At 41.9% G+C, this 57,671-nt stretch carries 36 protein-coding genes, 1 pseudogene and 2 riboswitches (2 of these 39 cut by a window edge); of the genes and pseudogenes, 8 read left to right on the top strand and 29 right to left on the bottom strand.

Translation table 11 applies throughout. From position 1 onward, the window contains the following. From Q8G36_RS13255 to splB, 7 genes and pseudogenes are all read right to left on the bottom strand, one after another. Nucleotides 1–12,782, bottom strand: partial view of a non-ribosomal peptide synthetase gene (locus tag Q8G36_RS13255; protein WP_305160615.1) — the 5' portion only. 2,083 nt of this gene lie to the left of the window's left edge; the window shows 12,782 of its 14,865 coding nt (coding positions 1–12,782); it begins with the start codon at nucleotides 12,780–12,782; the stop codon falls past the left edge of the window. Next, nucleotides 12,779–19,249, bottom strand: coding sequence for a non-ribosomal peptide synthetase (locus Q8G36_RS13260; protein WP_305160616.1), 6,471 nt, complete (start codon nucleotides 19,247–19,249; stop codon nucleotides 12,779–12,781). Before Q8G36_RS13260 ends, Q8G36_RS13255 begins: the two co-directional genes overlap by 4 nt. A gap of 2 nt (nucleotides 19,250–19,251) precedes the next feature. Beyond that, a complete protein-coding gene (locus Q8G36_RS13265) occupies nucleotides 19,252–23,811 on the bottom strand; it encodes a non-ribosomal peptide synthetase (RefSeq protein WP_305160617.1) in 4,560 nt (1,519 codons plus the stop codon). A gap of 14 nt (nucleotides 23,812–23,825) precedes the next feature. After that, nucleotides 23,826–25,073, bottom strand: coding sequence for an MFS transporter (locus Q8G36_RS13270; protein ID WP_305160655.1), 1,248 nt, complete (start codon nucleotides 25,071–25,073; stop codon nucleotides 23,826–23,828). A 99-nt stretch (nucleotides 25,074–25,172) separates the two neighbouring features. Beyond that, a pseudogene (locus Q8G36_RS13275) lies at nucleotides 25,173–26,121 on the bottom strand (M9 family metallopeptidase N-terminal domain-containing protein); the annotation flags it as partial. 1,217 nt (nucleotides 26,122–27,338) lie between these two features. Beyond that, the gene (locus tag Q8G36_RS13280) at nucleotides 27,339–28,220 is read right to left on the bottom strand and encodes a patatin-like phospholipase family protein (protein WP_305160618.1); all 882 of its coding nucleotides are present in this window, start codon (nucleotides 28,218–28,220) and stop codon (nucleotides 27,339–27,341) included. A gap of 83 nt (nucleotides 28,221–28,303) precedes the next feature. Continuing rightward, a complete protein-coding gene (gene splB / locus Q8G36_RS13285) occupies nucleotides 28,304–29,329 on the bottom strand; it encodes a spore photoproduct lyase (RefSeq protein ID WP_305160619.1) in 1,026 nt (341 codons plus the stop codon). 137 nt (nucleotides 29,330–29,466) lie between these two features. Between splB and Q8G36_RS13290 the strand changes: the two genes are divergently transcribed. After that, nucleotides 29,467–29,652, top strand: coding sequence for a hypothetical protein (locus tag Q8G36_RS13290; RefSeq protein ID WP_305160620.1), 186 nt, complete (start codon nucleotides 29,467–29,469; stop codon nucleotides 29,650–29,652). A gap of 147 nt (nucleotides 29,653–29,799) precedes the next feature. On the opposite strand, the gene Q8G36_RS13295 is transcribed toward Q8G36_RS13290, so the two are convergent. Together Q8G36_RS13295 and Q8G36_RS13300 are read right to left on the bottom strand one after the other, a co-directional pair. Beyond that, nucleotides 29,800–32,370 carry a vitamin B12-dependent ribonucleotide reductase gene (locus Q8G36_RS13295; protein ID WP_305160621.1) on the bottom strand — a complete coding sequence of 857 codons (2,571 nt, stop codon included), beginning with the start codon at nucleotides 32,368–32,370 and terminating at the stop codon, nucleotides 29,800–29,802. Nucleotides 32,371–32,761: 391 nt separating this feature from the next. Then, the gene (locus Q8G36_RS13300) at nucleotides 32,762–33,598 is read right to left on the bottom strand and encodes a lipoate--protein ligase family protein (RefSeq protein ID WP_305160622.1); all 837 of its coding nucleotides are present in this window, start codon (nucleotides 33,596–33,598) and stop codon (nucleotides 32,762–32,764) included. Between the two features lie 203 nt (nucleotides 33,599–33,801). Here Q8G36_RS13300 and Q8G36_RS13305 point away from each other — a divergent pair, with 203 nt between their 5' ends. Continuing rightward, on the top strand, nucleotides 33,802–34,185 hold the full coding sequence (locus tag Q8G36_RS13305; protein WP_283897357.1) for a rhodanese-like domain-containing protein: 384 nt from the start codon (nucleotides 33,802–33,804) through the stop codon (nucleotides 34,183–34,185). A 161-nt stretch (nucleotides 34,186–34,346) separates the two neighbouring features. Here the strand turns inward: Q8G36_RS13305 and gcvPB are convergent, their stop codons facing one another. Genes gcvPB through gcvT form a run of 3 tightly spaced genes read right to left on the bottom strand, consistent with a single transcriptional unit; the run spans nucleotide 34,347 to nucleotide 38,267 of the window. Further along, the gene (gene gcvPB, locus Q8G36_RS13310; protein ID WP_305160623.1) at nucleotides 34,347–35,804 is read right to left on the bottom strand and encodes an aminomethyl-transferring glycine dehydrogenase subunit GcvPB; all 1,458 of its coding nucleotides are present in this window, start codon (nucleotides 35,802–35,804) and stop codon (nucleotides 34,347–34,349) included. Then, nucleotides 35,797–37,143 (bottom strand): aminomethyl-transferring glycine dehydrogenase subunit GcvPA, encoded by a 1,347-nt coding sequence (gcvPA, locus tag Q8G36_RS13315; RefSeq protein WP_305160624.1) that lies wholly within the window; start codon nucleotides 37,141–37,143, stop codon nucleotides 35,797–35,799. The genes gcvPB and gcvPA overlap by 8 nt, the downstream gene beginning before the upstream one ends. A gap of 17 nt (nucleotides 37,144–37,160) precedes the next feature. After that, nucleotides 37,161–38,267: a glycine cleavage system aminomethyltransferase GcvT gene (gcvT, locus tag Q8G36_RS13320; protein ID WP_305160625.1), complete on the bottom strand. Its 1,107-nt coding sequence runs from the start codon at nucleotides 38,265–38,267 to the stop codon at nucleotides 37,161–37,163. A gap of 138 nt (nucleotides 38,268–38,405) precedes the next feature. Beyond that, nucleotides 38,406–38,489: riboswitch (glycine riboswitch) on the bottom strand. Between the two features lie 3 nt (nucleotides 38,490–38,492). Beyond that, nucleotides 38,493–38,580: riboswitch (glycine riboswitch) on the bottom strand. A 365-nt stretch (nucleotides 38,581–38,945) separates the two neighbouring features. Here gcvT and Q8G36_RS13325 point away from each other — a divergent pair. Further along, nucleotides 38,946–40,634 (top strand): DEAD/DEAH box helicase, encoded by a 1,689-nt coding sequence (locus Q8G36_RS13325; protein ID WP_305160626.1) that lies wholly within the window; start codon nucleotides 38,946–38,948, stop codon nucleotides 40,632–40,634. Next, nucleotides 40,612–41,409, top strand: coding sequence for a YqhG family protein (locus Q8G36_RS13330; RefSeq protein ID WP_305160627.1), 798 nt, complete (start codon nucleotides 40,612–40,614; stop codon nucleotides 41,407–41,409). The genes Q8G36_RS13325 and Q8G36_RS13330 overlap by 23 nt, the downstream gene beginning before the upstream one ends. Nucleotides 41,410–41,455: 46 nt before the next feature. On the opposite strand, the gene Q8G36_RS13335 is transcribed toward Q8G36_RS13330, so the two are convergent. The 9 genes from Q8G36_RS13335 to Q8G36_RS13375 form a co-directional block, all read right to left on the bottom strand. After that, a complete protein-coding gene (locus Q8G36_RS13335) occupies nucleotides 41,456–41,641 on the bottom strand; it encodes a YqzE family protein (RefSeq protein WP_063233067.1) in 186 nt (61 codons plus the stop codon). A 117-nt stretch (nucleotides 41,642–41,758) separates the two neighbouring features. After that, nucleotides 41,759–42,145 carry a competence type IV pilus minor pilin ComGG gene (gene comGG / locus Q8G36_RS13340; protein ID WP_305160628.1) on the bottom strand — a complete coding sequence of 129 codons (387 nt, stop codon included), beginning with the start codon at nucleotides 42,143–42,145 and terminating at the stop codon, nucleotides 41,759–41,761. Then, nucleotides 42,138–42,617, bottom strand: a complete 480-nt coding sequence (gene comGF / locus Q8G36_RS13345) for a competence type IV pilus minor pilin ComGF (protein ID WP_305160629.1) — start codon at nucleotides 42,615–42,617, stop codon at nucleotides 42,138–42,140. Before comGF ends, comGG begins: the two co-directional genes overlap by 8 nt. Then, nucleotides 42,565–42,903: a hypothetical protein gene (locus Q8G36_RS13350; protein WP_305160630.1), complete on the bottom strand. Its 339-nt coding sequence runs from the start codon at nucleotides 42,901–42,903 to the stop codon at nucleotides 42,565–42,567. Before Q8G36_RS13350 ends, comGF begins: the two co-directional genes overlap by 53 nt. Beyond that, on the bottom strand, nucleotides 42,890–43,333 hold the full coding sequence (comGD, locus tag Q8G36_RS13355; RefSeq protein WP_305160631.1) for a competence type IV pilus minor pilin ComGD: 444 nt from the start codon (nucleotides 43,331–43,333) through the stop codon (nucleotides 42,890–42,892). The genes Q8G36_RS13350 and comGD overlap by 14 nt, the downstream gene beginning before the upstream one ends. A gap of 7 nt (nucleotides 43,334–43,340) precedes the next feature. Then, the gene (comGC, locus tag Q8G36_RS13360) at nucleotides 43,341–43,652 is read right to left on the bottom strand and encodes a competence type IV pilus major pilin ComGC (RefSeq protein ID WP_305160656.1); all 312 of its coding nucleotides are present in this window, start codon (nucleotides 43,650–43,652) and stop codon (nucleotides 43,341–43,343) included. A gap of 77 nt (nucleotides 43,653–43,729) precedes the next feature. Continuing rightward, complete coding sequence (comGB, locus tag Q8G36_RS13365) at nucleotides 43,730–44,764, bottom strand: competence type IV pilus assembly protein ComGB (protein ID WP_305160632.1); 1,035 nt, start codon at nucleotides 44,762–44,764, stop codon at nucleotides 43,730–43,732. Continuing rightward, complete coding sequence (gene comGA / locus Q8G36_RS13370) at nucleotides 44,748–45,824, bottom strand: competence type IV pilus ATPase ComGA (protein WP_305160633.1); 1,077 nt, start codon at nucleotides 45,822–45,824, stop codon at nucleotides 44,748–44,750. Before comGA ends, comGB begins: the two co-directional genes overlap by 17 nt. Before the next feature lie 103 nt (nucleotides 45,825–45,927). Next, nucleotides 45,928–46,317 (bottom strand): Spx/MgsR family RNA polymerase-binding regulatory protein, encoded by a 390-nt coding sequence (locus Q8G36_RS13375; RefSeq protein ID WP_305160634.1) that lies wholly within the window; start codon nucleotides 46,315–46,317, stop codon nucleotides 45,928–45,930. A 206-nt stretch (nucleotides 46,318–46,523) separates the two neighbouring features. On the opposite strand from Q8G36_RS13375, the gene Q8G36_RS13380 reads away from it, so the two are divergent. Beyond that, nucleotides 46,524–47,225, top strand: a complete 702-nt coding sequence (locus Q8G36_RS13380) for a helix-turn-helix transcriptional regulator (RefSeq protein ID WP_305160636.1) — start codon at nucleotides 46,524–46,526, stop codon at nucleotides 47,223–47,225. An 85-nt stretch (nucleotides 47,226–47,310) separates the two neighbouring features. Continuing rightward, nucleotides 47,311–47,553 (top strand): DUF2626 domain-containing protein, encoded by a 243-nt coding sequence (locus Q8G36_RS13385; RefSeq protein ID WP_076365317.1) that lies wholly within the window; start codon nucleotides 47,311–47,313, stop codon nucleotides 47,551–47,553. Nucleotides 47,554–47,605: 52 nt separating this feature from the next. On the opposite strand, the gene Q8G36_RS13390 is transcribed toward Q8G36_RS13385, so the two are convergent. Both Q8G36_RS13390 and Q8G36_RS13395 read right to left on the bottom strand, forming a co-directional pair. Continuing rightward, nucleotides 47,606–48,706, bottom strand: coding sequence for a class I SAM-dependent methyltransferase (locus Q8G36_RS13390; protein WP_305160637.1), 1,101 nt, complete (start codon nucleotides 48,704–48,706; stop codon nucleotides 47,606–47,608). Nucleotides 48,707–49,061: 355 nt separating this feature from the next. Beyond that, the gene (locus Q8G36_RS13395; protein ID WP_305160638.1) at nucleotides 49,062–49,688 is read right to left on the bottom strand and encodes an MBL fold metallo-hydrolase; all 627 of its coding nucleotides are present in this window, start codon (nucleotides 49,686–49,688) and stop codon (nucleotides 49,062–49,064) included. Nucleotides 49,689–49,921: 233 nt separating this feature from the next. On the opposite strand from Q8G36_RS13395, the gene Q8G36_RS13400 reads away from it, so the two are divergent. Then, nucleotides 49,922–50,095: a DUF2759 domain-containing protein gene (locus Q8G36_RS13400; protein ID WP_034308396.1), complete on the top strand. Its 174-nt coding sequence runs from the start codon at nucleotides 49,922–49,924 to the stop codon at nucleotides 50,093–50,095. Between the two features lie 41 nt (nucleotides 50,096–50,136). Here Q8G36_RS13400 and Q8G36_RS13405 read toward each other — a convergent pair whose 3' ends face one another. From Q8G36_RS13405 to Q8G36_RS13425, 5 genes are all read right to left on the bottom strand, one after another. After that, the gene (locus Q8G36_RS13405) at nucleotides 50,137–51,309 is read right to left on the bottom strand and encodes a hypothetical protein (protein WP_305160639.1); all 1,173 of its coding nucleotides are present in this window, start codon (nucleotides 51,307–51,309) and stop codon (nucleotides 50,137–50,139) included. Nucleotides 51,310–51,482: 173 nt separating this feature from the next. Further along, nucleotides 51,483–52,649, bottom strand: a complete 1,167-nt coding sequence (locus Q8G36_RS13410; protein WP_305160640.1) for a M14 family metallopeptidase — start codon at nucleotides 52,647–52,649, stop codon at nucleotides 51,483–51,485. A gap of 149 nt (nucleotides 52,650–52,798) precedes the next feature. Continuing rightward, complete coding sequence (locus Q8G36_RS13415) at nucleotides 52,799–54,646, bottom strand: LTA synthase family protein (RefSeq protein WP_305160641.1); 1,848 nt, start codon at nucleotides 54,644–54,646, stop codon at nucleotides 52,799–52,801. 145 nt (nucleotides 54,647–54,791) lie between these two features. Beyond that, nucleotides 54,792–55,763 (bottom strand): ROK family glucokinase, encoded by a 972-nt coding sequence (locus tag Q8G36_RS13420; RefSeq protein ID WP_305160642.1) that lies wholly within the window; start codon nucleotides 55,761–55,763, stop codon nucleotides 54,792–54,794. Nucleotides 55,764–55,777: 14 nt separating this feature from the next. After that, on the bottom strand, nucleotides 55,778–55,987 hold the full coding sequence (locus Q8G36_RS13425) for a YqgQ family protein (RefSeq protein WP_076365307.1): 210 nt from the start codon (nucleotides 55,985–55,987) through the stop codon (nucleotides 55,778–55,780). 215 nt (nucleotides 55,988–56,202) lie between these two features. On the opposite strand from Q8G36_RS13425, the gene Q8G36_RS13430 reads away from it, so the two are divergent. Further along, complete coding sequence (locus tag Q8G36_RS13430; protein WP_305160643.1) at nucleotides 56,203–57,060, top strand: hypothetical protein; 858 nt, start codon at nucleotides 56,203–56,205, stop codon at nucleotides 57,058–57,060. Here the strand turns inward: Q8G36_RS13430 and Q8G36_RS13435 are convergent. Then, nucleotides 57,055–57,671, bottom strand: partial view of a rhomboid family intramembrane serine protease gene (locus Q8G36_RS13435; protein ID WP_305160644.1) — the end only. The gene runs 922 nt beyond the window's last position; 617 of the gene's 1,539 nt are visible here — the last part of the coding sequence; its start codon lies beyond the right edge, outside the window; its stop codon occupies nucleotides 57,055–57,057. The two genes, Q8G36_RS13430 and Q8G36_RS13435, sit on opposite strands and share 6 nt — an antisense overlap.

Raw genomic sequence — 57,671 nt, forward strand, 5'->3', positions numbered from 1 at the left:
GAAGTGTAGATAACATACGCCAAGTTTTCTCCTGTCACTTTACATATTGGTGAAAGGGTGCTTTCTCGTGAGATCATCGCTTGATCCCGATCTAAACAAACTGCTTCAACTTCTTCAGGTATCCAACCTTTTAATGCTTCGTTCGTGACCAATACTTGAATCCCTGTGTCCTCCAAAATATATCGTAGGTGACTTTCTGGATACGATGGATCCAACGGAACATAGGCTGATCCAGCTTTCAAGATTCCCATGAGACCGACAATCATCTCAACTGAACGTTGGAAACAAAGCCCGACCATTGATTCGGTCCCAATCCCACATTTATGGAGATAATGGGCCAATTGGTTTGCTTTTTCATTCAGCTCTCGATACGTCAACTGATGATTTTCATCCACTACCGCCACCGTGTCAGGTGTACGATTCACTTGATCTTCAAACAGTTTGTGGATCACACTCTCACGTGGATACGCTGCTGCATTATCATTCCATTCTTCCAGTAGTTGTTTCTGTTCTATTTCCGTAACATACACCAGCTCCGACAGAGTTTGATCAACGTTCTCGATCATTCGCTTTAACACCTGGCTTAAATGACCCAGCATCCGTTCAATAGTGAGGCCATTAAACTTGCTACGATCATACTTCAACTTTAACAACAACTGGCTTTCTGGAACAACTGTCAATCCTAATGGATAATGAGTTTGCTCTACTCCTTCCAACTCACCAATTTCTAGATTTCCTGAAGACTCCTCTTTCACTGGGTAGTTTTCAAACACATACAAGGTATGGAACAGCGGGGTTCCTCTAGGAACTTCACTCCATCCTTGAATCTCTGTCAAAGAAGCATATTCATATTGTCTTCTTTCTATCTCTTCCTCTTGTATCTTCTGCAACCAATCCATTACTTTTATATCATCTATTAACTGAATTCGCGTCGGTGATGTGGTAATAAAAGGACCTACAATGTTTTCAACATCAATAATCTCCGTAGGGCGTCCTGAGCTAGTTACACCATAGACAATGTCATCTTCTCCACTATACCGGCTCATGAGATACGCCCACGCACCTTGAATTACCGTATTCAAAGTGAGCCTATTGCGCTTCGCCCAGTTTTGTAACGCTTGGGTTTGCTCTTTTGATAAATAAGTTACCTTCTCTGTGTAACCTTTTTCTTGCTCCTTACTTTCTAAGCCAAGCAGGGTTGGCGCTGTAAAGCCTCTGAGTTTCTCTCTCCAGAATTTTTCCGCTTGCTCCTGATCCTGCTCGTTCAGCCACTGAATATATTTCTTGTATGGCGGTGACTTAGGTAAATCCACAGCCTCTCCTTTCATCCTCTTCTGGTACACTGTAAGCAATTGGTTAAAGACCAGTGGCAGGCTCCATCCATCCAACAAAATATGGTGATGCGTCCAAACAACCCGATATTCTTCCTCCGCTTCTTGAATGACAGTCACCCGCATCAATGGCGCTTCATCAAAAAGAAAGGCTTGTTTTCGATCCGATGCCAAAAAGGCTTTTCGTTTCTCCTCTTTTTCTTCATCAGACAACGCACGCCAATCCACTTCATTCAGCTTAAATGGGATATGTTCATACACCACTTGCAAGGGCTCTTCAATCTCATCCCACACAAATGCTGAACGAAAGATCTCATGCCGCTGGATCGTCGATTTCCACGCCTGCTCGAAAGTAAGGATATCCAATTTACCTTTAAACAGGAAACTTAATTGCACCATATACGGCGCCGAATGTTCATCCCCTTGATCATGCAGCGTATGAAAGATCATGCCTTCCTGCAAAGGTGATAGCGGATATAGGTCGGTAATCGGATAATTCTTTCCACGATTCATCTTAAATAGTACTTTGTTCAAATCTGTTGGGGTGAGATTTGCAATCGCAAAATCCGAAACGGTCAGCGCAGATTCTCCACCCGAAGAATGAATCAATCCACTCAATTGATGGAGCATATTCTCTGATACACTTTGAATGGTCGACTTCGCAAACTGTCCAACATTGTACACCCAAGTGAAATGAAGTTTTCCATCGGTTACAATCCCGATTACATCGATCAAATGTGATCGCTTGGAACCAGGAGCATGATCTAAGCGTGTAAACCCGGTCTCCGGAGCAAACATTGCATCGTCAGAGAACATTTGGTCAAATTGTCCAAGATAGTTAAAGCTAATGGACGGCGTGATTTGAGACTGGAATCGCTCACGCATCGCTGGATTTAAGTACCGCAAAATCCCATAGTCAACGCCCTTATTAGGAATTTGGCGCACTTGTTCTTTGACTGCTTTTAAAGCTGCGATGGGCGTGTTAGCACCTGTAATATTCAAGTGAACAGGATAGATACTTGTAAACCATCCCACGGATCTCGATAGGTCAACGTCTTCGATGATCTCTTCCCGACCATGACCCTCCAAATCCAAGGTCAGCGTAGGATGACCTGTCCATGCTGCCGTAGCCTGTACCAATGCTGCCAATAGTACTTCATTAATTTGGACACGATGGGTGCTTGAAATCTCTTGCAATAACGCACGGGTCTCTTTCTCATCTAGCACCACAGTAATCTCCTCGGTTGCTGTGTTTGCTGGATCTTCGAGTGTGGCATCCACTGGTATCATAGCCCCTTCTTGTTCGGACTGCCGCTCCCAGTAATCACGCACTTCTTGCACAATCCCAGATTCAGCGTAATGACGCAATTTCTCCGACCATGCTTTAAAGGATGTACTCTTTGTGGGTAATTGGATCTTCTGAGCCTGGCTCGCTTGATTATACCCCGTTTGCAGATCCTCCAGTAAAATTCGCCAAGAAACACCATCCACTGCTAAGTGATGAATCGCCCAGAATAATCGGCCGGGTCTCTTCTCACCTTCATCAAAATACACCATTCTCATTAGCGGTCCTGCGTGTAAGTGTACGCTTGCTTGTGCAGTGTCAATCTCCGCTTGAATCACTTGATGCCATTCTGCTTGTGGCACTTCTTCTAATGAAATCACTGTCAGCGTCGATTGTTCTTCAATTCCTTCATTCCGCTGTTTCCAAGCTCCATCCGGTAAACGTTCATATCTTAAACGCAAGGCATCATGATGAATCAGAAGGTTACGCACAGATTTCTCCAGTAATACGATATCCAGTCGCTCTTTTGTTCTAAAAAACATGGATTGATTCCAATGATGTGGGTTGGGATGATTTTGTTCAAAAAACCATTGCTGAATTGGTGTAAGAATCAGGTCTCCAGTTACAGCTCCTTGCTCCGCTTGTACACCCTGCTCTTCTTTGACTACTTGCGCCAACTCGGAAATCGTTTGGTGTTCAAACATTTGCTTCGGTGTCAATTGCAAACCTGCTTGCTTCGCGCGAGAGACAATCTGAATGCTGAGAATCGAGTCTCCACCGATTTCAAAAAAGTTTTCATGAATGCCAATCGGTTTTGTGCCTAACACACGTTCCCATATCATGGTAAGTATTTGTTCACGCTCATTTCTTGGAGCCACGTAGCCTCCTTCTGTCCCTTGACGATCTGGCACAGGCAAAGTTTTCCGATCAATCTTTCCATTTAGGGTCAGTGGTAACTCTTCCATCTCGACAAAGTAGGCGGGAACCATATGGCTTGGCAGTTGTGCTTTGAGATACTCGCGCCATTCTTCTTTACGCCCTTCACCCACTACATAGGCTACCAATCGCTTATCTCCTGGCTGATCTTCCCTCACCATCACAACGGCCTCTTTTACCGAGAGATGCTCCTGTAAGGTTGCCTCAATTTCCCCAAGCTCAATCCGAAATCCTCTAATTTTCACTTGGTTATCCAATCTTCCTAGATAATCCAAGTTACCATCAGGAAGGTACCTCACGAGATCTCCTGTTCGATATAGCCTCTCTCCTTCTTTGAATGGATGAGAAATAAAACGTTCGGACGTTAACGCTGGACGATTCAAGTATCCTCTCGCTAGGCCTGCTCCACCAATATAAAGTTCACCCGTTACACCAACTGGAACAGGTAACCAATTCCCATCTAATACATAGGCTTGAACGTTCGGCAACGGACGGCCAATGGTTACTCGCTTACTATCTTTTTTGATACGATAGCATGTCGCATCAACCGTACATTCTGTAGGACCATATACGTTATAAAAATGGATCTTGTCAGCCTCTACTAATTGTTCCCATAGTGACGGCACAATTGCTTCGCCACCGACCAGTACCTTACTTGGAACATGAACACCATCATTTGTTTCTAACAACCCGCCATCTATGAGTAATTGGAGTAATGAAGGTGTCATATCGAACATTTCCAACTTATTCTCCCGAATATAGGATAGAAACAGTTGAGGATCACTGCGAACTTCGTTCGGAATAATATACAAACTAGAACCATACAAAAGCATTTGTAATTGCTGAACGGATACATCAAAGGCGATCGAAGCATTTAAACCGACGCGCATGTTAGTAGGTGTCTCATGTGAAAAAACTTCTTTCTGTAAACCATACGATAGATTTAGTACAGAATGATGCTGTACCAAAGCCCCCTTTGGATTCCCGGTCGAACCCGAAGTATAGATCACATACGCTAAGTTTTCTCCTGTCACTTCGCATATTGGTGAAAGGGTGCTTTCTCGTGAGATCATCGCTTGATCCCGGTCCAAACAAACTGCTTCAACTTCTTCAGGTATCCAACCTTTTAATGCTTCGTTCGTGACCAATACTTGAATCCCTGTGTCCTCCAGAATATATCGTAGGCGACTTTCTGGATACGATGAATCCAATGGAACATAGGCTGCCCCAGCTTTCCAGATTCCCATGAGACCGACAATCATCTCAACTGAACGTTGGAAGCAGAGCCCGACCAATGACTCTGTCCCAATCCCACATTTCTGGAGATAATGGGCCAATTGGTTTGCTTTCTCATTCAGCTCTCGATACGTCAACTGATGATTTTCATCCACCACCGCCACGGTGTCAGGTGTACGATCCACTTGATCTTCAAACAGTTTATGGATTACACTCTCACGTGGGTACGCTACAGCATTATCATTCCACTCTTCTAGCAGCTGCTGCTCCACTTCCGATAGCATCGTCAACTTCGTCAGTGATTTATCAGGATGTTCCACGATTTCATTCAACCAGTTTTCAAAATGCTCAGCCATACGTCTGATAGTTACAACGTCAAATAAATCAGTCTTATAGACAAAAGAAAGGACTAAACCCTCTTCCACCTCTGCGGCGCTTAAACTCAAATCAAACTTGGCGATCGAAGCATGAATTTCCATCGCTTCTAAACTTCTTCCATGAAGCTTTGGTAGACCTTGTTTCGTGTTTTGCAAGGTAAACATGGTTTGGAAGATCGGAGAATGACTTATACTTCGCTCGGGTTGTATGACCTCTACAATCTTTTCAAACGGAACATCTTGGTACTCATACGCTCTCAATGCTTTTGTCCTTACCTGATACAACAACTCTTGGAATGTTGGTGCGCCACTCAGATCAGCCCGATAAACCAACGTGTTGACGAAGAAACCAATCAACCCTTCAATCTCGCGATAATTCCGATTTGCAATCGGGCTTCCGACAAGAATATCGGATTGTCCTGTATAACGGGAGAGGAAGCTTTGATACGATGCCAGTAAGGTCATGAAGAGCGTCGACCCTTCTTGACGACTAAGTTCGTTCAGTTTGTCGCGTAACGAGCGTGACAACAACACAGTGTGTGTCGATCCGCTATGGGTTTGCTCCGCAGGACGAGGACGATCCATCGGCAACATTAAGACTGGTAACTCGCCAGACAGCTCTTCCTTCCAATATGCAAGCTGCTGATCAAGTACTTCTTCTTTCAACCATTCCCTTTGCCATTGGGCAAAGTCAGCATATTGAACCGGTAATGGTGCGAGTTCTACTGGTTTACCACCAACCGCAGCTTCATAGAATGCCATCCATTCTTGGAGCAAGATTTCCATCGACCAGCCATCCGAGATAATATGATGCATGGTACAAATAAGAATCCATTCTTCTGCGATTTGCATGATTTGCCCACGGATCAACGGACCTTGTCCTAAGTCAAATGGCGCTTCGACTTCGTTTTGGATCAATTGTTCCATTTCCCTTTCTCTCTCTTCCGGAGAAAGCGTAGTTAGATCCATTTGGGAAAGGGACCGGAAAGCATACGGTTGAATCTGTTGCACTGGATGACCATCCACTTCATGGAACACCGTCCGCAAAGATTCATGACGCTCTAACAACTGATTCCATCCCGTCTCCAATGCTTCGGGTACCCAATTCCCTGTAAGATGGCATACTATCGGCATATTATAAAGTGCACTATTGGGCGTGAATTGGTCGATGAACCACAGGCGCTGTTGGGCATAAGAGAGCGGAATGGCTTCTCCCCGTTCCATCGGCAAAAGCGGTGGAATCTCTCGTTTTTTGTCTCCTTTACACAATTGGTCCAATCGCTTCGCCAACGCCTCTACTGTTGAATGCTCAAACAGTTCACGCACTAGCAGTTCGATTTGTAATGCTTCTTTTAACCGGGAGACAACTTGGGTAGCAAGTAGCGAGTGTCCACCTCGCTCGAAGAAGGAATCCTGAACACCAATATTTTCTATGTCTAGCACTTGACTCCATACCAATGCGATGAGCTCTTCCATCGGAGTTCTTGGGTATACGGTATTTTCAGTAGATGGTTCATCAGGTACAGGCAATGCTTTCAAATCAAGTTTTCCATTCGGTGTAAGGGGTAAAAGTGCCATCTCGACAAAGTGTGCCGGAACCATGTAATTCGGTAAATGTGTTTGCAGATGCTCCCGCCATTCATGTACACTTCCTTCACCAACTACATAAGCTATCAATCGCTTGTCTCCTGGATGATCCTCTCTTACCAGCACAACAGCTTCTTTCACAGACAAATGCGCCTGCAAAGTTGCTTCAACTTCTCCCAGTTCAATCCGGAAACCACGAATCTTTACTTGGTCATCCATACGACCACGGAACTGGAGATCACCGTCAGGAAGATAACTTGCTTTGTCCCCGGTGTAATAGAGACGTTCCCCTGACTTGAACGGATGCGGAATGAATTTTTCCTCTGTGAGTTCCGGACGATTGACATAGCCACGAGCAAGGCTCTTTCCTCCGATATAGAGATCTCCAATCACTCCCACCGGCACCGGCTGAAGGTGAGAATCTAACACGTATACTTCTGTATTCGCAATCGGTCGACCAATTGACGGAGTACCTGTTGTCATTCCTACAGGCACGTAACAATCAGTGGTAACGACGGTATTTTCCGATGGACCATACTGATTAATCACTGCAAAAGGGATTTGTTCAGATGGATACTGTGTTAACTGATCTCCTCCCGTAATGATAAAACGGAGATCCGTCTTCTCTGGCCAAGATAATTTCAAGAGTCTTTCGAGAATAGGTGTAGGCGCAAAGCTAGCCGTGATCCGTGAATCAATGAGCCAATCTCGTAGAGCCTCTGGATTAATTCGCAACTCTTCTGTTGACAGGTATAGTACTGCACCAGCAGTGAGATAAGGCCAAATCTCCTGGACAGCTGAGTCAAAGGCAATCCCCGCAATCTGAGTCGCACGATCCTGTGCTGTAATTTGGTATACGGCTTGATGCCAAGAAACCATATTCATCAATGACCGATATTCGACCATGACACCCTTTGGCTTTCCTGTGGAACCAGAGGTGTAGACGATATAAGCTAAGTGCTCGGGTTTTACCCGCCGCTTCGGTGCGATCACGCTTTCATCTGTTATTTCTTCTACTCTCACCGTTTCGACCTGTTCGGAAAGACTTTCTTGCGCTGCTGTCGTCACCACGATTTGGATTCCTGCATCTTCAATCATGTATTGTAACCGTGATTTCGGAAACAACGGATCTAGGACGACATAGGCCCCGCCAGCTTTTAATATGCCAAGTAAACTTGCAATGAGCTCAGCCGATCTCGGGAGGTAGACGCCCACAACTGATTCAGGAACAACCCCTTTTTTCTGCAAAACATGTGCCAACTGATTTGCTAGCGCATCCAGTTCACCATAGGTCCACTCTCTCATTTGATCGACCACTGCAATCGCATCGGGACGTCGTGCTACTTGGTCCTCAAATCCGTCGCAAATAAGACCCTCTTGGGACATTTCCATTGCGGTGTCATTCCATGTCTCTACTAACAAATCACGCTCAAATTCGGATAGCATCCCCAGACTATTCAACGATTTTTGTGGATGATGAGAAACTTCATGTAGCCATTTCTCAAAATGTCCTGCCATTCGTTCGATGGTTGTAACATCAAATAAATCCTTATTGTATTCAAAAGCGAACATTAATCCTTCTTCCGTCTCGGCTGCCATTACACTTAAATCAAATTTCGCGATCGGGCTATGGCTTTCTATCATATCGATCCTTCTACCAGACAACACCGGAAGCTCTTGTTTCATATTTTGTAAGATGAACATCGTCTGGAAGATCGGAGAATGACTTGTACTCCGCTCGGGTTGCACAACTTCCACAATTTTTTCAAATGGAATATCTTGATATTCATATGCTTTCAGTGCCTTTTGACGCACCTGCGACAAAATATCTTGGAAGGTCAGTGTACCACTCAGATCAGCCCGATAGACCAGCGTGTTCACGAAGAAGCCGATTAATCCTTCAATCTCTCTGTAATTACGATTCGCAATTGGACTTCCGACGAGAATATCTTCTTGTCCTGTATAACGGGAGAGGAAGCTTTGATACGCAGCCAACAAGGTCATGAAGAGAGTCGATCCTTCTTGACGACTGAGTTCGTTCAATTTGTCGCGTAATGAACGTGACAGTAACACAGTGTGTGTCGATCCGTGATGGGTTTGTACCGCCGGACGAGGGCGATCCATCGGCAGTTGTAGCAAGGGAAGCTCACCAGACAATTCTTCCTGCCAATAGTGGAGTTGCTGTTCAAGCAATTCTTCCTTCAACCATCCCTTTTGCCACTGGGCAAAGTCCGCATATTGGATCGGTAATGGTTCAAGTTCTGCTACCTTCTCATCCGTTGCTTCCTCATAGAAAGCTATCCATTCTTCAAGTAGGACTCCCATCGACCATCCGTCCGAAACGATATGATGCAGGATGCAGAGGAGGACCCAATCCTCTTCTCCCACTCGTAAGAGGATTGTCCGAATCAGTGGGCCTTCTCCTAAGTCAAATGGCACTTCTGTTTCTTGCTGCATCAAACGCTTAACTTCCGCTTCTCGCTCTTCCGGGGAAAGCATAGTTAAATCCATTTGAGAAAGGGACCGGAAAGCATACGGTTGAATCTGCTGCACTGGATGACCATCCACTTCATGGAACACCGTCCGTAAAGATTCATGACGTTCTATCAGCTGATTCCATCCCGTCTCCAATGCTTCGGGTACCCAATTCCCTGTAAGACGGCATACCATCGGCATATTATAAAGTGCACTATTGGGCGTAAATTGGTCGATGAACCACAGTCGCTCTTGGGCATAAGAAAGCGGAATGGCTCCTCCCCGTTCCATCGGCATAAGCGGTGGAATCTCTCGTTTTTTGTCTCCTTTACGCAACTGATCCAGTCGCTTCGCCAGCGCCTCCACCGTTGAATATTCAAACAGTTCACGCACCGGTAGTTCGATTTGGAAGACTTCTTGTATACGTGAGACAACTTGGGTAGCGAGGAGCGAGTGGCCACCAAGTTCGAAGAAGGAATCCTGAACACCAATATTCCCCATACCTAACACTTGACTCCATACCGATGCGATGAGCTCTTCCACTGGTGTTCGCGGTGAGACAATATCTACACTCATGGACTGTCCATCCAATGCCAGTAAGGCTTTGCGATCGATTTTGCTATTCGGAGTGAGTGGCATCGCTTCCATTTCGACAAAATATGCCGGAACCATGTAATTCGGTAATTGCGTCTTGAGATGCTCGCGCCATTCTCCAGTGTTTCCTTCACCCACCACATAAGCTACTAACCGCTTGTCTCCTGGATGATCTTCCCTCACTAAAACAACAGCCTCTTTCACAGATGAATGATTGTGTAGGACCGCTTCAATTTCTCCCAGCTCTATCCGGAAGCCTCTGATTTTCACTTGGTTATCTATTCTTCCGATATACTCCAAGTTGCTGTCATTCAGATACCTCACCAGGTCCCCCGTCCGATAGAGCCGTTCCCCCTCCTTAAATGGATGCGGAATAAAACGTTCAGCAGTTAACTCTGGACGATTGAAGTAGCCACGTGCCAAGCCTACACCACCAAGGTAAAGTTCCCCAGCCACACCTATCGGTACCATCTGTTGGTTTTGATCCAACACATACAATTCGGTATTATCAATCGGACGACCAATTGGAATAAGCATCTGTTCATTTTCTAAATCACAATCATAGTAAGTAACATCTACAGTCGCTTCGGTAGGACCATACAAGTTGCTTAACTTCGTTTGCTGAAAATCATAAAACACACCCTTAAACCGGCGAACCTGTTCGGTATTTAACGCTTCTCCACTAGTGAAAACCTGACACAAAGACGATACGTCCTTTTTCGCTTTGGATTGTTCCATATAATCCAAGAATGTAGATAACATCGAAGGAACAAAGTGCATCGTGGTCACGCGATATCGCTCAATACACTCCTCAATCATTGCAGGATCCTTCTCTCCACCCGGTGGAAGTAAACAAACACGTGCTCCTACAAATGACCACCAAAATAATTCCCAGACAGAGACATCAAACGAAAACGGCGTTTTTTGAAGAATCGTATCCTGTTCAGATAATGGATAGTTTTTTTGCATCCACTGTAATCGGTTGATAACCGAGTGGTGTTCGATCATCACTCCCTTCGGATTCCCTGTCGAACCCGAAGTGTAAATGATATACGCCAAGTTGTTTGCTGTCACTCCACTCACTGGTGCCAAGCTACTCTCTTTAGAAATCGCTGCTTGATCCCGATCCAAACAAATCGCTTGGATACCTTCGGGCAACCAACCCAGTAGCGCTTCCTTTGTTAAAAGCACTTGGATCTTTGAGTTCTCTAATATGTATCTCAGGCGATTTTCGGGATAACTCGGATCCAGCGGGACATAAGCCCCACCAGCTTTGAGAATCCCTAAGAGACCAATGATCATATCGGGTGAACGCTCGACACATATACCGACCAATGACTCAGGTCCTATATTCCGTTTCTGTAAATAATGTGCCAATTGGTTCGCTTTCTCGTTGAGTTCTTGATACGTCAGCTGTCCACCTTCATACACTACCGCCACCGCTTCAGGTGTACGTGCAACCTGCTGCTCAAACAGTTCGTGAATCAAGCTCTTATGTGCATAAACTACGTCAGTGTCATTCCATTCTTCTAAGAGCTGCTTCTGTTCTGTGTCCGATAGCATCGGCAGCTTTGTAAATGATTCATCTGGATGATGAACAATTTCGTTCAACCAGTTTTCAAAATGCCCTGCCATGCGTGCAATGGTTCTACTGTCAAATAGATCTGTATTGTAATCAAAAGAGACAAATAGGCCTTCTTCCACCTCAAAAACGGTTAGACTCAAATCAAATTTCGCGATGGAAATATTACTTTCTATCATTTCCAAACTTCTCCCAGACAGCTCTAATCGTTCTTGTTTTATATTCTGTAGTGTAAACATGGTCTGGAAGATCGGCGAATGACTCGTACTCCGTTCAGGTTGTACAGCTTCTACCACTTTTTCAAACGGAATATCTTGATATTCATACGCCTTCAACGCCTTTTTCTTTATCTGAGACAAAATCTCCCGAAACGTAGGAGTTCCACTCAGATCCACCCGATAGACTAACGTATTGACAAAGAAGCCAATTAATCCCTCTACTCCTTTATGATTCCGATTCGCAATCGGACTTCCGACGAGAATATCTTTTTGCCCCGTATAACGAGCAAGAAAGCTCTGATACGCAGCCATTAAGGTCATGAATAAGGTGGATCCTTCTCGTTGACTTAAATCCTTCAATGAACTGAGTAGTGTGTGAGGAAGAACCACGTGATACGTGTCCCCAGCGTACGTTTGCGTAACCGGTCGAGGGAAATCCACTGGCAGTTGTAGTATAGGAAGCTCACCGGACAATTCTTCCTGCCAATACGTGAGTTGTCGATCCAACACTTCACCCTGCAACCACTGCTTTTGCCATTTCGCAAAGTCTGCATATTGAATCGATAGCGAACTTAGTCCAGCAGGCTTCCCACTCGTTTCCTCCTCGTAGAAGGCAAGCAATTCATTGATCAATATGCCGATGGACCACGCATCAGAAATAATATGGTGCATGGTACATAGCAATAACCATTCCTCTTTCCCTAATTGAACCAGTTGATTACGAATCAAAGGGCCATTCATTAAATCAAACGGATCCTGCGCTTCTCTAGCAATCAAACTCTCTATCTCTTTTTCCTTTACTTCCAGAGGAAGGTGAGAATAATCCTCTACAGGTAGTTTTCTAGGAAGGAATTCTACAATGTGTTGTACCGGTTGGTCTCCTAATTCCTTAAAAACGGTGCGTAATGATTCATGACGCTCAATGAGTCGATTTAATCCCTTTTCCAATGCTTCAGGTATCCAATGTCCTTTTAGACGCCATACTGTCGGAATATTATATAATGAACTATTTGGGTTAAATCGGTCCATAAACCACAAACGTTGTTGTGCATAGGACAACGGAAGCGCTTCTTTATTCTCCTTTTTCTGCATCTGCTTCTGAAGCCACGCTCTCTTCTCAGGAGAAAGCAAATCCAGCTTCGCAAGTAAATCACTTCTCATTTTTTCACCCCTTCCTCAACCAAGTTGCTCTCGAATATACCTTGCGCTTCTTCCTCTGATAACTCTTCCAATTGCTTAAGAAGTTCAAGTAACTCTTCATCATTACTCGCTGCTGCTTCTTTTTGAATATAGTCTTGAAAACTTACATTCCCCTTACTATCATTCTGCGCTTGCTCATTTCCACTACGGCGCAACTGATTAACCCTTTCTGCCAATTCCTGCACCGTAGTATACGTAAATAAATCATGCAGTGGTAACTCAATTCCAAAGGCTTCTTTCAGACTAGAAACAGCTTGTGTAGCGAGTAATGAATGACCACCAAGTTCAAAAAACGAATCATGAATCCCGATATTTTCCGTGCCTAAAACTTGATGCCATATCGAAACAATTGCTTCTTCCGTAGGTGTACGAGGGGCAACATAACCACCCTCTGCTTCCTTGCAATTTGGTGCAGGTAAGGCTTTCCGATCGATTTTCCCATTTGGGGTGAGTGGGAAAGCTGCCAATCCGACAAAGTGTGCCGGAACCATGTAATTTGGTAACTGGGTCTTGAGATAATCACGCCAATCATGAGCATTTTCTTCTCCCACTACATAGGCAACCAAACGCTGATCACCCGGATAATCTTCGCGTACCATCACAACAACTTCGTTTACCGATGAATGCCTTTGTAACGTCGCTTCAATCTCACCTAGCTCAATCCGGAATCCACGGATCTTCACTTGATGATCGATCCGACCAAGATAATCCAAAGTCCCGTCCGGTAGGTACCTCACAAGGTCTCCCGTCCGATATACTCGCTCCCCTTCTTTAAATGGATGCGGGATAAAACGCTCGTTTGTTAAGTCAGGGCGGTTTAAGTAGCCACGCGCCAAGCCTGATCCCCCAATGTAAAGCTCACCGACTACACCAATCGGTACCATTTGCTGGTTTGCACTGAGTACATATACTTCTGTGTTAGAGATGGGTCTACCAATCGGTGGTACCTTGTGCATGACACCCTTTTCTAGCTTCATATACGTGGAATAAGTAGTATCTTCGGATGGACCGTATAGGTTGTACACCTTTTCAATCGGACTTCTCTCATACAAGTGCTGGACCAATGACTGCGGCAACGGTTCTCCAGCCAAATTCATCACCCTTACCGAAGAAGGGATTGTCTTTGCTCGAACCAGTTCCTTCGCTGCTGATGGCACAGTATTGACCAAAGTCACATCCTTCGTGGACAACTTGTCCAGATGAAGAGCACTTTCAGCGACAATCACCTTGCCACCCATCGTCAAAGGAACAAACACTTCAAAAACCGATAGATCAAAGGATAGTGAAGTTGAAGCCAGCACTCCCGCTAATTCCTGTCGGGAATAGGTTTGATGTGCCCAATGGATCATCGTCAACGTACTCCGATGCTCAATCATCACTCCCTTAGGATTACCAGTGGATCCTGAGGTATAGATGATATAAGCTAAGTTATCGCTTGTTACTTCACTCGTACATGCCGTCGTTACTTCCTGTTCGATCGCTGCTCGATCACGATCGATACAAATCATGTCAACGGATTCAAGTAACGTCATTTTTTGCTGCAACTTTTCCTGTGTCACTAGTACTTCGATATGAGCATCCGCTAAAATATACCGTAGCCGACTCTCCGGATACGCAGGATCAATCGGTACATAGGCTCCTCCTGCTTTCATGATTCCTAAGAGACCGACAATCATCTCGGATGAACGTGTAACGCTAATCCCAACCAATGATTCACATCCCACCCCCCGCTTCTGGAGATAATGGGCCAACTGATTGGAACGTTCGTCCAGTTCTCGATACGTTAGCTCCTCATCTTTGCACACTACCGCGATTGCTTCTGGCGTTTTCTCCACTTGTTCCTCAAACAATGTATGAATCGTGCCTTCACGTAGGTCCACGGCACCTGTGTCATTCCATTCCTCTAGTAACCGCTTATATTCTGCTTTCGATAGCATATTCAGTTTTGATAGAGAATCTTTTGGATGAGATACAATTTCATATAACCAATGTTCAAAATGGCCTGCCATTCGTTCAATGGTTGCAGCATTAAATAAATCGGTATTATATTCGAAAGTTAGTAATAATCCTTCTTCCGTCTCCGATGCAAACAAACTCAAATCAAATTTGGCAGCCGAAGTATGACTTTGCATCATCTCCATGTTTCTTTCAGATAGCTGAGGCAACCCTTGTTTCGTATTCTGTAAGGTAAACATGGTTTGGAAAATCGGCGAATGACTGGTATTCCGTTCAGGTTTTACGGCTTCTACCACTTTCTCAAACGGAATGTCCTGATACTCGTATGCTTTTAGTGCTTTTTTTCGTATCTGCGACAGAAGTTCTTGGAACGTCGGATTTCCACTGAGATCAGCTCGATAAACCAACGTATTTACAAAGAAACCAATTAATCCTTCAATCTCCCTAACATTCCGGTTCGCAATCGGGCTTCCAACCAAGATGTCGTCTTGTCCCGTATAACGAGCAAGAAAGCTTTGATACGCCGCCATCAAGGTCATAAATAAGGTGGATCCTTCTCGCTGACTTAACTCCTTAATCTTTTCCCATAGGGAATACGACAACATCAGAGACTGACTTGCACCACTGTGGGTTTGAACAGCAGGGCGAGGACGATCCATCGGTAATTGCAAGACCGGTAACTCACCAGCTAATTCTCCCTTCCAATATTGAAGGTGCTGATCAAAATCCTCTTCTTTTAGCCATTCTTTTTGCCACAGAGCAAAGTCCGCATATTGAACGGGTAACTTCTTCAGCTCCACTGGCTTTCCACTTAGCGCTCCTTCATAAAAAGCCATCCATTCTTCGAGCAAGATCCCCATTGACCATCCATCCGAAATAATATGATGCATCGTACAAAGAAGTACCCATTCCTCTTTATCCATTTTCAAAATTCGCGTTCGAATTAAGGGAGCTTGTCCCAAATGAAATGGTTCTTCCGCTTCGTTTTGAATGAGCCGCTTCATCTCTCTTTCTCTATCTTCCAGAGAGAGAATTGTTAGATCCATTTGGGGGAGGGGCCTGAAAATATGCGACTGAATCTGTTGAACGGGTTGACCGTCCCGCTCATGAATCACCGTCCGCAATGATTCATGACGTTCAATCAACTGATTCCATCCCATCTCCAATGCTTCAAGTGACCATTTTCCTGTCAGTCGACATGATGCATGAATATTGTACATCGCACTATTTGGCGTTAACTGATCAATGAACCATAGGCGTTTCTGTGCGTAAGAAAGCGGAATGGATTCTTGCCGTGCCATAGGTACAAGTGGTGGAATCTCTCGTCTTTTGTCTCCTTTACACAACTGATCTAGTCGCTTCGCCAATGCCTCTACCGTATCGTACTTGAAGAGTTCGCGTAGTGGGATTCTGATCTGGAATACTTCTTGTAATCGAGAGACGATTTGAGTAGCGAGTAGTGAGTGCCCACCCCGTTCAAAGAAAGAGTCCTGAATGCCGATATTTTCTATTCCTAACACTTGACTCCAAACCGAGGCAATGAGCTCTTCCGATGGCGTTCGCGGTAGGGCGTTAAAATCTCCCAGAGGTTGTCCATCCGGTGCTGGTAAGGCTTTTCGGTCGATTTTCCCATTCGGAGTAAGCGGGAAAAATTCCAACTCTACAAGGTGTGCTGGAACCATGTGACTCGGTAATTGGTTTTGGAGATACTCTCGCCACTTTTGGATATTTCCATCGCTTATCACATACGCCACCAATCGCTGATCGCCTGGGCGATCTTCTCTTACTAGCACGACAGCCTCTTTGATAGACGAATGCCTTTCTAAAGTCGCTTCAATTTCTCCAAGCTCAATCCGAAAGCCACGCATTTTCACTTGATGGTCCATTCTTCCTATGAATTTTAAATTCCCATCAGTTAGATATCTTACTAGATCTCCGGTTCGATATAGCCGTTCTCCTAATTGAAACGGATGCGGAACGAATCGTTCAGCAGTTAGATCAGGGCGGTTTAAGTAACCACGTGCTAAGCCTGCACCACCAATATACAACTCACCCTCTATCCCTATCGATTGCAAGCGCTGATTCCGATCTAATACATATAGTTGGATATTTTGTATCGGATTTCCAATAGAAACAAATTCTTGATTGCGTTGACAGTCATATGCATTCACGTAAATGGTTGCTTCTGTTGGTCCATAAAAGTTGGTCAATTTAACTTGTCCGCCCTGATCCCAGTGCTGTTGAAATCGTCTAACCAACCCTGGACTAAGCTCTTCCCCACCAGAAAACACATGACGCACGGATGAACATTTCCGTTTCAACTCAATATGATCGAAATGATCTAAGAAAACAGATAGCATCGAGGGAACAAATTGGACAACGGTAACCCGATGGTTCTCTATCACTTCAGCTATTATGGAAGGCTCTTTCTCCGCCCCCGGAGGCAGGAAGGATACACATGATCCTACACTAATACCCCAAAATAACTCCCACACAGATACGTCAAATGAAATCGGTGTTTTCTGCAAGACCACATCCCTTTCAGAGAGTGGATATTGATGTTGCATCCATTCAAGATAATTGATCACCGAATGATGCTCGATCATCACTCCCTTTGGTTTTCCTGTAGATCCTGAAGTATACATGACGTATGCTAAATCTTTTCCTGCTACACTACTTATACATGCGGTCGGTTCTTCCTTTTCAATCGCAATGCGATCTTGATCCATACAAATTATTTCGATTTGTTCGGATATACCTATTTTTCCCAACCCTTCTTGCGTCACTAGTACTTCGATTCTAGCATCTTCTAATATATAGCGTAGCCGACTCTCGGGATACGTAGGATCAAGCGGAACATAGGCTCCTCCTGACTTTAGAATCCCTAGCAACCCTATCATCATTTTTGGGGATCGTTCCATATATACGCCGACTAAAGACTCTGGACCCACACCACACTTCTGTAAATAGTGAGCCAGCTGATTAGCACGCTCATTCAGCTCTCTATAGGTAAGTTGCTCATTTTCATAAATAACCGCGATCGCTTCTGGTGTTTTCTCTACTTGCTGCTCAAATAACGCATGAATCATGCTCTCACATGAATATTCAACTTGGGTATCATTCCATTTCTCTAGTAGTTGTGTCCGCTCTTCCATTGTTAAATTGGTAATTTCGGATAGCTTTGGATCCGAGCTTTTCGTCATCTGGATCAATGTTTGCGATAGATGACCCTGAATCCGATGAATGGTCTCTTCATCAAAATGATTCCGGTCATACATCAACTTGAAAGTGATTTCCTTACCTGGCATTGCAATGAACGTCAAAGGATAATTTGTTTGTTCTGCACTTTGAGCCTCTAGTAATCTTAAATCAGCATTGCGTTCTCCTTGGATCGGGTAATTTTCGAACACATACAAAGTATGAAATAAAGCACTACTCCTTGGAACTTCACTCCAACCTTGAATATCGACCAATGAATTATACTCGTATTGTCTCCGTTCCATTTCTTTCATCTGTATCTTACGGAGCCATTCTACTACTGATGTATCATCCGTTACACGAATTCGGGTAGGCAATGTGTTAATGAATAGACCAACCATTTTCTCTGCTCCTACTAATTCAGAAGGACGTCCAGAACTAGTCACACCAAACACGATGTCGCTTTCGCCGCTATATCGGCTCATCAAGTAAGCCCAGGCTCCTTGCAGTAACGTATTTAATGTTAGCTGATTATTTCGCACCCACCCTTGTAAAGACTCAGTCAGTTCCTCAGATAGCCGATAAACACACTCTCCATACCCCTTCTCCTGCCCCTGGTCACTTCTATCCATCTCTAATGGCGTAGGTGCATGAAATCCTTTTAATTCTTCTGTCCAGAATTTCTCAGCTTTACTTAGATCTTGTTTATTAATCCACTGGATATATTTTTTATAGGGAAGAGACTTGGGAAGATCGAATGCTTCTCCCTTTATCATCTTGAGATAAACTTCCATCACTTCACTGAAGATCAGGGACACACTCCAGCCATCCAACAAAATATGATGATGCGTCCAAATGATTCTCGTTTCTTCTTCTGTTTCTTTAATCGCAGTGATTCTCATTAACGGTGCTTCGTCTAACGAAAACCCTTGCCTCCGATCAGCATTCAAAAACTGGTGTAATTTCTTTTCCCTCTCTCCACATGGAAGAGCACTCCAGTCTTCTCGATGAATGGTAAAAGGAAGACGTTGATAAACAGCTTGCAATGGCTTTTCTACTTCCTCCCATACAAATACAGAACGCAGGATCTCATGTCGGTGAATGATGTATTCCCAAGCCTTTTCGAAAGTAGCAACATCCAATCGACCACCGAGTAAGAAACCTACCTGTACAATGTAGGAAAAAGAATGATCATCATCTTGATCATATAAAGTATGAAACAGCATCCCTTTTTGCAAGGGGGATAATCCGTATATATCAATAATGTCCCTCATCGTTACACCCTCTTCTTTGTTAATTTAAGTAATACTTTACTCAAGCTATCTTCCGTAAGTGCCTCTGCATCAGCAAAGTCTGATACTGTAAAAGCAGACTCTGTCGTTGGTGGATTTAACAGTAGTCGAAGCTGATTTAACATGCCCTTTGCTATCGCTTGAATTGTCAATCTGGAAAACTGTTCTCTACTATACATCCAAACAAAATGTAGCTTCTCATCTTTTACCATACCGACAACATCAATCGGGTGAGATGGTTTCGATTCTGGAGCATGATCTAAGTGTGTAAATCCTGTCTCCTGCATAAACAAAGATTCTTTGGAAAACACTTGATCAAATTGTCCCAAATAGTTAAAGCTTATCGATGGTTTTTGATGCTGATAGATTGGAAGCAATTCTCTGCTCAAGTAAAGTAAAATACCATAATCAATGCCATGATTCGGAATTTGACGCAATTGATCTTTCACAGCCTTTAATCCCTCAATAGGTGTCGTTGTTCCTTGAAGATCAAAGTGAACCGGATAAATACTTGTGAACCAACCCACTGTCCGCGATAGGTCAACGCCTTCGATCATCTCTTCTCTCCCATGTCCTTCCAAGTGAACAGAAAGCTTATGCTGATTTGTACAGTCGGCTATAGCTTGTACTAATGCCGTCATTAGTACCTCGTTAATCCGTGTCTTATAAGTCGCCGGAACTTCTTGTAACAACACATGGGTCTCTGCTGCTCCCAACGTCACCGTCACTTGATCAGTCGATGCTTCTGTCGTTTCCTTTATAGGATAGTCCATCGGAATCGTCATCACTTGTTTTGCTGCCTGTTCATGCCAATAATCTTGTACTTCTTTTGAAATAACTGACTTACTGTATGCCTGTAGTCGTTCCGACCATTCTTTAAAGGATGTACTTTTCTCAGGTAGCCGAACCTTCTGACCTTGTTCCATCTGGTTGTATACGGCCTGTAAATCTTCCAATAGAATTCGCCATGATACCCCATCTACTACTAAATGATGAATCGTCCAGAATAATCGATCGTTCCCATTCAAACCATCATCGAAGTACACTACTCTCATCAATGGACCTGTAAGTAAATTGAAACTGGCTTGAGTGATATCCATCTCATCTTGTATCACTTGATTCCACGCTTGTTGATCAGCATCGTTTCGCTTTATCACACGAAGTACAGACTGTTCATCAATCCCCTCATTTCTCTGCTTCCAGGTTCCATTGGGCAATTGTCCATATCGGAAACGTAAGGCGTCATGATGCTTGAGTAAGTTTAATAGTGCTTCCTCTAGTAACTCCACATTCAATCTCTTTCTTACTCTCAAAAGCATCGACTGATTCCAATGTTGTGGATGCGGATGATCTTGCTCGAAGAACCAGTACTGGATCGGGGTGAGCGGTACCTCTCCCGTCACAACACCCTGCTCCGCTTGCACTCCCTGATCTTCTTTGACTACTTGTGCCAACTCGGCAATCGTTGGGTGTTCAAACATTTGCTTGGGGGTAAGTTTTAAGCCCAATTGACTCGCTCGTGATATGATCTGAATGCTGAGAATCGAGTCTCCACCAATTTCAAAGAAGTTATCATGGATTCCCACCTTTTTAATCCCTAATACTTGTTTCCAAATGGTAGCCAGTGTTTCTTCGTTACTATTCCGGGGGGCAACACATTCACTTTCGATTTTCCTCACCTCTGGTACATGTAAGGCCTCACGATCAACTTTACCGTTAGCAGTTAGTGGAATGGCTTCCATCATCACAAATTCTGAAGGAACCATATAGCTTGGTAGTTCCGCCTTGAGATAATCTCTCCATGCCCCTACATTCCCATCACCCACGACATATGCCACTAATCGTTTATCACCTGGCTGATCTTCTCGCACGATTACAACAGCCTCTTTTATGGATGCATGCGCGTGTAAAGCAGATTCAATTTCCCCGAGTTCAATTCGGAAACCACGGATCTTCACCTGGTGATCAATCCGCCCAAGATAATCCAGATTTCCATCCGGCAAGTATCTCGCTAAGTCTCCTGTCCGATATAATCGCGCTCCCGGGTCACTACTGAATAGATGAGGAATGAAACGTTCTGCTGTCAATTCGGGTCTGTTTAAATACCCACGTACGAGTCCTGCTCCACCAATATATAGTTCGCCAGTTACGCCAATAGGCACAGGCTGTTGACAAGCGTCTAGCACATACACTTCTAAATCTGGAATCCGCTTTCCGATATTACTTTTTGAAGAATGCTGCACATCATCTTGAGTAATTGGATAATAAGTAACATGAACGGTAGTTTCTGTAATTCCATACATATTGATTAGCTGTGGCTTCTGCTCTCCATATCTTTGAAACCATGGTAGCAAGCTGGTAGGATCGAGTGCTTCCCCACCAAATATGACATAGCGCAGATTCAAGTTTTTGTTCTCATCTTCTTGTTCACACACCTGTATCAATTGTCGGAATGCGGATGGTGTCTGATTAAGAACCGTAACCTCTTCCTTTACTAACAGTTGATAGAAATCCTTGGGCGATCGACTGATCCAGTAAGGAACAACGACCAATTTTCCACCATAGAGCAATGCCCCCCAAATTTCCCATACCGAGAAGTCAAACGCATAAGAATGGAAAAGCGTCCAAGTATCTTTTTCATCAAACTGATACCAGCATTCCGTTGATTTAAATAAACGAATCACATTGTGATGCTCTACCATAACTCCCTTCGGATTCCCTGTTGATCCTGAAGTATAAATCACGTAAGCTAGATGTTGAGGACTAACATCAGAAGTCGGTAAAGCAGTACTTTCTTTCTCAATTTCAACTTGATCTCGATCAAGACAAATCGATTTGATATTCTCTGGTAACCATTTCGATCCTTTTAAACTTTCTTGCGTTACGACCAACTGAATGCTAGCGTCCTCTAAAATATACTGAAGTCGCTGCTCTGGATATGTTGGATCGAGTGGAACATAAGCTCCACCGGCCTTCAGAATTCCCAAAATACCTACAACCATTTCAGGAGACCGTTCAACACAAAGTCCAACCAACGAATCGGGTCCTACTCCTTTTTTCTGCAGATAGTGAGCTAATTGATTCGCACGTTCATTAAGCTCCCTATAGGTAAGCCTCTCCTTTTCATACATAACTGCAATGGCATTGGGATGAATCGTCGCTTGCTGCTCAAACAACTCATGAATGGTTGCTTGAGGTGGAAAGTCAAGCTTAGGATCATTGAACTCTACTAAACTTTTTCTTTTATCCGCTTCTGAAAGGATTTCGATCTCAGCAACCTTCTGTTTCGGATTTTTAAATATGTTTTCCATTAATGCTAGCATGGTGTTAAAAAAGCGAATCATCTCTTCTTTGGAAAATAATTCTTCACGATAATCAATATGTACTTGCAAAGAGTCTATATCAGTCAAGTTTTCGATATGCACTGCAAAATCTTGTACTTCTTCACGATTTGGAATCCAAAGAGAGTCACCACTTTCACCACGCTCTCTATAATCGATCGTAGTTCCAAAAAGTCGAACATTACTGTTATTCTCTTGATTCATCTGCTTTAATAACAAATCAAATGGATATTTCTGATGACGTAATGCTTTACGTTGTTTCCTCGACACTCGACCAATAAATGAGAGTGCTTCTTCTTCAGGATCGATATCCATTCTCAGAGGAACTGTACTCACCATCATTCCAATTAATTCCCGCTCCATTTTAGTCATACGATTGCCATAAGCCATTCCCAAGGCAATATCAAGCGACGAGGTCCATCGATACATCGACAACGAAAGCGCAGCAACAAAAAGAGTATATATACTAAATCCGTAATGATCAGAAAATTCTTCTAACCCATTCTTTGAATATTCAGATAATTCGAACGTCTCACGTGATGCTCTCGTACTAACTTGGTAAGCATTATAGGGTTTCAATCCCGTTACGGATAGAAGTGTTTTGAATTCCTCTAACCAGAAGCTTTGATCTTTTTGAAAACGACTGCTGTTCAAGTACGTCTGTTCATTGACTAGAAACTCAACATATGAGTTCCTAGGGATGTTCATATCTTTCTCACTATGAAACTCATGATAATATTTAGCAATCTGACTAGTCCAAATTTGGATTGATAAACCATCCATGATAATGTGATGAACATTGCCAAAGACGGCACACTCATTATCGCTTATTTTTATTAAAGCAAAATAGTATAATTCAGAATCAAATAACGTAAACGTCTCTTGCGCCTTCTGCTCAATCCATTTTTCCAGCAAATCCGAATCTCTCACGGAACTGAAGTCGAAGAAGTCAAATTCTTGTTCTTGATGTTTAACAAAATATTGCTCAGGTTCCTGGTGCCTATTTTCTTTCAGCCTGATACACAGACCATCATTTTCACTGATGACACGATTCACGGCTCGATTTAATATCGAATAATTCATTTTTCGATTGATCTTGAACAAGAATTTCAGATTACATATCCCTTTACCTGAATTAATAAATTCTGTATACCATATTCTCCTCTGTGGATGACTTAAAGGATAACACTCCTCATTGGACATAAAAAATTCTCCCTTCAAAGATGATTTACACTTATGGGTTCGTGTTTAACCCAAAAATATTTTTGTAATAAGACCCCCATTACTCCAATAATGATGAGCCCAATACCAACATAAAAATAGAGTTGAGTTACTCCGAAAATGTGAACCAGTGGTCCGCTCATAGCAGGAGAAATGATGAGGACTGCATTTGCTAAACTGCTTTGAATCCCAAATACTCTTCCAACCTGTTCTTGATGAGATTCTATTTGCAAAATGACTTGATTGGATACAAGCATAAGTCCACTTCCAAAACCAGCAATAAAACTAATCAGATAGCCAAAAATGAGGGATGTACCGGGACTTATCAGACCAATCCCACCAAAGCCAATTCCCATTAAAGCGATGCCTCCACATAATACCCAACCATATTGAAAATGTTTCAATTTCTGAGTGAAGAATGCACCAATTATTCCCCCAAGACCAATAATAGAAATGATGTATCCCATTTTACTCTTATCATTTGGGAACAAGCTCTTAAATAAAGTTGGGAACTGTGAGTCTACTAATTGTAATACTGCCATAGCTATTGTAAAGAAAATCATGGTTGATAATATCTTCCGATTGGATAATACATAAACCCAAGCTTGTAACCAAGCAGTCCAAGTACTTTGCTGTAGCTTTTCCACCTGTTCTCTTGACAGAGATTCCTTTAACCTTAATGTCGGCAACAGAACCAAAGCAGCTAGAAAACAGCATATTGCCCTTATAATCAGACAAAAATCTGGCTGAAACCAGCCCAGTAACATTCCTCCTATAAGTGGACCCACTATTTTGGTTCCTTGCTCAACTATCCCATTGATACTTACCGCTTTGGTAAGCAGATCAGGGGAAACAATCTGTCGTGTTAATGTTTGCTGTGCAGGATAATAGAAAACGGTAAAAATGGAACGAATCATTAATGCTAACAAAAGCCAATGAATATTTTGGACAAATAAAAGAACAATTGTTAATAGACCAACCATAAGATTGCAAAACATCATAATTGGAATTTTTCTAAAGCGATCAGCAATCACACCTGCCCATGAACTAAATAAAATTCCAGGTAGTGCATACGCAACGGGAATCAATCCAATCATGGTGGGGTCTACTTCCCATTCAAAAGCAACAATGGTCATAATGGCTAACATATCAATAAATACTCCGAGCATAAGCAGTGAATACGCAGAAAAAACTTGTAAATAAATTGTATTTCCCCAAAGCCCTTTTGAGTCGGTAGTTTTCATAAAAACGAGCTCCTTAAGTTTACTAAAAAAGAACAACGATAGGTCATTCCAACTCTCTAGCCAGTTAGCTTCAAAGCTCGTGTGATATGGCTGACTCGCCGGATTACCCTGGAGTCCGCCTAAACGTCCTGCATAATAAATGCCATTATTAATTAACCAACCATTTTCATCTGTCACATTATGTATGAGGGCAATTTTACTAACCTCGTTTATGAAGCCATCAATCTTTCCATACCACATCGTCGTATTAGCTTCTTTACCTGTTTCTTGCAAATAGGACTGTATGTCATAATCAATCCCTTGCATTAAATCATATATAGCTTGCCCTTTAAACGATCGCTTTCATATGTAGAGAGATTTTCATTATACCGTTTTAAAAATCTTCGTCGCATACTGTACTATTTCAGCATCAATAGAAGCATTGCCTATTAATTTCCCTTAAGAAGCTACCACTTTATCTTGCTCACCTGTACCAAGTTTAAAGTTTGAGTTCTTAGCCATTTCCTTTAATACCGATAAACACTTATCGTGGAAACTTCTCTCATTTAAATAGCCTAATTCGTTATTATAAAATCCTATATAAAAAGCAGAACGTTATACCTCAACAAATGTTTCGATTCCCTTTGAATCATCTTTCGTAAAAGTACTTCCTATTTTCCCTAATTCATTGATGATAAGTTGCATGCGCTCTTTATTTTGATAAAAAACTTTTGTTTCCTCACTGAATTGGAATAAGTCTGTAATTTGATTCCAGTGAATATTACCAAGCGTATCAATTAGCTCACTATCACTCATTCTTAAGCTCTGCTATTGAGTACTGTTGCTGCAATTGCTTCATTTCAGCGCGTTTAATAATTGGAGCTGGGCGTTGTGAAAAATCTGCTATTTTTAATCATTTTTCAAATGATAAGGTTTCATCAGCCTTTGAAGAATGTACAATTTCATCTTTTGGAATTTCTATGCCATCAGGTTTCATTTGTAATACATTATAAGGCGTTTTATCTGTTGCTAATACTTCAGCTTGTAACGCTCCTAATGATAGTTCCATTGTACTAATCCCAATTAACACTTGATTGAGTTTTATTTTTTTTCATAACAAGCTCTCCTCTGGTACTATATCGCTCTTCTGAAAATAACATATTATGTAATAAAAACAATATAAAATGCCATATTTGTTAAAATTTTCTTGTATAATTTGAACACTTAGACACAATTTAGACCAAATCAGTACCCCTCTATGTTCTATTTTGTAAGAGAATGAGTAAGATAACCTTACAAACACTGAGTTCCGTGGAGCTAATTTGACCCTAGCAAAACTAAGAAAAACGACATGGAAGCAGAGCTTTGGTCAGCAAGTAAATGGGGAGTAGATATAGAACAATCGTTCCATACAAGGTATTGACTTGTCTGATAAAAGAGTTTTCTGCTAGACAGTTGCTTTTGTTCTGGATTCTCAAAAGTCACGTTTATTAAACCGCATCTTAGAGTTGATCAATACGGTTAATTGTGGTCCAGCCAACAAAACTCGGAAAACATACGCTAAATGAATTTAAACCTAAAAAAAGGCGGTTGTTTCCTGTACGTTAAGGAACACCGACTTTTTAGTTGGCTTCTTCATGTAAAGTAATAGTTGAAGAAGAGATAGCATATGCCTAATGGTTTAATCCCTCATAATGATACTTTCCCAAAGTTTTTTATTTGTGAAAAGCCTAAACTTTAAATTCTGCATTTTGTTCTTGTAGATGCCAACCTGACGTGTAAAAGTATTTATTAATTTTGATTCGATCGGACATAACGTTAGGATTGGTAAGTCATTTATAGTTTTTAACATCTTTTTTAACAACCCTTGCCCCCGATAAACCTCATTTAAAGCAAATTGATATTCCGAAATGCTATTGGATGTTTTTTTCTGTAAAATCGAAAAGCTCCTACTACTTGACCATCGACTATCGCCACAATCATTTGTTTTCTTCTTATAGCTGCTCTAATTCTTAGAGGGCAAAAAAACTTTTCGGAATTAACCCGCTGTTATTATGATCTAAATGGTTTTTGAAGAAAGATACGACTTAAGGTGCATGGTTTATATCGGCTAATTCTATCTGCACCTTCCCCCCCTTGAATGTCTACGCTTATCTGTAGTGAGTTAAGTGCAGACGATTCAACTTCTATTTTAAAACAAAAAAGACCGTAGACAAACTCGATTTTATCGAGTTTGTCTACGGTCTGAATCGGGCTTCTTTTTAAGAGCCCGATTTTTTAATATCATCAATAATTCCATTTTTTAAGGAATTCTTTAGTGCACTGCCTGCCCCGATTCATCAATTCACCCTTTTTTTCATCATTCAGATTGAAATCCATTGCAGAAATTCCCTTCATCGGGATAAATACAATATTATGGACGTGTTTCTTGGAAATATACCGTGCATCATGGGCATCTTTCATCGTTTTGAATAGTGCGGAGAACAATTCAACCGCATTATCCACCTCATGCGGTTTCCATATCTCATCGACACTTAGCCGCAAGCCTATGACCGGCCTTTCCTTCCTTACATGATCTGAATTGAATAACCACATTGGAAAATTGCTTAACACACCTCCATCAACAAAAAGGAACTTGCTTTTTCCGACATCAAGTTTGACTGGCTCAAAGAAATAAGGAATGCTACAACTCATTCTTACTGCCTTTGCCACTGGAAAAGTGCTCGGATCAATGCCATAGTTCGGTAAATCATCAGGCAGCACCACCAATTTCCCATTTGTAATGTCAGAGGTTATGATACGGAGGGATTTCGGTCGAACATCCTTAAAGGTGACTACATTCCTTTCGGCAAGTTTATCGGCGACCCAGGCTTCCAAAGCGTTGCCTTTATAAAGGCCAAGCTTCCAGTATACAAGGAGCCATTTAGCAAGCGGGATAGGCAAAAGACCACGCCTTTTATCCAGCAGGCCGCTTAAATCTATATCAAGAAAAAGCTTTTCCATTTCTTTTCCGGTGTACCCCGCTGCTACGAAAGCTGCAATTATGGACCCTGCACTTGTACCGGCTGTCCGATGGAATACAAATCCCTGTTCCTCTAATTCCTGCAGGGCTCCCACTAAACCATAGCCTTTAATCCCGCCTCCGGAAAAAACGCCGTCAATAATCATAGCTGCCCTCCCCTAATCCGGTCTTTACATTTCTAAGCAGGATTAGAGCGATTTATGACAGTTTCAAATAGAAAATTGCCTCATCAGGTAAAATACTGAATTTCCGCTTTTGGGAAAAATTCCGCTATATACCCACGAATGGTCGTTTCCAGTTCTGCGGCTTCTTCGGTTTGATAAACATATTTACCAATTCCATATCGGCCCCATTTATATTTACGCTTCGTTTCGTCCAGTTCCAATTTTGTTTTCGGGTAGTTTTTTTGAATCACTTTTTTTGCTGGACCAGTAAACCGATGCTGGATTAATTCGAAAGTCAAGTCAGGGATATCCATCCCTTTTAAAGCCTCACTCAACCGTTCGAATAATTCATGGTAGCCCTCCTTCCATGCTTCATGACGATATATTGGAGCTACGATAAAACCCAGGGGATATCCGGCACCTGCCACTTTACGTGCTGCTTCCATCCTTTCCTCGAAGCTCGATGTGCCGGGCTCGAAATTCTTTATCACATAACGTGAATTTATACTGAAGCGAAATCTCGTTTTTCCATTATGTTCAGCATCCAACAGATGGTCGACATGATGAAATTTAGTTACGAACCTTAGTACCCCATATTCACTTTTTCCAAAATACTCTATAGCCCTTTTTAACGAATGTGTCAAATGGTCAATTCCGACGATATCCGATGTACAGGCTGCCTCAAAACGGGTAATTTCAGGCATTCTCTCATTTATATATTTTTCGGCTACCTCGAAAATCTCGTCAAGATTCACATATGTCCTAATATATGGCTTTGATCCGAGTGTCGTCTGTAAATAACAATAGTGACAATGCCCCATACACCCTGTAGCAAGAGGGATGGCATATTCAGCAGATGGCTTTGAAGATTCGAATTTCAAAGTTTTTCTGATTCCTACCACAAGCGTGGATTTGGCGACACGATATTTTTGCAGATCATTTTCTCCAGGAAGATCCCTAATTTGGTTATGCGATGTGGTCTCACGGATTTCAATGTCCAAATCTTCGAATTTCTTTTTCAATTCCCGGCCAAGCGGGTATTCCAGTGCCCTGGGCTCGATATATACTAACTGTGGCATAAATGGTTTCATTTCGTTCTCCATTCTTTTATCGATTTGTTCATATTTTCAATCGAACTACACAATCTAAATCATAAGGATAGTTTTTCTTTATTCTGTTATCCTCATGATTATTTTTACTTGGAAATTCAAAATGAAGGAGATGCGATATGGCTAATAAACGAGGCTTCTTGACAAATGGAACGGGTAAACAAACGATCACCGTCCAAACAGATAATAAATATCCAAATCCCAGGAATATACCAGGAGACTCGGTCGATGAATTTTCGGTATTGAAGGATGGAAACCAATATCTAGCCGAAAAGGAAATAGGGCAGCAAAATGAAAATGGTTGATTGAACGCAAAAGAAGACCGAATTTCATGATTCGGTCTTCTCTATTGGTATTTAATTGAACATACTGTCTTTAACCTACATTTAAGACACTAAAAAAAGCCGTTAAGATAGCTTTTCAGCATACTTAACGACTTCCCTTCCATCAGCTTATAGCCCGCATTTTAATTGTGCTCCGCAATTCGTGCAAGTATTGCATCCGCCCATTTCCTGGACTTCACCTTTACGGCAGACCGGGCAAGTGTTGCCCACTTCCGATCCAATCGTAACATTCGTCGAACGCAGTTCATTTATCGTATCGACCAATACAACTTTTTTCTTTACTTCCACATCTGTCAATTCATCCATTTCAAGCTGCTCGTCCATTTGGTTTTCTTCCGCTTTGAGCGTAAGAACCTGACTGTCACGGCTGCCATCCACATATACGGTACCGCCTTTTGCTCCGCCTTTGTATAGACGTTCATATACTTTTTCAACTTGTTCGACAGTATATCCTTTTGGAGCATTGACCGTCTTACTGATCGAGCTGTCAATCCAGCGTTGAATGATGCATTGAACATCTGCATGTGCTTCTGGAGCTAATTCCATTGCGGAAATGAACCATTTTGGAAGCTCTTTTGTATCGGCTCCTGGATTGCGGTCCAAGTATTCCTGTACAATGTCAGCCTTAACTTCAATGAATTTACCCAGACGGCCGCTGCGGAAATACGTGAAGGAGAAATATGGTTCAAGCCCTGTTGATACCCCAACCATCGTTCCTGTGCTTCCTGTAGGAGCCACTGTCAATAAATGAGAGTTACGGATGCCATGTGCAGCAACACTTTCCCTGATATCTTCCGGCATTTTTTCCATAAATCCGGTTTGTGTGAAACGCGTTCTAAGCTCATCGGTTTCTTTGTCCGTTGACCCGTTCAGGAACGGGAAACTGCCTTTTTCTTTAGCTAGTTCCACAGAAGCCCTGTAAGCTGTAGTCGCAATCGTTTCAAACACCTTGTCCACCAGGATATTTCCTTCTTCAGAGCCATATTCCGTTTCACAGTAGATCAACAGGTCATGCAGACCCATTACACCAAGTCCAACCCGTCGCTCGCCCAGTGCCTGTTTTTTGTTTTCATCCAAGAAATAAGGAGTTGCGTCAATGACATTGTCCTGCATACGCACACCGACTTCGACGGTCTGCTTAAGTTTCTCGTAATTAACCGTTTTGCTATCTTTATCAGCCATTTCTGCAAGATTGACAGCCGCAAGGTTACATACTGAATATGGGGCCAATGGCTGTTCGCCACAAGGGTTCGTGGCTACTACCTGTTGACCGTATGCTTTGGCATTCGTCATTTCATTAGCATTATCGATAAAGAAAATACCTGGTTCAGCAGAATATGTTGCACAAATGTTTATTAAGTTCCAAAGCTCTTTAGCTCGGATTTTACGGTAAACACGGACTTTGTGACCCATTTTCTCCCATTCGCGAACATCACCGACATTATGCCATTCTTCATTGTAAATGGCCATTTCTTCGGCATTATAGCTTTCTACATCAGGAAAACGCAATTCGTATTCCGCATCTTGTTCCGCCGCTTCCATAAACTCCTTAGTCAGGCAAATAGAGATATTCGCTCCAGTCAGAAAATCCGAATTATGGACACTGTACGTTCCACCTGTACGGATTTTTTCTTCTGCATCCCTAATGATTTTCTCGCTGAATCCACCTTGGCCAGGAATCTCCTTATAATTGATGATCCCTTGATACATAGCCGTTTCCTGTTCCGTGTGCGGCGTGAATTTCAATTTATCCGTCGCATATTTCTTGATGGCTTCATCTTTGGTGTTTTCCACTAGGTAACGCAGAATCCTTGGATTTTGCATTTTGGAAATGATGAACTCTGCAATATCAGGATGCCAATCAGCAAGCATGATCATTTGAGCGCCGCGTCTGCTACCGCCCTGTTCAACAAGATGCGTCAGTTTCGCGATATCGTCAAGCCATGACACTGAACCTGAGGATTTTCCATTTACCCCTTTTGCCAGAGTGTTTCTTGGACGCAGTGTCGATCCGTTCGTACCCACTCCGCCGCCGCGGCTCATGATTTCCATCACTTGTTTCCTATGTTCTGAAATCCCTTCACGTGAATCCGGTACGAATGGCATTACATAGCAGTTGAAATAAGTAACATCCGTATTGGAACCCGCACCGTATAATACTCGACCTGCCGGGACAAAATTAAGGTTCTTTAATTCTTCATAGAATTTATTGAACCATTCCGTTCTTTTTTCTTCCGTGGTTTCCACTGATGCCAAGCCCGTTGCATTACGTTTCGCAATTTGTTCATAGTATATTTCAAGCGGCTTTTCGATTATATCCAACGGACGGTTCACAATCCCCGTCTCCACTTCTTCCGGATTATCCAAAACGCCACGGAATTCTTCATCCACCAATACCTTGGCTTTTTTGGTTTCCCAATCAATTTCAACGATGTAACCGAGACCCCTTGCCGGGAATTTCGGATCTTCCTTAATCGTCAACACGACGAAATCGCCTGCCGAGAGTGTGATTTTTTCAGTATCCTTAAAAGAATAGCGGTCAAGCATGACTAGACGGGACACTCCCTTATGCGCCATTTTCATATCAGCAGTTACAGGGTGAACCTGGGGAAATAAAGAAATATCCTTATTCAACCTTTCTAGATCAACCTTTAAAGCTTCTTTTATTACAACCGACATAATTCCCTCTCCTTTATATGTTTCAAGATCCGTTCTTGCTGCCGCAAAAATCCTTATGTAGCCTTACATGTCCGTTTCGCTTAACAAGTACCCTAAATTTATCATAGCGAAACTCAAAAATCAACATATAGTGTCGCATTAAATATTTCAACTACTATATATTGTGTTTGTTTTGAATAACTTTTAATTTTGTCAAACGATAAATCAATTAATATAGTTAGTAAAAGGGAGGAAAATGTCGATTTACAATAATTTTTCATCAGATTTCAATTAATTTGGACCTTGCTTTTTCCCTATCCCTTTTAGGACTTATCCCTGCAAGGGATAGCTTATTTGGTCAAACAAATCTGAAAAAACTTTTTTATTAATCATTCTAATTATCCCAATTCGCCTATCTCATGAAATTCCATTCATCGCTTTCATATTTACTTTCTGCAATGGCCTTCACTTCCAGCAATTGCTTTTCGGTGAGGACGTATGGCTCTAAATCGATCGAAAGTCCTTCGGCAAAACCTTTTTCAAAAGCTTCTTTCGCTTCAGGGATGGTAATCTTCCTTCCGGCAACGTCATTTATGGCCACAGCTTTATTTTTCAAGCTTTTTTGCATTCTCTCTTTAACCCTGTCATTTGAGAATTTAAATACGCTAAAGAGCTTTTCATCATCAAGTTCAAGCAAAATGGCCCCGTGTTGAAGGATGACGCCTTTTTGCCTTGTTTGAGCGCTGCCAGCGACCTTCCTGCCCTCAACGACCAGTTCATACCAGCTTGGAGCATCAAAGCAGACGGAAGACTTTGGCGCTTTTAAAGCCGCTTTTTCCTGCTCGGTTCGAGGCACGGCAAAATAAGCATCCAATCCAAGATTCCTGAACCCCATTAATATCCCTTCAGAAATGACACGGTATGCTTCAGTGACCGTAGTTGGCATTCCCGGATAGGATTCTGGAACGATTACACTATACGTCAATTCATGCTCGTGCAGTACCGCTCGTCCTCCTGTTGGTCTGCGAACAAAACCAAGGCCCTGCCTTTTGACCTCTTCCATATCAATTTCCGCTTCTGCCTTTTGAAAATAACCAATCGACAATGTCGCTGGATCCCAGCCGTAAAAGCGTATGATTGGAGGAATTTCCCCTTTGCTTTGCCAGTTTAACAGTGCTTCGTCCAGCGCCATATTAAAAGCCGGTGAACAATACCCCGAATCTATAAAACCCCATTTTTCTTTAGTCATCCTTACCCCTCGTTTCAATAGACTGTTTTTCAATCCCCCACAAAAAACTCACATGTAGTAGTTTAACAGACTTTAACACTCTAAAAAAGAAAGTGCTATCAAGTCGATGAAGAATTTGATGAAAATTCTTTTTGATTATTGGGTAAAGCAATTATATAATAAAGATTGTCTGTATTCGTTAAGGTAGAAGGGAGTTTTTATGTTTGGAAATATTATATACACTGCTCATCATCTTGGGAGTGGTTATTGCGTATTCACTTTTTAATTGGTACCGCCAGCGTAAAATCGTTAAAACACTAACACAGGACGAATTTATCGCTAACTACAGAAAAGTGCAGCTAATCGATGTGCGGGAACCGAATGATTTCGATAATGGTCATATCTTAGGCGCAAGAAACATCCCTATGACTCAAATGAAAACCCGCTTGGTCGAAATTAGGCAGGACAAGCCTGTATATTTGTACGCTCAAAGCGAAATCATCAGCGGAAGAGCTGCAGCCATGCTATATAAAAAGGGCTACAGGGAACTTTTTCACCTAAAGGGCGGTTTCAAAATGTGGACCGGGAAAATTAAAGCAAAGAAATAAGACCCCATCTCCGCATGGGCTCTTTTTAATTAAGAATCCTTCATGTACATCATGCTGGCTCTAAGAAAATGAAAGTTAACTGTTGGACTTTAATGAATTCTTACATACACATGAAAAATCCCCGCCGGCAGGCAGGGATTTTTTTCGTGTAAGCTATTAGTCTATGCTTGATAACGCAGAACAGGTTTTCTTGCAGCAAGAGTTTCATCAAGCCGTTTTATAACGGTTGTATGCGGAGCTTCCTGAACGATTTCCGGGGTTTCTTCCGCTTCCTTGGCAATCTGGATCATTGCATCGATGAACGCATCCAGAGTTTCTTTTGACTCGGTTTCGGTCGGTTCTATCATCATTCCTTCTTCCACGTTCAACGGGAAGTAAATGGTTGGAGGATGATACCCGAAATCAAGCAATCTTTTGGCTATATCGAGAGTCCTTACCCCCAATTTCTTTTGCCGACGTCCGCTTAATACGAATTCGTGCTTACAATGACGATTATATGGTAAGTCAAAATAAGGTTCCAACCTACGCATCATATAATTGGCATTGATGACCGCATTCTCGGTGACGGCTTTAAGACCATCAGGACCCATTGAACGAATGTACGTATATGCCCTCACGTTTATCCCGAAATTACCATAATAAGGTTTTACCCTGCCAATGGATTGCGGACGATCATAATCAAGAACGAATTGCTCATCTTGTTTGACCACTAGTGGTTTAGGCAAGTAAGGAATCAAGTCCGACTTCACCCCTACAGGACCAGAACCCGGACCGCCGCCGCCATGCGGGCCTGTGAATGTTTTATGGAGATTTAAGTGAACCACATCAAAGCCCATGTCGCCCGGGCGTGCTTTTGATAGGACTGCATTCAGATTGGCTCCATCATAATAAAGCTTCCCACCAGCGTCATGGACAAGTTGTGCCATTTCCAAAATGTTTTCTTCAAACAATCCCAATGTATTGGGGTTCGTCAGCATCAAAGCCGCCGTATCCGGTCCGACAACACGCTTTAAATCTTCAAGGTCGACTAACCCATTTTCATCCGACTTCACTGTAATCGTTTCAAGTCCGGCAACAGTTGCAGAGGCAGGATTCGTACCGTGTGCAGAATCAGGTACAATCACTTTAGTCCGTTCTGTATCGCCATTCGCTTCGTGAAAAGCGCGAATCATCATCAATCCTGTCCATTCACCGTGAGCACCTGCTGCAGGCTGTAATGTCACTTGGTCCATCCCGGTGATTTCCGTTAAGTGTTCCTGCAAATCAAATAATAGTCCCAATGCTCCCTGAACAGTAGCCGGATCTTGATATGGATGGATATGGGCAAAACCGTTGAAACGTGCCACATTTTCATTTATTTTCGGATTATATTTCATCGTGCATGAACCCAGCGGATAAAAACCCGAATCCACCCCATGATTCCGTTTGGAAAGTGCTGTATAGTGACGCATGATATCCAGTTCGGACACCTCAGGAAGCTCTGCCTCTTCTTCACGGATGTAGTCGGCAGGAAGAATTTCTTCGAGCGGAAAAGTTGCCACATCCATTTCTGGCAGACTGTACCCGATTCGACCGGAAGTACTGATTTCAAAAATGAGTGATTGATCTTGATTATTCATGTTGATCCCCCAATTCCTGCGCAAGTGCATCAATTTCTTCTTTTGTTCTAAGTTCAGTTACCGCGACCAGCATATGGTCTTTCAGCTCAGGATAAACCGTTCCTAAATCGAAGCCGCCGATCATCCCTTTTTCAAAAAGGTTTTTATTGATTTCTGAAAACGAAGCAGGCAGTTTAATGACAAATTCATTAAACGAAGGACCGTCGAATATCACTTCCACCCCTTTTGCCATAATTGCTTTTTTCGCATAATGCGCTTTTTGAATATTTTGCACGGCCATTTCTTTGACACCCTTTTTCCCAAGCGCGGTCATTGCAACAGAAGCTGCCAAGGCATTCAAAGCTTGATTGGAACAAATGTTGGATGTGGCTTTGTCACGGCGAATGTGCTGTTCACGAGCTTGAAGCGTCAGTACAAACCCTCTTTTTCCATTTTCATCCACTGTTTGACCGACGAGCCGGCCCGGAACTTTCCGAACAAGTTTATTAGTAACGGCAAAATATCCACAATGAGGTCCCCCAAATGCCGCTGGAATGCCGAATGGCTGAGCATCCCCCGTTACGATATCTGCACCGAGTGCACCAGGGGATGTCAAAGCTCCCAATGCAAGCGGATTACTGGAAACGATAAACATGGACTTGACACCATGAATGATTTCTTCCATTTCTTTCAATGGCTCGATCCGGCCAAAGAAGTTCGGATATTGCACGATCACTCCTGCAATGTCATCATTCGCCAATTCCCTTAAAGCAGCTAAGTCCGTCACACCGTCTTTATAAGGAATTTCGATCACTTCCACGCGTTGCCCTTTCGCATATGTCTTCACAACTTCTCTTGATTCAGGATGAACGGCTCCTGAAATGAGAATCTTCTTGCGTCGTGTCTGGCCTGAAGCAAGCATAGCTGCTTCAGCTAGCGCCGTCCCGCCGTCATACATGGAGGAGTTAGCCACATCCATGCCCGTCAATTCACAAATCATCGTTTGATATTCAAAAATTGCCTGAAGCTCGCCCTGTGAAATTTCAGGCTGATAGGGTGTATAAGCCGTATAAAACTCCGAACGGGATAGAACATGATCGACGATGACCGGTGCATAATGGTCATAGACACCCGCACCAAGGAAGGAAGCATAGTTTTTAAGATCCGCATTCTTGGCAGCAAGCCTTGATAATTCTTTCATTAATGCAGGTTCGGATTTGGCAGGCTTGATATTGTATTCTCCTTGAAAACGAACGCTTTCAGGGATATCGTTGAAAAGTTCTTCAGCAGTAGATACCCCTATCGCTTCAAGCATTTCTTGTTTATCTTGCTCTGTCATGGGTAAATAACGATGTTTCATCTAATGACCATTCCCCTCTATTTACGTGGTTTTTTATAAAAAGGTGTTTGTATGATAACGGCTTTCAAACGTTTGGAACGGATTTCCACTTCGACTTCCGCATCCAGCACCGAAAATTCCTTATCGATAAGTACCAATCCCACATTTTTCTTCAACGTTGGTGATTGGGTACCGGTCGTGACCTCACCGATGGCTTTATCACCGCTGTAAACCTTATACCCATGACGTGGAATGCCACGGTCAATCATTTCAATTCCCACCAGCTTGCGTGGAGCTCCTTCCTCCTTTTGTTCAGCAAGAACGGCTTTCCCGAAAAAATCAACTTCCTTATCCACTTTTACTGCAAAACCAATTCCGGCTTCTATCGGGGTGATGTCCGCTGAAAGCTCTTGCCCATACAGCGGCAGTTTCGCTTCAAAACGCAGGGTATCACGAGCACCTAAACCAATCGGCTGAACCCCCTCTTCCTTTCCGGCATCCATAATCGCCTTCCAAAGGGCAGGACCATTTTTACTGTCGCTATATATCTCAAAACCATCTTCACCAGTGTATCCAGTACGGGATACCATCGCGGAGATACCGTTTATCATGACATTTTCCTTGAACTTGAAAAATCCAATTTCACTTAAGTCAGTATTTTCCGATAGTTTTTGTAATATCTTCTCTGCAGATGGTCCTTGAAGTGCCAACTGTGTATAGTCACTCGAAACATTCGTAATTTGGACATCTTCCGTTAAATTAGCTTGCAGCCAATTGAAGTCTTTTTCTGTATTCGCTGCATTGACCACGAGCAGATAGTCATCCTCAGCCCTTTTATACACGATAAGATCATCAACCGTGCCTCCGTTTTCATAACACATGGCGGTATATTGAGCACCGCCCTGTTGCAGTTTTGAAATATCATTAGTCAGCATCTTCTGTAAAAAGGAAAGACTCCCAGGACCCTTAACATCGACTTCCCCCATATGGGAAACATCGAATAACCCCGCTTTTGTACGTACGGCTTCATGTTCATCCTTTATACCCGAAAATTGGACAGGAAGTTCCCAACCGCCAAAATCAATCGTTTTACCTCCGTATTCACGATAAACCTCAAATAGTGGTGTTCTTTTTAAATTGGTCAAAAAATGACCCCCTTCAGATTTTTTTGAATTAATTGGCTTCATTATCAAAAGCTTCTTGTCATTACGCATCAGATATATCCTGATTCATGATGTGAAAAAAGCACAAAAAAGGACAGAGAAAGCCCGTTTGAGCTTTTTCTCTGTCCTGAAACCTGAAAGTTTACCTATGTAATAGGTTTTCCCCTTTGGTGGCCGTCCCAAAACGGGCGGCGCTCTCCAGAGTTGCGTCCAATAAGAGTTCTTTTGCCTGAGAGATTCACTGCTAAGTTTGCTCCTTCGGCGCTACATCCGTAGTCTCTCCCCTTATCTTCACCCGCATATAAATGGTCTACCAATGAAAGGAAGCGAATAAGCCCCAAGCATCGGTAAAACCTTTGAGCATCATGGAATGCATTCTCTGCCAATTCTCCTAAAACTTCAGAAACCGTTTAAGTGATCTCCTTCAGTAATCTTGGATAAATTAGGAGCCTATAGCCCATACTAAGAAAACGCGAACTGCAAAATCATGTACAAAGATTCTTTTGGAAATTGGAATTTTCTAAATATACTTATATCCTACCCTAAGAAACTTATCTCTGCAATATCTTTTGAAGAGAAATATTTTCTTACTTCACATATGAAATGTTCGGGTTTTAACCTTATATTAAAGAAATTATGATTTAAGAGGGAGTTATTTCTATGAAAATCAATATATCCTTCAATTCTGAATGGAATGACGAGTTTCTGCAAAAGATGGAAAATGACGGTCCATGGGGAAATTGGGAGCTTTATAAATTGGCGGTTCAAATGGAGGAAAACCTTATCATCCCTGATTTTGAAGGTTTACAGGCGCCTAAGCACCTTCCGCAGTTAACCCCGCTTCCCCATCAATTGGAAGCAGCCAAGCAAGTGTTGGAAAAGATGAATGGAAAGGCCATTTTAGCTGATGAGGTAGGGCTCGGAAAAACAATTGAAGCAGGCTTGATCCTAAAAGAGTATATGATTAGAGGCCTTGTAAAAAAAGTATTGATCCTTGTTCCGGCTTCACTTGTCACACAATGGGCTTTTGAATTGAATACCAAGTTTCATATTCCGGCAGTCGTTCAGAGAAAAAGTTATGTTTGGGACTCCTGTGATGTGGTCATTTCATCCATTGATACAGCGAAACGCGCTCCACATCGAGATATCATTTTCAATCAGGAATATGACTTCATCATTATTGATGAAGCTCATAAACTTAAAAATAATAAGACGAAGAACTATGAATTCGTCCAAAATCTAAAAAAGAAATTTTGTTTACTCCTGACAGCCACTCCGATTCAAAATAAAGTCGAGGAAATTTTTCACCTCGTTTCATTATTGAAACCGGGCCACTTGGGAAATGCCTCACTCTTTTCGGAAAAGTATAAAGGGAAAGGCCGGAACATAATTGAAGATGAACACCTAAAGGAACTGGTCAACACTGTCATGATCCGAAACAGGCGGGCCGATACTGGTATTGAATGGACAAAACGGCATGTCGAAACCATCACCATTGAGTTTTCTCCAACGGAACAAGCATTGTACGATGCTGTTTCCAAATTCAAGCCAATTTCAGATGGATCAAAAGGAAGCGCCTTTTCGGCTCTCACTCTCCAAAGGGAAGCATGCAGCAGCAGAGAGGCGGTCTTTTATACATTAAAGAATATGAAAAATAAATATGATCAGCCTTCCCCTGACTTTTTGGCAAAGCTTGATGATTTATTTTCTAAAGTGAATGAAACGGTTCAGAACTCCAAGGCTGAAAAAGCTTTGGAACTGATCAAGAAAATTGATGACAAAGTAATTATTTTTACCGAATACCGGGCAACTCAGCTATATCTACAATGGTACCTACAGCAGAATGGAATTTCTTCCGTTCCTTTCCGAGGCGGTTTTAAGCGCGGAAAGAAAGATTGGATGCGAGAATTATTCCAAAAGAATATACAGGTATTAATTGCAACAGAAGCTGGCGGGGAAGGGATAAACCTTCAGTTTTGCCATCACTTGATTAATTTTGACCTGCCATGGAACCCAATGAGGCTCGAACAGAGAATTGGGCGGATTCATCGCCTTGGTCAGGAGGAAGATGTGATGATTTATAACTTTGCCACGAAAAATACAGTAGAAGAACATATACTGAAGTTACTTTACGAAAAAATTAATTTATTTGAAAAAGTAATCGGTGAATTGGATGATATTCTTACCAAACTGGATATTAACAACATTGAAGAATATTTAATTGATGTGGTCGGCGAGTCCAAAACAGAGGGCGAAATGAAAGTCAAGATGGATAATTTTTCATCGTTAATCCAATTCGCTCAATCAATGAAGGAAGGTGAGGTTCATGCAGCAACGGGAAATTCATGATTTTTTACTAACTTACTTTAAAGCCAATGATTGTGAAATATTGGATAATTCACCAACCCACCTTACAGTCCAATTGACGATTGAAATGGATAAAGAATTAATGAACAGACCCTTTTATTGGCATTATCTAGAAAAAACAGGCGGCGTTCCGAACCCAGCCCAGATGACTTTCATTACCGATCCAGAACAAGCTCCATCCGATTTAAAAGGAGAAATGATTCATTTTGGCTCTCCTCGCCTTCACCAGATTATTCATTCAACCAAAAAGCTGGCAGGGTATACTAGACTTTTTGAGGATACTCCTCCATTAAAAGGCGGAAATAATCCTTTGTTTCCTTGGCTGACCCTGAATGTGAAAATATCCTATCAATGCGACCGTAAAAAAGATACTTTCATGTCGATCGGATTGAATTTAATCTCGGGTGAAATCAAGGAAGGGTTTCACCATCGGGTTTTACCGATTAAGGTCACCCCCAAAATACCGGATTACTCCTTTACGCTTTCACCTCTGATCATGCCCAAGAGTGGATTGGCAAGACTGGATACATACATCAGGACCAGTTTCGAGGATGATGACCATTCCTGGGCAGAGGAAGCAATGCTGCGCTGGCAGAATGACTTGAATTTATTGGAGCATTTTTACAAGGATATGGAAGAAAAAAGTGAGAGCTATTATACCGAAAAAGAAGCATTAAAAGCACAATATGAACCCAACATCAGAATATCCATCATCAATGGAGGATTATTTTACCTTTCAGATAGGGCGTTGGGATAAGTAAAGAACGATAAAAAACAGATGTCCTAAGTTCAGGACATCTGTTTTACTTTTTGATATTTTTCCTTACGAACATCGACAGAGCAAAGGGGACAATGCCAAACCAATGGGACATACCATGATTTTTATCCTCTTTTCTGTGACGGCGCTTTTCTTTTCGTTCTTTTTTCGTCAGATTAAAATACTCGACAAGCTGCTGCGTCAGATATTTAATATAAGCGTTTGTAGACATATAAAATCATCACCCTACGCAAAGTATGTCCGGTTTACGCTTTTTTTATTCCTTCACATGTTCCCTGAACACGTGAACCTGTAGCGTTCCGTTTTAAATGAGTGTGGATTTTGCGTATTACACAGCCTGCTTTTCCAACCATTCTTTCACTTTCCCCGCTTCTTTATCGTATTGAATGATGACCCTGCCCTCGCGGTCATTTTTAGTCGTGGAAGTAAACTCGATATAGAGGTAAGGACCTTCTTGCTTCATTAAGGAATACCTTACCACACCATTGGGATATGAAATTTCCCCCTGGATGATTTTTGGGATTTCCTCGCCCCACTCTGCCGTCACTTCCTTGATGGCTAGATGGACAAGATGGTCGGCCACAAGCGATTCTTCCACTTCTTTATAAAACTTTTTATCAATGATAAACTGATCGATCATTAGTATCGTGAACATGATGAAAACACTCGCTATAATCATGACCATCGGGAAAACGACTCCTTTTTGATTATTCATCGACTTTCGTAACATTCCTAAAGTAAGGATGAAATCTTCGACTGAAAGTAGTCCCTGCTTTATCAGTTATCTTTATAACAATGACACTGCCATCCTTCTCAACCCGGAATTCCGAAATGTTCTGCAAGATGACCTCATGCCCCATACCATTCACTCGTCTTCGGACCTTATCTTCATATTGTTCAAACGATGATAATTGTTCACCTGAAAGCAAATATAATTTATTTCCCATTACATCCTGAACTTTGGAACTCCGGACCTCCTGCTTCATTTGCATGGTAAAGACCTCCCACTCTTTAGGATGCAATTTATCAACGGTCCCCATCTGGGTGTGAATGATTGAAAAAAGCTGTAGAACAAAAAGGGACGTCGTCATTAAAATCATTAAAGAAAAAAGCATTTCAATCATCGTAAAGCCATCATTTTTTCGCAGCATCACAAATGGATTCCAGATTGCCCGATTCATCTTCATAACGTACACACCCTTCAATCATTCCCGGGAAATCCCCATGGTCCTTCCAAACCAATTCATAGGATCTTTTTTTGTAAATGATTTCCTGACCAACAGCTTGTATCTCCCCATCCATGAACGCCGTCAATCTTTCATATAATAAATGGTGGGCTTCTGTCCTTACGGCAATATCTTTCCGATGCGTCATTAACTCTTCAAGAATCGGTAAAATGGCAAGGACCAGGAAAATACAAACGGAAAATGCGGCTATCAGCTCAAGGAAGACGTAACCTTTACAATTTCTCAACCCTGAACCTCCCTTTACCGATATTGAGGACCAACTTGTACTTTCCCTTTGGGGTATCAATCATAATCGTCCCTGCTTTTGAAGCATTTCCATACTGATTAAAATGAAAGCTGAACCCCAAAGTGCCACTTAAAAACTGTATATCCTCTGGTATGCTTCTCTCTAGAACGATCCCCTCCTTATAAGACGAAACGGTATAAATCTTTTTGGTATTATCAATATGGAGGTAAATCAAGCTCTCATGACTGATGGCATACTGTTGTGCATAGAAAAGATCTTCATGGAATTGAGAAAGAAATAGCCTATTTTCCATTCCTTTAGTGAAGCTAGGATATAGATTAAGACCGATGGAAATCAGGAGTACAAAAATAACGAGGACAATAAGGGTTTCAGATAGTGTATATCCTCCATTGCAATGCCGTATATTCACTTCTCTCCTACTCAACGACCGTTATCTTTCCTTCACTATCCAAACTAATATCATTCCCATTAGGACAGGATGTCTGTTTGAGATAGCCTTGACTTTCCAATTCACTGATACTTCCGGGCAGTTTAGCATGGTCGATCTCGTAAGCCTGTACCTGTGCTTGGGCCATCTTCACGAATGCTTCACATCCTTTAGACTGGATCGTAGATTGGTTCTTCGTGATATTGGGGATTGTGATAATCAAAAGGATGGATATTACCAGTAAAACAATGAGCATTTCAATTAGTGTAAAACCACGTTCATTCATCACTTTCTTCAACATATCATCATGCTCCTGAAACCATCCGGATACCAGATGACCTTCGAGCATTTTCACCTCCAGAATACAAAAATAAAATCCTATATACCTTCGAGCAGTGAGAACATCGGCAGCAAAACCGCCAAGTAAATGGACACGATCAAAAGACCTATCAGTGAAAACATGAGAGGCTGAATGATTTTCAAGATTGCATTCATTCTCTCTTCGATTTTCTCCAGTATAAAACGACTGTAATGAAGCAGTTCCGCATCAAGTCTGCCGTATTTTTGACCATTTGCAGCGACCACCGGTAAATTCCCATCAAAATATGGGAGCTCCCGAAAAATCATTTCAAGTGATCTGCCCTCGATCAGATCATCCTTAATGATCGCGCATAGTTTTTGGTAAAAAGGCTGCTGTTGATTTATCGAGAATAATTTGATGCTATCGTTAATCGACAGCCCTCCGGAAAGTAAGCCACTGAATTGGCTAGCAAAAAAATAAGTTTCGTATAACTTGATGAAGGTCCCGAATATCGGAATTCCCATCAAAATCCTCCGCTGCCTTAATGGGCACAATCCGTTAAACCAAAATCGTTTGAGTACATACAAGAACAGGAGCGATCCGAGTAAAAAGAAGGGGAGTGCCGGAAGAATGAATGTGGAGGCTGACATTAATCTTAAGAGTGTATGCTGATCGACATCCATCGTGAAATAGATTGTCTGGAATTTGGGAAGGAGAACACTCTGAAGAATATAAAAAACGATGCTTACAAAAAAGACTAAGAATACGGGATACACCATTAACTTTTTCACTTTATCCATATCCTCGGTTCTTTTCTTCCAATATCGCCCTCCTTCTTTCAACGCCCGTTCCAGGTCGCCATATTGTTCTCCATAAAATATATAACTTACAAGCTGCGGATGAAAATTAAGATGGGTCAGCACCATGTGCAACGGGTAACCGTTCCTTAAATCGGCTTTAGCCTGGGTGAAGTCTTCCGCTTTCTTCTTTGATTCCTGAAACTCAAGAAAATGTAAAGCGTCCGCCAAAGGATAACCATGATTCAATAATTCACCTAGCTTCGAAATAAAGACCGCCTGCTCTTTTACCTTCCATTTACTTTTTGGTTTCATGGTATACCAGCCGTTCATATTCCTGAGAATCCACATAGCCCATCGCAACCGCTTTTCCGATTTCATCCTTCAATTGGCGATAGCTGACCGTTGCCTTTCCTTTTTCATCTCCCATTATCCGGAGAACCTCAGCCAGGCTTTTTCCATATAGCAATTCATATACACTTGCCCTTTTATTCCTGGCAGTCATTTTGCAAGCTAAAGCACAATCCCCTTTACATGGAAGACATCGCAATTCAACCAGCCGCTGTGCTGTCACGCCAATCAAACTCTGTTCAACCTCAAGCAAGCTGACACCAAATTCCAGTAACCTGGAGATGGCGCCCTGGGCGTCCCTTGTATGCATGGTTGTAAGTATCAAATGACCGGTTAATGCGGCACGCACTGCGATTTTGGCAGTTTCTGCATCCCTGACTTCCCCAACCATGATCACGTCAGGGTCATGCCTCAGTACAGCTTTTAGACCGACAGAATACGTAATGCCCGCCTTTTCATTGATTTGGACTTGCAATACCTTTTCGGATACATTTTCAATGGGATCTTCCAGTGTAATGATATTTCGATTGATCATCTCATGGGCATGGTGAAGCAGGGAATATAGTGTCGTGGTTTTTCCACTGCCGGTCGGACCGGTAAATATGAGCATGCCGTGGGAATGCTTCAGGAGTGCAATCAATTTTTGAACGGTGTTTGGAAATAAAGATAACTGTTCTAGAGGAAGGATATTCTGTTGGGGTATTAAGCGGATGACCAAACTTTCGAGATGGGCAGTGGGTAAAGTGGAAAGGCGGAGTCCGACCACCTGGTTAGCCAAATTGATGGTGACGGCACCACTCTGGGGCCTCCTTTTCTCCCCTATATCCATCGAGGCAAGGAACTTCAATTGAGCGATCAGCCTTTCAGCTTCAAAGAATGATAATGTTTCCTGGGGAATAAGCTTATTGTCTATCCTGAATTGGATGAGAGGTCCCTCTCTGCGAAAAAAAATGTGGATATCCGATGCCGAATCCTTTACGGCACGGGTTAGTATCTTTTCTGCGGTCTTTTCAATAGATATCAAATCAAACATCACCTCCTATGTTTCTTGTTGTATGTATTCGACAATCCACGACAAATTCCTGCTTCAGAATAAAAAAATTCCCGAATAAACTTCGAGAATCATCTCACATGCTCATTTTCAAATCGAGCCTTTGGGAAACCAAATTCCTTAATGCGTCTACATTATGACCAATCACCAGTTTTTCCCCGTCTATGAGGATGGGCCTTCTTAATAATTTCGGTTCTTTTGTTAATAATTGGATGACATCAAAAAGCAACATTTCGTCAATATTAACTTGTAAGTCTTTGTATGCTTCACTTCTTGTTGCTAAGACTTCATCAAGTCCTTCCGAGGTCAATTCAAGAATTCTTTTTAACTCCGCTACAGTTGGAGTCTCTCTGAATAAATGTCGCTCATCGAAGGAAATATGATTGGCCCTTAACCATTTTTTTGTTTTGCGGCAAGAGGTACAACTTGGATACGAAAAGAAAGTTAAATGTGCCGTACTAATCACTCCCCGTTCACATTTTGTATACATTAATAATCTATATAATTATTGTATAACATTTGTACAATGAATGTATAGATCATTGCTTTATAAAGCGGTTTTAATTGTGAACTTTTTTAAAACTAAATGGAGTTTGCCCTTTCTCTTATTCCATTTTTTTCTGCCTGCATTATAATGAACATAGGTAAACTATGGAATAGCAGGAGGGTGTAATGGAACAAACGTTAAAAATAACAAACGTGTTAGCTGATCCCACCAGATATTATATATATCAGCATATTGTGAACAACCATGGTGATGTATCGGTACAGCAAATCGCCGATTCATTTAACATCCATCCAAATGTTGCTCGTCTACATTTGTCAAAACTTGAGGATATCGATATGTTGACCTCGGATGCCCGAAAAACCGGGAAAGGCGGTCGCCCCAGCAGGCTTTACCGATTATCTGATAAGGTCATTCAGCTTCATTTTCCATATAGGAACTATCAGCTGCTTTCAAGGATTGCCATCCAGACGATGATGACATTAGGGGAACAAGGAAAACAGGCACTTTATGAAACGGGAAAAGTATTCGGGGAGGAATTGATCAATCAGCAACTAGCCCTGAACTCGACGTCGATCGATCGACTGGCTTTTGCAGAAAAAGTCAACATGCTTAAAAATGCGGCTACCATCGCAGGGTTATCTCCTGAAATACAAGCAAACGAAGAAGAAAATAAAATATACTTCCGGATCTTCAATTGCCCGTTTAAGGAAGTTACTGAAGTGGAGCCAGGAACAATCTGCTCCATGCATAATTCATTTTTAAAAGGTATGTTCGAAGCCTTGTTTGAGAATGTCAATATTGTGGAATTAGAAAATATGATGTCCAATTGTGCAGCATGCTCATACCAGGCTTCGGTTCTCACATAGAAACAAAAGGCATCCTTTACATTACCTTACAATTTCATTTATAATTATTTAGAATGTACACGACTAGACATAAGGAGGGATTCGGGTGGAACGCATGTTCAGAGTATGTGGATTTTGGACAGGAATTATGGCAATTTTCTTTTATCTTGGCCATATGCATCAAACGTCTTTGCTTTTCTTTGCACAAACGATCTTTTTTGTACTTTTAAGTTATTTAAAATTATCTGAGCGCATGTATATTTATGTTTTCGGCGCCTATCTTACCGTTTTCTTTGCAGGATTTTCCTACTGGAGCGTATTTATGATGACTCCGGGCACTGCACATTAAGAACAAGCAATATTACATAACCCATGAATTTTGATTCATGGGTTTTTACTTGTCACCGTTCAGGAAAGATTCTTACGTCTTCTGCTAAATTCTTCGATTGAAGCAACACTTTGAAATGTTCACTAAATCCCCCTGGAACGATCAGCCCCCGAATTGCACGATTACGCTTTGCCGTTTTCGAGAATGGATCAGTTCCTTGATGGTCCTTCAATTCCTCTAGTATCCCTGCTTTAAGCAAGAATTCATTTTGAAGAAAAAGCCCCTGATTGGAAAGACCCTTTCTTTTTCCAATCTCGATTAATGTGTCAAAGTGGATATGTGTCGTCAAATCCATGTCACCAGGAAACATAAGTGGATCTTTAATCATTTGATGCTGATAATAGCCCCTCAAGCTCCCTTGATGATGAGCTGGCTCCTTCCATTCCCTTTCGGTATAGCCATAATCAATCGTAAGGAGAATACCCGATTCGATACAGGAAACGATTTTCTCATATTCAAGGACCATTTTTAACGGAACTTCGTATCGTTGTTTTTCATTTAAGGTGATAGTTCGTTCTATAAGGTAAGATAGAATGTCAGGGTTGTCCAAAGGCTCCCTCTTTTCAACCAAATCGCCTTCCTTTTCAGTGACGAATATCTCTACCAGGGCTCCCTTATGCTTTTCAATGACATGTACAGGCAACGCGTCGAAAAGTTCATTTGAAAAGACGATTCCATTTACATTCGTCCATTTTTCTAAACTGGCAGCAGAAACCGCCTGTTTGAACATCCCTATACGTTCTTCCTGAATCTTTCTATGAAATGGACTGCCATCCACGAGGATATAAGTCAAAGAGTCCCATATCTGCGGTTCCATTTCTTTTATGAAAACGAGGATGTCATAGGCCAGCTTACCGTCCCCTGCGCCGACCTCGATGATTATTGGTGAAACTCCGCACCTTTTTATCAAATAAACGAACCACCTGGCCAGTGATCTCCCAAATGCATCCCCAACATTGCCAGACGTATAAAAATCCCCTCTTGAGCCAATTTTCTCTTTTGCGCGTGCATAGTAGCCTATATTTGGCGTATATAAAACAGTATCCATATAGTCATGAAAGGAAATTCTTTTTTGGGGGCTTCCTGCAATCAATTCCTTCAAGTGATTTTTCAACACAATAGCCTCCATCTCCATGATCTTCGATCATATTGAAAATTAAACTTTTCTTTTTCTTAATAAAACACATTAATAAGTTTGACAATCATACACGAAAACAAATTTAGAGTTCACAAAATGTTCAACTCTTCATCTCACAGTAGTTTCCAATAAATATTAAAATATGCATCTTACTTCAGAGCAGAACCAGAAAGATCACTAGGGAAGACCCCAGAAATTTCTTTGAGCCTTTTTACGGTGTTTGACAAAACATTTTTTATATTCAGTATAGTTCCGCAAATGAACCATTTCAATATTTTTACATAATTAAGAACTTAAAAAAACAGGTGCCATATGGCACCTGCAAAAGTCATTATCTCAAAAAGGGATTAGTATTCTTTTCATCAAGAATGGTCGTGACAGGCCCATGACCAGGAAAAACGATAGTATCATCAGAAAGTGTCAGCAGCTTCGTTCCAATGCTATTTAACAGCACTGCCTCGCTTCCGCCTATTAAATCGGTTCTGCCAACGCTTCCTTGGAACAAGACGTCCCCTGAAAAGAGGAGACGTTGCTCCTTCACATAATACGAAACGCTCCCTGGTGAGTGTCCGGGGGTTTCGAATACTTCGAAAGTGAATCCTCCAATAGTAAGTTCTTGCTCATTTGCCAGAATGTGATCGGCAGGCTTCATTCGCATTGGATTTTCAGGGAACCAATTTTGGGAACCATTCAATGCGGGATCAAGTAGCCACTTGGCTTCTTTTTCATGAATGTATGCAGGTATCCCATAATGATCCCGAATAGCATCAAGAGCACCGATATGGTCAAAATGTGCATGTGTCAATAAAATCGCCAAAGGCTTTAAATTTTTTGTTTGTATGTACTGTATGATTTTCTGTGGCTCTTCACCCGGATCGAAAATGATGCAATCCTGTCCATCGGAAACTACATAACAATTCGTTTGTAGCGGGCCTAGAGGAATTTGTGTCCATTTCATTTCCATCAACTCCAATATGATTTTCTATCTTCATCTTACACTAATTAAGCTGCTAATGTTAATCCAGTTTACTCAAGTCATAGAAGTGTCACTTATTAAACCTCGACAAATAATTGAAAAAATATTAAGATATTAACAAATGCAATCTTTTCTACATATTTTTGGTAGTTGCTTTATTCTCTGGGTATATTATTAGGGATTAGGTATTCATTACGAAAAAAGGGGGTTTTGACATGATATTAATGGTTGTTTTCGGACTTGTGGCTATATTAGGAGTAGCAGCTGTGTTTACCTCATTAAAAAAGAGAAACTTCTTAGGATTCATTTTTGCAGCCGGCAGTGCAGTCGTGTTTGGCTGGTTCACTGTCATGACTGTCATCAACAGCGGTTTTCCTGTTGCCCATTGAAGAAAAAAGCTCGCCATCCGGCGAGCTTTTGTTTTAGGTCATCATGTTTGTTTGAACAATCTTTGTATTTGATGGGTTTTCATATCAATGATTTTCTCAAATTGATATCCATATAAGCAGAAGTTGCCATCAAGCGAACAGCTTAATGGTTCATTTTCCATGTCCTTCATCAATTCTTCTTGTGTGCCTTTTTCCCAATTTAATTTAGTTAAGGTAAACCTTCCCTCATATTGGTCTGCATCTTTTGATTCATTAGGAATAAACGTTAGGAATTCCTTGTTTTTTTCAATGAAATCATAGGATGGAATCACCCAATCTGAAAAGCTTTTCAATAGTGGCACGGAAAAAGAGTGGATCGGCTTGTTTGTTGGATCATAAAATGCATATGTACCCCGATCTTGTTTTTCTGTCTCCACTTGAATCGTCATCAGCGCTTGTTTCATTTTTTTAAAGTGAATGACATCGAGCATAAGACTCTCCGCTCCATCCTCATTCAGCGCTTTTCTTTCTAGGGGAGCAGTCAAAGCAGGTTCTTCCCTGTCCCAATCCAGAAACATCAATTCATTTTCACTTGCCCATTGAGCAAAGGGCTGCGGAAAGTCCAGAGTTTCCATAGTTTGTTCATCTGGATTCAACACATAACTGCTGTATGTCCAATCTTCATAAAAACTCGATACAAACAACCGGCCATCTTTAAATGAATCCCACTCATAAGCTAATTCAAAGGCTGGAATCGCCACGGAATACAGTGGATTTCCCGTTTTATCGAGTATTGTGATTGATGCTTTACCAGAAGAGGTAAAGGATGATAACAAAATATGCGTACCAGACGGACTGATCGATACTTCGGAAAACGCAAAAGCCGGCTGATAGAAAACGGAAGTATCATTCGTTTCCAAATTCCATGCCATCAACTGGGATAATTCATTACCATCCCGCTTCACAGAATATAAAATGGTTTTAGAATCCAGCCATCCAAAAATGGCTTCGATTTTTTCCGTTTCTGAAGTCGGGACCTTTAAATTGCTTACTGAAGTTTCCAGGTTAGATTGGGAGTGTTCTTTTTCCGTATCATTTACGGGTTTACTAAGGTCCTTGGAAGGCTCACAAGCCGAGATAAGAAGGATAGTGGAGATAAATAATGGTACGAAACACAACAACTTACAAATGGAAAGCCGCATACAAAGTGCCGCTTTGGATACTTTAATCTCCACACACCTCCCACTTCAAAACTAAAACGCCTGGCATATGTGAGCAAGACATTAGAAAGAGAGTAAGGATTAACCAATCGAGTCCTTACTCTCTTTCATTATAAAGTAAAAAAGAGAAAATGTGGCGGATAATGATCTTATATTTTTTTAGAAGTATATTCCTTAGGGGAAATGCATCACATATATAGACCTGCCATCAAAATCTTGACAGAATCTTCATATATTCCAGGCAAATGGGATAGCGGAAGCGGATTGATGCCCTTTCCCAGTTCGATTGTGAATCCGCCGCGTTTGAATTCCTGAATGAACCAATCTTTATACCCAGCATGGCTGTCAACGTATTGTACGGCCCGATATCCGCTGCGCTCCTCAAACTCCCTCGCAACATTCGCTGCCTGTTCAGGTTCATGTCCCTCATAGCCCCAATAGAATTCTTTTCCTTGGGTGTGAAGTGCAAGCACTCTTTCAAAGTTCCGTCTTATTGCCAGCTCCTTCATGGCCAAAGCTTCTGGTTCTGATAACGCGGTCTCTCCTGGAAAATCCCTCGGGGCAGGGGCTTTTGGAATCTTTCTACGCTTTTCAATCTCCCAATTGGCAGGATATTGATTATTCAGGTCTACACCGCGGATATTGGCTTTCCAAGCATAAAAGGCAGGATTGCCATTATTTATTTTTAAAACATCAACCTTCCCCTCTGCCGCCCCCTCCCCCTTTAGAACAAGCTCGACTCCATCCGGATTCACCATCGGAACAATCGAAATGGTCATATCCCGATAGAAGGGCATACAATCCATTCCGCATAGTGTACGACCATTCGTTACTGCCAGCAGAAAATCATTCAGCCATTTCATCAAAACCGCAGTAGTGATCCATTCATTAGCATGGAATGAACCGTTATAATGTATGATCTTTTCACCTTGACCGATTCTCACCTCAAGGAGTTCTTTTCCCAACACACTCCTCCCGATCGATTCAACCTTAATAAAGGGGTAATGAAAAGATAGAATATCAAGATCGTCAAGAAGTGATTGATATTCATAGGGCTTGTCGGTGACAATCATGGGATTCATCACCCGGACGGGTACGGAAAAAGGTTTTTGTCCATCTTGATTCAACAATAATATCCCATCGATGGGCAGGTGATATCGTAAAGCGATTTCGGCAAAATCGATATCTAACCGGGACTCTTCCTGAACCATGTATCCAGGTATCTGTACTTCCATACCATTTGGCAAAACCCCGCCAGTAATGGCGGGATTGGCATCCTCAATCAAAACCAGAGGAATTTGGAACAATTGACTGTAATATGGCAAATCATCCCCGCTTCTGCTCACAACTTTCATTCAGCCTCCGCCCCTTTCATTGTTTTATCTTTATGAAGCGAAAGACAGAAAGATGTTCAGGAAGTCTCAGGTGTTCCATGATTGTAATGCTAATGATTCTCCTGAAAAAAACAAAAAACCTGGATTGCGCCAGGTTTCGTTTTTTAACATTACTCATAAAATCGGAGCAAATCCCCGTAAATGATTTTGTCGGAGTAATCAAGCTCCTGCTTTGCCTTTTCCAAATACTTCTCACATGAATCCTTTACAGTCGCCGCTCCGGTCTTTTTATCATAGCAGGTATCCATCGTATAGAGATAATCCTTTGTGATGAAACTGCTATCGCGAAGAACGGTGAATTCTAATTTCTCTTCAGAAAATAGATCTTTGCCGAATTCGATATAATCATCATTTTCAATCCCCAATAAATGAAGGAGAGTCGGCCTTACATCAATTTGGCCGGAAACGGTGGAAATCATTTTTCCCTCCTGCCCGGGGACATGTATGATGAGCGGGACACGCTGAAGTTGGATGGATTCGAAAGGCGTAATTTCCTTCCCAAGGAACTGGCTCATGGCAGAGTTGTGATTTTCCGAAATTCCATAATGGTCCCCATATAGTACAATGATCGAATCCTCATATAATCCATCACGTTTCAAATCGCCGATAAACCGTTCCAAGGCTTCGTCCGTATAACGTACGGTCGGAAAATACTGATTCAATGTCTTGGAATTCGAATCGTATGGTTCCAATGTCCGGTCTTCTTCATTCAAAGTGAATGGAAAATGATTGGTTAACGTTATGAACTTGGCATAAAAAGGCTCAGGCATCCTCTTCAAGTGAGAGATTGATTGCTTGAAGAACGATTTATCATTCAAACCCCAATTGATGGAATTCCCTTCAGAGACTTTGTATTCATCACTATCATAAAACCGTTGGTACCCAAGAGAATCGTACATGATGTCACGATTCCAAAAGCTTTTATTATTGGCATGCAAGGAAGCCGTATAGTACCCTTTTTCCGTTAAGATTTCGGGGGTGGCTTTGTATTCATTTTGGGCATGAGTGAAAAATACTGCACCTCTGCCTAAAGGATAGAGCGAATTCTCAATAATGAATTCTGAATCGGATGTTTTCCCCTGGCCAGTTTGGTGATAAAAGTTATTGAAATAATAACTCTCTTTAATGAATTGGTTCAGAAAAGGAGTGATTTCTTCACCGTTGACAGTTTTATTGATGACAAAGCTTTGAGTGGATTCCAATGATACAAGAATCACATTTTTGCCTTTTGCCAGACCATAAAGGTCATCATTAACCTCTTTTTGATTGGCACGGACATAATTTTCAATTTCCGACAATTCACTGCCATCCGCAAGGGCACGTTGAGCTGAAGATTTCGTCTGTAATATTGCATCATAGAGGTGATAATGGTACGTACCGATATTCTTAACGAGGATTTCGCGGTCAAACGTTCTTGTCAGGAGTTCAGGACGCATCGCTTCCGCTAATGCTAAGTTAAAAAATGTCACTCCTAAAGCCATTAACAAAAAGAATTTACGGTCCTTTGGATTGTATCGACATCCATGGTATGTTTTTGGTTTGCATTTCAGCAGAAGCATCAAGACCAGAATATCGGCAAAATACAAAAGGTCACTCGGATTGATCAATTCATGTACACTGCTTCCAAGGTCGTTCATATTGCTCGTTTGAAAAAGAACGGGAATGGTTAAAAAGTCATTGAAAAAGCGAAAAAAAACAAGGTTGGCAAAGAGGACGAAGGTAATGAAAAAACTCATGATCAATAAGTATGCTGTCCGTCCTTTTTCTTTTAAAAATATATTCATGCCAAGAGTAAGTAAAAGGAAACTGACAGGATTGATGAATAGTATGAACTCCTGGATCCAATTATCAATACCTATCTCAAAACTTGTTTTATAAGCAATATATGTTTTAAGCCAAAGTGAAATGAATACGACCCAAAACAATGAATATCCCTGTTTTTTGAAGACCCTTTTCAATCCTGGTCCCTCCTCATCGAAGAAGCGCCGGAGCTATGATCCAGAGCGCCTCAATCATGGGTCACGGTTCCCCACCCCTTAAAACGGGAAACCTTTTTGAAGATTCCATTTTCTTATAACCCTGTTTGCCACAGGGCAGCAAGGATCACGTATTCAGTTGGCTTTTAATGAGCCAGGCTGCACCTATTACCCCTGCATCATTGCCTAATGTGGCCAGGCTGATTTTCGTTGATTTACTAACCCGTTTGAATGCGTACTTTCCGAAGGCAGAACGGACAGGATCAAGCAAAATGTCTCCCGCTTGTGAAACGCCCCCACCAATGACTATTTTATCTGGATTCATGACATTCCCAACATGTGATAGTGCCAGCCCCAAGTAATTGCCTACCTTATCCACCACAGCTTTGGACAAAGGATCACCTGCTGCAGCGCATTGGAATAACAGTTTGGAAGTAACCGCATTTCCCTCGTCGACTTTCTGCTGAAGCATTGACTTTTCATCGGCGGTATTCAAGGCTTCTAAAGCCATACGGACGATTCCCGTGGCCGAAGCAACCGTTTCCAAACAACCAGTCTTGCCGCAATTGCATGGTGCCCCTCCGTCCGTTACGACCGTTATATGCCCTATTTCTCCAGCAGCCCCGCTGGTACCATGGACGATTTGACCATTATGGATGATCCCGCCGCCTACACCCGTTCCCAGAGTGACACAAACGAGGTCTTTGGCACCATTACCGGCACCTTTCCACATTTCACCCAAAGCTGCCATATTGGCATCATTATCGATCACAGCTGGAAGAGATGTCTCCACCTCCAATAAATCTTTTAAAGGATAGTCCTTCCAGCCTAAATTGACGGCTTCATATATGGAACCGTTAACAAATTTCACGGGGCCGGGAGCACCCATCCCTATTCCTACTATCTTACTCTTCGGTTCATTAAGTTCCACGAGCTTCGCATCAATTGCTTTGGCTATGTTAATCGTAATGAATTTTCCTTTTTCGGAGATATCCGTGCTGATTTCCCATTTATGAATAATCTCTCCGTATAAATTGATCAGAGCCAGTTTGGTAGTTGTACCGCCTAAATCTACACCCATCAGCCACTTTTCCATCATTCTCACCTTTTTTATCAATTTTTTTTCTGTTTTTCCCTTTCAAGAGACAATTGCTGCCTAATTAAAAGGATCGCCATTTGATAATCTTTCGTATCCATCATCTGCATACGGTGGATTTCCCTTATTTCGGCTTCCATCAGTTCAAGCTCTGCTAAACGGTCACCAATATAGATAAATGTACCGAATCTTTTCAAGTATTGTTGAAGATCATAATATGTTTTCATAGTAAACCTCTTTACTCTTTTCTTTAGGAAAGTATATCGAATCAGCCTCTTTGTAACAAGCGCCCATTTCCCCTTTTGATAATTTCCCCCCATCCCCCTCATACATGTCCAACTGTATTCATATGATGAAATATCAAGAATGTGGACTCTTTTAATTTGATTTAACAGCTTAATGTTTTTAAACCATTCATCACGTGTGAAAACGGAGGGGAAAAATGAAAGTACAATTGAAGTATACCGTCTTTTTGGTCTTAACCACCATTTTTGTCATCCTTTATTTATCAAATCATAAACAGACAGAGGAAACCATCATTTTTTTTCCCATCGATTCCTCGCTCCATTTTGAACATGCTTCCACCCACCTGACCCCTAAGGGTACCGGGGATTCCACCTATACCATCACTTGGAGGGTGGATTCTTCGTTGGACCAGCCTGCTTACTTACGTCAGGACGTATCGCTTTTATACAAAAATGGAAAATTGGCAGGAACTTTAAAAAATTGGCGCCAAAATAAACAAGAACTCTCTCAAAAAGCGAAATCTAAAGAATCCGAGAGTGGGCGTTATGAAGCGGTAACGTTTCATTATGCCGAGGTTCATCCGAGTGACACAATTTTCACCAGTGCCCAGCAGCTCAGTAAAGTCAAACTCTATACAGTAACGACACCGGTTTTTCAATTTTTCCACCGTCCCCTTTCAGAAGAACAGATTCAGTGGAAGAAAACGCTGGACGGCTTGACAGATCAAACGGTTCGAAATGGGTTGGAGAAAGCAGGTCAAGCTTTTCACGTTAATCTGGATCAGTACAAAATCATCTCTTTAACAGATCTGCCCTCAAAGAAAAATCAATGGCTTTCTGCCTTCCCCCAATTCAAACGGGAAGAAATTGTGGGAAAACTATGGGAAGGACTTTACAAAAATTATGTGTTGGGAATAAAAAAGGAGGATGGATCCATTGTGAGTCCACAAGGTAGTACCATCCCCCTATTGCTTATGGCGAAGAATCAAAGTGAAATACTTGTCTTGTTTACCCTGAAAGACGGTACCCCAATCATGCTGCGTCAAAAGTTATAGTTGCTTTTCAATTTCTGCCAGAAGTTTAGTGTATGACTTATTATCCGGGGCAAGCTCAATAGCCTTATCAGCTTGCTCCTTAGCTTGATCGAATGATTCGAGTTTCATGTAGACTAAGGCAAGATTGTAATGGGCTTCATGCAAATCCGGATTACTTTCAATCGCTTTTTCATAATAATCCCTGGCTTTGTATACGTCCTTTTTATCAAAAGATAAATTTCCTAGCATAAAAAGCGATAGCGGTGCATCAGGATTTGCATCCACATAATTGAATAGCATCTCTTCCGCTTTATCCTCTTCATGATCATCAATATACTTTTGGGCCAGCATGGCCATGGTATTATCATCTATAGCAGCACTTTCCTGATGACTGAAACCAAATTGCAGCAGGGAATAGGTCAGTATTACCGTCCCTATCAGAAAAGCCAGCTGCCGAAAGATATTCTTGGATTTTGGGAGATGGACCACTCCAGCAGCCAAGAACCCTCCGATCAAACCTCCGATATGCCCTGCATTGTCAATTCCGGAAACGGTGAAACCATAAATTAAGTTAATGATGATTAACACGATCACCGATGAGCCCATCGAGCGCATGAATAATTTCGGATAGA

It is taken from the genome of Peribacillus frigoritolerans, from assembly GCF_030676415.1.
Lineage (GTDB): Bacteria > Bacillota > Bacilli > Bacillales > DSM-1321 > Peribacillus > Peribacillus frigoritolerans_A.

Excerpts from the sequence above, each read along its gene's own strand:
- Q8G36_RS13260 (WP_305160616.1), bottom strand. The coding sequence starts at position 19,249 with ATGAGGGACATTATTGATATATACGGATTATCCCCCTTGCAAAAAGGG.
- Q8G36_RS13265 (WP_305160617.1), bottom strand. The coding sequence starts at position 23,811 with ATGTCCAATGAGGAGTGTTATCCTTTAAGTCATCCACAGAGGAGAATA.
- Q8G36_RS13270 (WP_305160655.1), bottom strand. The coding sequence starts at position 25,073 with ATGAAAACTACCGACTCAAAAGGGCTTTGGGGAAATACAATTTATTTA.
- Q8G36_RS13280 (WP_305160618.1), bottom strand. The coding sequence starts at position 28,220 with ATGATTATTGACGGCGTTTTTTCCGGAGGCGGGATTAAAGGCTATGGT.
- splB (WP_305160619.1), bottom strand. The coding sequence starts at position 29,329 with ATGAAACCATTTATGCCACAGTTAGTATATATCGAGCCCAGGGCACTG.
- Q8G36_RS13290 (WP_305160620.1), top strand. The coding sequence starts at position 29,467 with ATGGCTAATAAACGAGGCTTCTTGACAAATGGAACGGGTAAACAAACG.
- Q8G36_RS13295 (WP_305160621.1), bottom strand. The coding sequence starts at position 32,370 with ATGTCGGTTGTAATAAAAGAAGCTTTAAAGGTTGATCTAGAAAGGTTG.
- Q8G36_RS13300 (WP_305160622.1), bottom strand. The coding sequence starts at position 33,598 with ATGACTAAAGAAAAATGGGGTTTTATAGATTCGGGGTATTGTTCACCG.
- gcvPB (WP_305160623.1), bottom strand. The coding sequence starts at position 35,804 with ATGAATAATCAAGATCAATCACTCATTTTTGAAATCAGTACTTCCGGT.
- gcvPA (WP_305160624.1), bottom strand. The coding sequence starts at position 37,143 with ATGAAACATCGTTATTTACCCATGACAGAGCAAGATAAACAAGAAATG.
- Q8G36_RS13325 (WP_305160626.1), top strand. The coding sequence starts at position 38,946 with ATGAAAATCAATATATCCTTCAATTCTGAATGGAATGACGAGTTTCTG.
- Q8G36_RS13330 (WP_305160627.1), top strand. The coding sequence starts at position 40,612 with ATGCAGCAACGGGAAATTCATGATTTTTTACTAACTTACTTTAAAGCC.
- Q8G36_RS13335 (WP_063233067.1), bottom strand. The coding sequence starts at position 41,641 with ATGTCTACAAACGCTTATATTAAATATCTGACGCAGCAGCTTGTCGAG.
- comGG (WP_305160628.1), bottom strand. The coding sequence starts at position 42,145 with ATGAATAATCAAAAAGGAGTCGTTTTCCCGATGGTCATGATTATAGCG.
- comGF (WP_305160629.1), bottom strand. The coding sequence starts at position 42,617 with ATGAAGATGAATCGGGCAATCTGGAATCCATTTGTGATGCTGCGAAAA.
- comGC (WP_305160656.1), bottom strand. The coding sequence starts at position 43,652 with ATGTTGAAGAAAGTGATGAATGAACGTGGTTTTACACTAATTGAAATG.
- comGB (WP_305160632.1), bottom strand. The coding sequence starts at position 44,764 with ATGAAACCAAAAAGTAAATGGAAGGTAAAAGAGCAGGCGGTCTTTATT.
- Q8G36_RS13380 (WP_305160636.1), top strand. The coding sequence starts at position 46,524 with ATGGAACAAACGTTAAAAATAACAAACGTGTTAGCTGATCCCACCAGA.
- Q8G36_RS13395 (WP_305160638.1), bottom strand. The coding sequence starts at position 49,688 with ATGAAATGGACACAAATTCCTCTAGGCCCGCTACAAACGAATTGTTAT.
- Q8G36_RS13400 (WP_034308396.1), top strand. The coding sequence starts at position 49,922 with ATGATATTAATGGTTGTTTTCGGACTTGTGGCTATATTAGGAGTAGCA.
- Q8G36_RS13410 (WP_305160640.1), bottom strand. The coding sequence starts at position 52,649 with ATGAAAGTTGTGAGCAGAAGCGGGGATGATTTGCCATATTACAGTCAA.
- Q8G36_RS13420 (WP_305160642.1), bottom strand. The coding sequence starts at position 55,763 with ATGATGGAAAAGTGGCTGATGGGTGTAGATTTAGGCGGTACAACTACC.
- Q8G36_RS13425 (WP_076365307.1), bottom strand. The coding sequence starts at position 55,987 with ATGAAAACATATTATGATCTTCAACAATACTTGAAAAGATTCGGTACA.
- Q8G36_RS13430 (WP_305160643.1), top strand. The coding sequence starts at position 56,203 with ATGAAAGTACAATTGAAGTATACCGTCTTTTTGGTCTTAACCACCATT.